Here is a 57,671-nt window from a genome sequence, read left to right on the forward strand (position 1 = left end):
ATGGCAAGCGCGCAATGATCATTGCCAGCCACGAGGTTTCAGAGATAGAACACTTATTGACAGATGTGCTTATTTTAAAACAAGGCCACTGCGTGTTACAGAAAAGTATGGAAGACATCGAAAACGACTATTTCATTATCGAAGTCGCAAACAATCACTCAAGTGAGATCCAAAAACTTCACCCACTGACCTCACAACCGGGGCTAGGAACCACTAAATGGTTATTGGCAAGCCAATACAAAGCGCAAGTTGAACCATTAGGTAATATCTACAACGTAGGTCTCGCAGATCTATTCCTTGCAACCCAGACGGAGAAGGCATAATGCATCCCAGTTTTTACATGCTAGAAAAAGAACTCATCGAGCACAAAATTAACACTCGTTTACCTCTGTTTGTTGCGCTATGTGGTTTTTTGTTGTTCGTTAGCCTCTTCTTTAACGGTCAGGCGCAACACGAGTTTTTCTTCGAAATGCAAGTGAACGGCAACATGAGTGACATTCACCGAGACTTCACAAAAGATCTCAACTCCGTGATCTACTTTGGTGCTGGCTTAATTTCACTGCTACTTTCGACGCTTTACCTCCCTAAGACGCTGCGTAAAGAGCGCCAAGAAGGCAGTTCGATGTTTTGGAGAAGTATGCCAGTATCTAATGCAATGACTCACGGCGTGAAACTCGGTTTTGGCTTAGTGGTAATTCCGGCTATCTGTGCATTGCTCGTGTTGTTCGCCGATGTGTTGTTTTGGATACTGAACATTTCAAGTGAACACCAACTCGCATTACTGGTCGATCAGCAATCGCTGTTTTATGTACTAAGCAATTGGGTGCTATTCTTTGGCCGCATGATGCTAGTCGCACTCGTTTTATTACCCTTAGCAACGGTGACTCTCGCGATTTCACAGTTGGTGAACTCTCCACTACTCGTTATCTTTATCTCAAGCTTTGCAATTAAGTGGTTGGCTATCGCACTATTTGGCTTTTATGGCATCAACGACTTCTTCTCCCTCATCACTTCGCTACCGATGAAAGTGTTAACGGCAAATAATCCGTTCAGCGTGCTCTCAGAAGTCTCTATCTTGTCTTTGAGTATTTATGTACTGATAGGCATTGGTGGCTACCTACTGAGCCTCAAATTAAACAGAATGGATGATGTGAGCTTGAAGACACTTTTCCAACGATAAAGCCATCGGCACTGAGCACAAACCCTAATCGGGCGACCTCAGCAGATATCAATATCTAAATCAAAGCTTCTAAGAGATTAGGCGCTTTTTTAGTGGCTGACCTTATCAGATGCAAAGCCACGAATTGAATTAGCTATAGTTTGAAATAGATCAGGGAGGTAGAAGATAGCAAGGGAGCCTATTAATGAGCTGACATTAAACTGCATTACTATGAATGCCTGCCAGCTCTTTAGGGGATGATTTGTTACATCGCAGACCAGATGAAGGTCTTTAAGAGTGCGATTAAAATCGATTTGTTACGGTTTACAGATATTTTCGTCGTTCTAGATATAAGCTTTTCGTCTGTCGAGCTCTTGTTTCAGGCTCTAACGATATTAAGCCTTATCTCTTTGAAGCTTCTTTCGCTGTGTCTTTCCAGTATTGGATTCGAACGCGATGAAGCTGTGCTCTTCTCATTTTTTTCATACGGGGTATTTCCTTTTCTTTTAGCTGCTCTTCATGAGCTATTTTTATTATCAACGGTTCGAATCTAGCGGGGTTTAGCTACCTGTTCAACGACACAGATCACAAAACATCTAAGACGCTAGGAACTCATTACATTAAAATGTGACCTAAACATCAACTATGGCTCAATTTAGGGTGATGATCCGTTGCTCTAAATTGAGATTAGTTATCTCAGATGACAAATTCATTTCAGTATCAATACAGTTCAGTGATACCTATCTAATAGACCGAACCAACACCAATTAAGTTCCTAAAACCAACCTCACTTAATGATGACAGTGTAATAAGAACCTGATCGAGTTGAACGTTATGCTCGACATTAGTCTATACGACACACACTCAAAATGGGATTATGTTTGTAGCTGACTCAATATGATTATAGACACCATGTTAAATAGTACTGACCGTCTCGTTTAGCTATCCAGTAATACAAGCATTTCTTATTTGAGGCGCTTTTCGATAAAGAGTAGAATCGCCGCCTTGTTCTATGTTTAAGGTCTCACACACCGTAGACTCACAACCATTTATCACCACGATATAAGTATTAATACGACTATGCACTCATCAAAACCAACGCACGACTCAGAAAACAGCCACACACCTGAGCATTGCTTCACTCGTTTTCAACAGCCGATCGAGTCATATTCGTTGCCTGAGCGTTTCACATTCCCGTTCTACTACGAACCGCACCCACTGTGTGAAATCGCCTCTCATCAGCTTCAACACTATCTAGAAACTCAAACCGACTGGCAGCATGACTTCGGGCTGGATTCTTACGTGGGTCGCGGCAAAATGTTTGGTGTGTTATTGGTGAAAAGCCCAGAGGGTGAGTTGGGTTACTTTTCTGCTTTTTCAGGAAAAATCGCCGACCAAAACCTACTGCCTCACTTTGTGCCGCCCGTGTTCGACATGCTGAGCAGCGACAGCTTTTTCCACCAAGACACAGCCGACATGATGGCTGTCAACGCTGAGTTTAAAGCGCTGCAAGCAAATACTGAATACCTTGAATTGTGCGAGCAACTGGCGCGGCAAAAAGCGCAAGCGGAGCAAGAGATTGAAGCTCAGCGCCTATTGATTATTGAAGGCCGAAAAACGCGTAAAGAACAACGTCAACAAGGTAAAGGAAGCCTTGATGAGCAAGCTTTCGAACAGCTAAATAATGAGCTAAACAAGGCCAGTGTTGCTGACAAGAACCAGCAGAAGTACCTAAAACTCAACTGGGAACAGACTCTGCAAGTGTTGCAGGCTAAAGTTGATGTGTTCACGACTCAACTGGCTGAGCTAAAAGAGCAAAGAGCACGCCTTTCTCATCAGTTGCAACACAAACTGTTTTCACAATACGCTTTCCAAAATGCAGAAGGAAACGTTGAAGACCTTAACCAGATCTTTGAAAACACGCCAAACAAGATACCACCAGCTGGCTCTGGCGAATGCGCTGCACCTAAATTGCTGCAATACGCATATTTAAATGGCTACACTCCGTTGGCATTGGCTGAGTTTTGGTGGGGTCGTTCTCCAAAGTCGGAAATCCGTAAGCACAAGAAATACTACGCCTCTTGTCAAAGTAAGTGTGTACCGATTTTAGGCCATATGATGAAAGGCCTAGAAGTCGATCCAAACCCATTACTCGAGAACCCAGCAGAAGGTAAAGAGCTGGATATTCTGTTCCAAGATGAGCACATCGTGGTAGTCCACAAGCCAGCGGGTTTTTTATCCGTGCCGGGTAAGACCATCAAAGATTCCGCCTACACACGTGTTCAACAGATGCATCCTGACGTTGAAGGCCCATTTGTTATTCACCGCCTAGACATGGCGACCTCTGGCATTCTGATCTTCGCTCTCACACGACGTGCGAACAAGAGCTTGCAGAAGCAGTTCATCACTCGTGAAGTTGAGAAACGATATGTTGCCATGATTGAAGGCGTTCTAGCAGAAGATGAAGGCTATGTTCGACTGCCATTACGTGGCGACCTTTATGATCGCCCTCGTCAAATTGTCTGCTTCGAACACGGCAAGCCTGCAGAAACAAAATGGGAAGTGATTGAGCGAAACGAGCAAACCACTAAGGTTTACCTGCATCCTAAAACAGGGCGTACACACCAGTTGCGTGTACACTGTTCACACGAAGAAGGCCTTAACATGCCTATCGTCGGTGATGGCCTATATGGCAATAAAGCCGACCGACTGCACCTACACGCAGAAAGGCTCGCGCTGCACCACCCAATCACCAAAGCGTGGATGGAATTCCAGTTTGACGCGGAATTCTAAGCGTTAGAAACTTGGCGCGCTGGGTGTTTAATAAACACAGCGACCACAGCCACGATGGCAAGTGCAAAACAGTAGTACGAGTTAGACACGATTTCTAGAGGCGATAGATTAAACACAGAGCCCAATAGCAATACCTGAGCACCATAAGGTAATACGCCTTGAATCACACACGAGAAAATATCCAATAAGCTTGCTGAACGGCGTGGAGAGACATCGTTCTCTTCCGCCAATTGACGAGCCACGCTACCAGATACAATGATGGCGACCGTGTTGTTAGCCGTACATAGGTTCACCATTGATACCAAGCCAGCAATACCTAATTCACTTGCGCGGCCATTCGCTTGCTTAGAGTGTGAAGACCCAAATGCACGAATCAAACCGCTCACTAAGTTCGTCAGAAACGCTAATCCACCTTGGCGACGCATCAGCTCACTCAACCCACCAATCAGCATCGACAGTAAGAAGATCTCTTGCATGTTGCCAAAGCCTGCGTAGATGTCTTGAGCGTAATCCGTCAAGCCGTAGTTCTCAACTGAACCTAGGCTCACACCACCCGCAAGTAAAATACCAATCGTCAACACAACGAATACATTCATGCCCGATACCGCAAGGATTAGGATAGTGATATACGGAAGGACTTTCAGCCATTCTATTGGGCCTGTTTCAGGAACTTGAGTTGCCGTGCTGTTGAAAGCAAAGATAACAATCGCAATCAGTGCAGCAGGCAGTGCAATACGGATGTTCTCTTTAAATTTGTCTCTCATCTCACAACCTTGCGAGCGAGTCGCGGCAATCGTGGTATCAGAGATGATTGAAAGGTTATCACCAAACATTGCACCACTGAGCACGACACCCGCCGTCAAGGGAATGCTCATACCCGCAGAATCAGCAATACCTAGCGCAACTGGGGCAATGGCAGCAATAGTGCCCATTGAGGTGCCCATTGCGGTCGCGATGAATGCAGAAATTAGGAAGATACCCGGCAGAATCATGCTCGTTGGAATCGCGGATAGACCCAGGTTTACCGTCGCATCCACGCCTCCAGAGGCTTTAGCTACGGCCGCAAAAGCCCCCGCTAATAGGTAGATCATACACATTGCAATAATGTCTTTGTGACCTACTCCACCTAAGAACTGCTCAATCGCACGGTTCAATTTATCTTTACTTAATAACAATGCCAACATCACGGCAGGCAGAGCCGCTATCGGTGCTGGCAACTGATAAAAAGCAAAATCGACGCCTTGTAACGACAAGTACGTACCCACACCAATAAACAGAGCGAGGAAGACGATCAGAGGGATAAGCGCAACGGCCGAAGGGGCAATTGCCGTATTAGAATGTTTTGAATTGGACATGGAACGACAACACAATAGAACAGGGAGGTGAGCAGACTAATGTCACACTTAGATCTTGTCAACGTCCAGACGTCTAAACGCCCGATTTAGTGCCTGGTAATAAGAACCCTATTGAACATCACATAATAAAAAAGGCGATTTACTCGTCAGTAAACCGCCTTTCAATAACAGACAGTGCGCGGCTTGAAGTTAGCGTTTCTGCTTGAACGTCACTTGGTATTCGCCAATGCCTTCATAATGGAAGGTTGTGGGCTTATCGAATCCCATTTCCACGATACCGCAGTAAGAACCCGTAATGATTGCTTCACCCGCTTGGAAATCAACCCCACGACGCGTCATGGTGTTAATCAGCCAGTAAATTGGGCTTGGTGGCAGTGTATTTGGGTGCTTGCCGTCAAATGCTTGAACTTGCTCATCTTGAGTCACTTCGATATTGATCTCTGCAGACGTGAACGCTTTTTCACGATCAATCTCTGGGCCAATGAACAGACCTTGGTTTACTAGGCCATCGGCCAGTTTTTCATAGAACTCAGCACCGCTGTCATCCGCAAAGCGCGATTGCATTAATTCAAGTGCCATATGGCAAGAACCAATCGCTTCGTTGATTTGCTCTTCGCTGTAACCTTCTAGACTTGCAGGCAGGCTCTTAGCAAGCGTAAATGCAATTTCAGGCTCAACGCGTACCACATCGTTGTCTGCAAACAGTTCACAAACTTCGCCTTGTTGAACGCTACCCGAGAAGATTGGCGCAACAACAAACTTGTCTTCAGCCAGAGGAAGCAAGCACTTCCAACCGCCGACTTTATCGCTTTTCAAATCGATCATTGCTGATTGAATCTTTAGCGCATCTTCCAAGTTATTCGGACGGTACTGTTCGTCCAATCTTGGTGCTTTGGTGCCTGCAACGCGACGACTCAACAGTTCTTCAGCTGCTTGTTTAAATGCATTTGTCATATAATACCACCTTTAGTTTATGACCAGTATAATATCGGATTTCTTAAAGCTTGAATAGACAATTCAACAACGGTGCTACACCGAAAATTCAGCCATCAATTTTCGCCCATTCTAGCCGCAAACAACTGAAACTATGTTGATTTAAGCCAGTAAGTTCGTTACTGGCTTTTGAAAACTACTATTGATGATTAGGCTTTACTGCCCTTTCAAGGTCTTCTTAAGGTTTTGCATGAAGTCTCTGAAGTGAGGCATGAAATTCACAAACAGAGGATGCTTTCTATCTTGCATCATCAATGGACCGAGTAAGCGGATACTCACACCCAGTCGTGCCGCTGTCTTGCTTGATCTTCTCAACAATAGCGAACATGAGCGTAGCCAGCTATTGGTTCTGACCGATAAGGGTGAAGAAATAATGGGTAAGGTCTCGGACATAGATCGAGACATGCTGAAGAGAATGACCAAAGGCATGGCTGAAGATGAGTTAGAGCAATTCAGAAAAATGGCGCAGAACTTAGAGAGCTGATCTTCAAAATAAAACCAAAAAACGCCACTGAATCGAATGATCGGTGGCGTTTTTTGTAGAATTTGATTTTACCTACCTATAAGTATGCCAAAATCGACTTTGAAAACGCTTTATCCTACTCGGTAAGAAATTAATCAGCGGACCATACTTTCTTGAAATCTGGCCATCCCCAGTTGGTGATGGCTACGTTTTTCAGAATCCCCTGGAAACGCACGGTTTGTAAGTGATGAAACATCGGCACTAACCAATAATCCGAGATCAGAGTGGACGCGATAGGTTCTAGTTCTGCCAAGTAATTAGGCAGTTCAACGGATGCTTTATGACTATCCAAGCGCAGCTTGAGCCAATCGCTGTTCATCTCTCCTAAAGCAGAGTGCAAAATAGGATCGTTCATCATCCACGAAAACAGCGAAGACGGGGCATTGTCATCGAGATTCAGGTTACACAGCACCAAGTCCTCTTTTAATTCGCCACTTTGAGAGAGCTCCGCCAATTCTCGAAAACTGTAGGTGTTCACCTCAACTTCCACGCCATATCGTTTGAGTATGTCGGATACGCAAATAGCACATCGATACAACGCATAATAGTCGTAAACCGCAATACTCATCCTTTTCGGCAGTTGTGCCTCTTTCGAAGGCGTCCGATACAATTTCTGCCAACTTGGTAGTATGTTTTGAGCTAAAGAGACACTAAACAAACCCTTGTTATGTTCCAACTGAGACAAAACAGCTTGTGGGTTGGTCAGTTCTGAAAGGTATTTACGCTGCTCATTATTTAGTGGACTAGCCGCTGAGTTCTGATTGAATAGGATAAACAGACACCCATCCTCTACTCGGCTACGAAGGCCGTCTGTGTCTGCTGAAACAAGTTCCGCATCGCTTTTCCCTAATTGATGGAAGCAAGAAGAATCTTCATAAGGCGATACGTGCATTTGGCTATCATCGAAACGAGCAGTGCCCGTCATTGATTCCTCAAACTGCCAGATAGTCACCTCATCGGTTAACGAGCGACAACCATAATAGTGCTCAAATGCAGCGAGCTTGATTCGTTCACTGTTGGTCTCAACCACTTTAAATGGGCCGGTTCCAATAACAACATGGGACACAGAACTTAATGGAGACGGTTCACGGGTGACTTGCGCTGCGGGTTGAATCGAATATTTAACGCCAGCAAGTAAACCAGCAAAGCCGGTATCTGCTTTGGTGAGTTGGAAGCTGATCCTCAATGGTTGTTCACTGTAAACCGAAGAGACATGGGCGAGCTCTGTCTGATAGAAAGGTAAGGTTTGCAACGCAGAAAACATCGAAACTAATTGCTTAGCATCCACAGGCTGTCCGTCATGGAAAGTAAGTCCCGGGCGTAGATAGAAAGTCCAAACTAGCTTTTCAGAATCATATTGCCAGTGATGCGCTAGCTCAGGCTTCAACTCTCCTTTGCCATTGCAAGTCACTAAACAACTGAACACTTGCCTGATCAAAAATCGCTCACTACTACGATGAATATGATGCGGGAACAGACCTTCGAACTTACGTTTGTAGGTTAATTGGACGTGCAGTAACCCTTCGCGCATCGTCGCACCGGATGTTTCTTGGAGAAGAGAGCCAAACACTGCGCGGTCATTATCCAAAATAGAGAGCGCTTTTTCGTACTTGCCCTGCTCTATCAGCTTGCTGGCAACATGTTGAGTCAGTTGTTGATTGCTAAAGCGCAATGTCAGGTTAGAACGTTGATTCCTGCCGACTTTTGGCTCCCACACCACCCATTCAGCTTGATGCATCTTGCCGAGTAAGGTTCTTGCATGGCGCAAACTGGTAAACAGCTTGTCTGCGACCTCAGTTAAAGTCACCGAGTGTGAGATGTTAGGCTCGAACGAATCCAGCCTAGTGTAGTAACGCATCATGTTTAGATCAGACAAATAATGAACCTTTTAGAAACAACCCTTCCTGATTAAGCCCATTATAAAACACATTTGCCTTTAAGTGACGATAAAAGACAAAAACAGGAACAACCCAGCAAAAAGCCATCTGTTTATTACTTCCTATTAAATAACCATAATTAATGGGTCAACAAGGAACTTTGAGTTCTCACCAAAGCCTAGTACAAGAGAAGGAATCATCATGAGAAAATACTATCTTGATAAGCTAAAAAGCACCTGTAGCAAGCTCGAAAGAGAAGCACTACGAACACTTATAGAGCTATGTAACTGGCGTTATTAGTACACTTTTAAGCACCGAGTTCACGTGAGTTGAGTACAACCTAATATGCTCCTACCCCCAATATGAGTTAGGTCTCAACTCACTTTCCCGTCCTAAATTCACGCTTACCCCTGCTGTACCAATCGCTCGCGCATTCGATAGAATTCCATTGTCGATTCGACAAATTTAATTCGTTTTCTTAGTTAAACGAAAAGCCTTAAGGTTCGCCCCGAAGCAAGCAAGGAGCCTCAGAAAAACTGAGAGCTCAGCTAACAACTCATTTATTTGCAGTTACCAATCAGGTATTAACTAAGGAAACGCCATGCGTATCGCAATTCTTTCTCGCAACGAAAATCTATACTCTACTTCTCGCTTAAAAGCGGCTGGAGAAGCACGTGGTCACCAGGTCGATGTTATCGACACGCTGCACTGTGATATAGATATCGCGAGTAACAATCCGAAGATTCGCTACATGGGTGAAGAGCTACCTCAATACGATGCCGTTATTCCACGTATTGGCGCTTCCATTACCTTTTACGGAACTGCGGTTGTTCGCCAATTCGAAATGATGGGCACTTTTTGTATCAATGAGTCAGTTGCAATCAGTCGTTCTCGCGACAAACTGCGCTCACTACAACTGTTGTCTCGCAAAGGTATTGGCTTACCAAAAACAGGGTTCGCTAGCCGCCCAGACAAGATTCAAGACTTGATCAAAAACGTCGGTGGCGCGCCACTGGTTATCAAGCTTCTTGAAGGTACTCAAGGTATCGGTGTGGTTCTAGCTGAAACAAACAAAGCAGCAGAAAGCGTTATCGAAGCATTCATGGGCCTAAAAGCGAACATCTTGGTTCAAGAGTTCATTGAAGAAGCCAATGGCGCAGACATCCGTTGCTTTGTTGTTGGCAACAAAGTCATTGCAGCGATGAAGCGTCAAGCTGGTGAGGGTGAATTCCGCTCTAACTTGCACCGTGGCGGTACCGCTCAACTGGTTAAACTCAGCAAAGAAGAGCGTGCTACAGCAATCAATGCTGCGAAAATCATGGGGTTAAACCTATGCGGTGTTGATATTCTACAATCTAAGAATGGCCCAGTGGTAATGGAAGTGAACTCTTCTCCTGGCCTAGAAGGTATTGAGAAAGCGACGGGTAAAGATGTAGCAGACATGATTTTCGAATTCATCGAAAAAAATGCAAAACCAAACGCTAACCGTACTCGTGGCAAAGGCTAATTTAACGCCGTTAACTGATGATTGGAAATGACATGAACAATAAAATGATCATAGGGAATACAGAAGCACTTTGCTTACCAGAGTTAGGGATAACTGGACTCCATACCCGTGTTGATACAGGGGCTAAAACCTCTTCTCTACACGTAGACAATCTATTGTGTGTAAAAAAAGACGGTGAGAACTTCGTTGAATTCGATCTTCACCCTGACGTTTACCACTTAGAAGAGACAGTGCGCTGCAAAGCGAAGCTGAAAACAAGTAAGAAAATCAAATCATCGAACGGCGAAGTTGAACACCGTTGTGTAATTGAAACCATGCTAAAAATCGGCGGTCAGGAATGGCCTATCGATATCACGCTAAGCAACCGTCAAGATATGACTTATATGATGCTGCTTGGTCGTCAAGGCATGAGTGACAAAGTGATGGTTGATCCAGCGGGTGAATTCCTGCTGACTCACTAATCCCAGGTTATAACTAAATAAGGCCAGTCTCATGACTGGCCTTATTGCTATCTATTTTTCTATTTCCGCTTTCTACTTTCAGCTCTGGATACATTGCTTTGCATTCAGGTTTCTGATCTATTTCTTCGATTTACCATGAGATTGAAAACCAAAACGCCAAATCGATAGCAGTAATTTTTTGGTTTTGATTTTCGTCACTCGCCAATGCGTAACAGGCCTTCTTGGCGCACTCATCAACAGATGTTCAAAAGCTTGCTGACTGAAATCGACTTGCCCACCATGTGCCACCAGCAAGGTATCGAGCTGCATATCATAAATACGCGATAACGACGCTCGATACTGATTAGGGTGAAAAATAGGAAACGGCGGAATCAGCTTCTTCTTAACCTCGACCATTAAGTCGGCAACATAAGCGACATTGTGTGATGGGCAATAGACAGAGAGATCACGATCAGTATGGCCTGGCGTTTCCAAAACAAACCAATCATCAAACCCCGGAATACTATCGCCGTCTGATAGTTTGCAGTCAGGTTTTAATTTCCTTGAGTACCACAAGTTCGCTTTCGGCTTGCCTAAGCGGTTCGCCATCCACTTTGCTAATGCTAAATCGGTCAGGTGCATCAAAATGCCATCAATGCCGTGATACCAATCCTTATCTCGGTTTGCTGCCACCAAATGACAATTAGTCAGCTTTCTGAGTGTATGCGCAGCACCTGCATGATCGGGATGCATGTGCGTCACAACCACAGTGTGCAGGTCGCTGAATTCACGGCCAAGCTCATCTTCAATGAAAGCTTTAAGATGGGGTATATCCGCTCGGCATGCACCATCAAGTAACAGCAACCTATCTGGGTACTCTACGAGATACATATCTTGGATATAGCCTTTGATAGTATGCAGCTGCAAAATCGCCCCTTGTGACAAAACAACTGGTCAGACCTATATAATAGCAAATCCAACTTCAATTGTGATCGTTTTGTTAAAACCACAACCTAAAACCGAATAGAGAACTCAAATCAAGATTTCTATTGAAATCCACTAAATTACTCAAATCCAATTCAACTCACTGCAACGGGAACAGATTCCAAAGATGAGCATCAATTTCATCCGGTATTTTTCAGCATTATCGAATGCCCGCATTGCCGTAAACCTTACTCTACAGGCCTTGCGATTCAAGCCGCCAACACCATTTATCGTGACGACAAAACATGTGGTTTGTTGGCCTGAGTTATTAGGACTATATATGCGCCTCTAATTTACTGTCTGAGTGCTATACATGAACCAATTAATCGATGCTCTTTCTACCCAAGGTTATTTCGTGTGGGATGACTTCTTAACTCAAGAAGAAGTGGTGGCATTGAGGGATTGCATTCCAGAGAACTGGAAAAAGGCTAGGATTGGCCGTAACGATGAAGTAACGCGAGAGTCGACCATCCGTAGTGACAAGATTCAGTGGCTGCGCCGTGATATGGGTCAGCCAGCATCTCTGTTTTTAGACAAGATGGAACAAATTCGTTTAGCGGCAAACCAAGCGTTCTTTTTGGGTCTGTTCGAGTACGAAGCACACTTTGCTAAATACGAAAAAGGCGACTTCTACCAGAAGCACTTAGACTGTTTCAAGGGCAATGAAAACCGCCGCCTGACTACCGTGTTCTACATGAATGACGAGTGGACAGAAGACGACGCAGGTGAACTTGTGGTTTACGATCTAAAAGACAACCACATCGCGACCATTCCACCAAAGTCAGGCCGCTTATTTGTGTTCTTGTCTGAACAGTTTCCACACGAAGTACTGCCGACAAACACAGAGCGATTCAGTATTGCTGGTTGGTTCCGCATCAACGGTGTGAAAGACAACCAATTGGACATCGCACACTAAGACTCTGATCACTCAGATCCTATTTAAAGCTTCTAATAGTCATTAGTAATAGCATGCGAGGGGCTTTTTTATAGAGAATAATCACGGTAAGTGACACACGAACGACCGCTTTCGTTCGTTGAGTCACACCTCGAATCAACAAGCTTAACGACGGTTCCAGTGTAATCGAGTACACTAATATTTAATGCGTTTTTACGGTGCGTCTTTAAGAAGGATTAATTATGTCGTCTACCATCGTAGGTCATCGGGGGGCCGCAGGTACTCACCCAGAAAATACCAAAGCAAGCATTGAACAAGCGGCTAAACTCGGCTTGAAATGGATTGAAGTTGATATTCAGCCCACTCAAGATGACCAACTGGTCGTTTGTCACGATCACACGCTTGAGCGCTGCAGCGATGGCAAGGGTCGTGTCGACGAACACACCCTTGCTGAGCTTCGCCAACTCGACTTCGGCCGTTGGAAATCTGAGCAGTTCGCTGGGGAAAAAATACTGACCTTAGAAGAGTTACTTGCGCTTGTTGAGCGGCATGATCTTAGCGTCAACCTCGAAATTAAAGTCGACAGTCGACATCAAGCCCCTCATGTGGTTGATCTGCTACATGATGAGTTGATTCGCTCAAATCTCGACACCGATAAGATCTTACTATCGAGTTTCAGCCACAAAGTGGTGTCTGAAATGGCGCGTCATTTGCCGAGATATCGAGTAGGGGTCATCACAGAGCAACTGACTCAGGCTGATCTTATGCTCATGAATGAGGTCAAAGCGTTCAGCTGTCACATCAACTACGAACATGTTAATCAGAGCGATCTTGATACACTGAGTGAAGCAAACATCCAAACATGGTGCTACACCGTCAACGATCCCTCCCAATTCAAATTCCTCTCAAAAGTCGATGCCGTATTCACTGATTTTCCGAATCAATTTAGCCTTATAAATTGACCAAGCAAATACTGCAAAAACAACTCAGAGAGACTGTAAAATTAACTCTCGAGAAACCTTAAAATTAGGTAGCAAACACAAGTGAGTAGGAGTACATTCCGCTACTCACTTGGTTTCATTAGCTCACTCTATCTAGACAGCTTCATTGGTTACTTAATTTATGGATCTCATTTTTAATCCAACCTTCCCAATTTTGGGTTCAATCTTCGTTTTCGCCGCTATTGTTCGTGGCTTCTCAGGTTTCGGTTTCACCCTAGTGGCCTTGCCGTTAAGTGCATTATTCATGCCTGTTATCGAACTGGTTCCTGTCTTCATGTTGATCGATCTCCTAGGCAATGTTCAATTGCTACCTAAAGTTCGAAAGCACGTTAACTGGCGCTGGGTTTTAAAAGTATTTATCCCTTGTTTTGCCTTCACACCAATCGGCTTACTTCTGCTTAAATCCGTTAGCCAAGACACGATCATCTTGATCATCAGTGCCTTCATTTTTGCGTCTGCACTTATGATCTATAAAGGTTTCCAGTACAAAAGCGAACCGAGATTTGCTCCCTATATTCTAGGCAGCCTTGCGGGCGTAATGAACGGCGCGGCATCAATGTCTGGGCCGCCAATTGGCACTCATGCATTGGCAAGCCCAGTCGCTCCTCATATTGCCAGAGCAGGCCTGATAGCATTCTTCGTATTGGCGGATTCCACTGCGTTTGTTTCGGCATCTATCGCAGGATTAGTCGACCGTGATGTAGTCTGGCTGACTCTCGCGCTCTTACCGAGCAGCATGTTTGGCGGCTATGTGGGTTCTAAACTGTTCGAGAGATTTGGTGGTGCGAAGTTTAAGCCTGTCACCATTGCATTGCTGATTGTGATTGCGATATTCAGCGCAGGTCGAGTCTTACTGTAACGGGTTTAACGGTTAGTTGAGACTATGAATGAAGAAAGTGGGGAACCCATCGCTACCATTCGATATGGATAGGGGTACCCATTTTTACCAGTTTAAGAAACTCATCCATATCTTGATTGGTTAATGCAATACAACCATCTGTCCAATCAAAACTTTGAATAAAATTAGGTGAACGACGCTCACCGTTTTTGATGCCGTGAATTTTGATGTTCCCTCCGGGATCTACCCCATTTTGCTCTGCCCATTGCATATCCGACGGTTGCGGATAGTTAATATGGACAGAGCGATAAAAGTTCGACTCTTCCATCACATAATCGAGTTGGTACTCCCCTTCAGGCGTTCGGTTGTCCCCTTCAAAGCGTTTGTGCCCTTTCGGTTGTTTGCCTAACGCAATACGATACTCCTGGATCACCTCTTCGCCTTTAAGTAGATACATCCTACGTTTTGATTTATCAACCCTAACGAGCGTCACCACGTGTCGCGATGAGGCTTTTATAGAGTCGGCATCTGGTGGGGTGAGAATTCGGTGGGATGTTTTTTGCGAGCCTAAAGCAATATGCTCACGCACATCGCTTTCAATAACATCATTTTTATTAAAAATCGACGTTGGTGTTACTGATGATGTGGGGGCTCGGTTAGATAGAGAAGGCGCAGACTCAAACACAATGGTTTCGATAGCCGTTGCATCTGAAATGATCTTTTCTACAATCAGCGTTTTGCCATCAATGGACGCCTCGAAGGTCGGCGATGTTTCGGCACACGCAACCTGCATCGACCACATCAAATAAGCGCATAGAAACAAAAATAGATGCAGATGCACGCTTAATTGGCCTCAAACCGCATAGACATGGTTCGTGACTGAGTTTCCATTCCTAACGACTCATAGAAACCCTGAGCTTGTTGGTTAAACTCCATCACCTCCAACCTAAGTTCTATCGCCCCTCTCGCTTGCGCCCATTGGTTGAATGACTTCATTAACGATTTACCAACACCTCGCTTCTGAACGTCATCGTTCACCACTAGCGTATTTACCCGTGCGATCTTATGGGGTTGAATAAAACTCACCCCACGATTCTGCGTCACTTTTCCAGCCAAAAATCCAACAACTTGTTCATCTTGCACTGCCACTAAAAACGCCCCAATGGGATCAAGCATCAATCCCAACCAATACTCTTCACTATCAGAAAAAGCTTGCGAGGCAGGCGCAAACACCATAGGCGCCCCACAATGATGCTGACGATTAATCTGATCAGAAAGCGCTAGAATCGAGCGAATATCCGTTACCTTGGCTGTCCGAATTTGCATATCATCACCTTATTTGAATTCCATATTACCTTAGCAAAAATGCCTTAACCCTGCACTGTTGTCGCGGCTCACTAACACGCTCAACTGCACCGTATTTTTAATAAAAGGCAATCATTGTTCCTTAATTCTCAAGCACATTCGATGATATGAGTGCTACTATCTCTGCAGAATCAATACACTCACTATTGGATACCTATATGATTAAGTTTGCTGTAATTGGAACCAATTGGATCACTCAAAAGTTTGTTCAAGCCGCCCATGACACTCAATCGATGAAACTTGCTGCGGTTTATTCGAGAAGCATGGAGAGCGCTTCTGAATTCGCTCAAGAATTCAATGTTGATACAACCTACGACTCACTCGAAGCATTGGCCTGTGATGACACTATCGAAGCGGTTTACATTGCTTCACCAAACTCACTCCACTGCCAGCAATCAATCTTACTGATGGAACATGGCAAACATGTCATCTGTGAAAAGCCCGTTGCATCTAACATCGATGAAGCAACTCGAATGTTTGAGGTCGCCGAGCAAAACGGTGTCGTGCTGTTTGAGGCGTATAAATCTCAATTCTTGCCAAACTTTAAACAAATGCAGCTCGGATTAGCAAAAATCGGCAAGCTACATAAGGCACACATCAACTATTGCCAGTATTCATCGCGCTATCAGAAATATTTAAACGGTGAGAACCCAAATACCTTTAACCCAGCGTTCTCAAATGGATCATTGGTCGATATCGGCTTTTACTGCGTCGCTGCGACAGTCGCTCTGTTTGGCGAACCAGACAGTGTACAGGCTTCTGCAAAGCGACTTGATTCCGGTGTTGATGCGCATGGTTGCGCGATTTTCCAATACCCAGAGCTTGACGTAACCTTGACTCATTCAAAAGTCAGTGACTCTTATGCACCCAGTGAGATCCAAGGTGAATTAGGTGCAATCCTCATCGATCACATCGCTGAATGTACCGATGTTAAGATCCGATACCGAGATGGACATATAGAAAACCTCACTCAATCACAAAGCAAAAACTCCATGAGTTACGAAGCACAGGCCTTTGCCGACTGTATTGGCGGCGATCAAACAACGCTAGCTCAAGCCAAACTGCGCGCTTTATCGGTTGCCAAGTTAATTACAGAGATGCGTCAGCAAGTTGGTGTCGTTTACCCTGCGGACAAATAGACACACCAATCAATATAAGAGATTGATTTTCAAGGATGATAGATTTATTCATCATCAAACTTAATCTTTACGACAAACAACTGGATTAGTCGATCGGCATGCCATCTGTTTAAATCCGCGTTCGATATCTATCGTATTAATTTAATTTATTGAAGGTGTGTAAAGTGTTTTCAGTTGATGATCGCGTTGTTGCAACAAAAGGTGTTGAACTAGGTGAAATGGTTGTTGTTGGCCTTAGTGCTGGTGGTGGCTACGTTCACGTTACAACAGTAGAAGGCACAATAATGATGCTTACTTACCCAGCAAAAGACCTTAAAAAAGCATAGGTCAACCGCTCTGCTCTTTTAGTCGCCACTCGGCGAAATATAACAATATTAAGGCTTTGGCTGATTTCACTCTTCTGCATTAGCGTGAACAGCCAAGGCCTTTTTTATACTTGAAATATCCCAACTCATTACGATTCCTTAAAGCAACAACCGCTAACCCTAGAAGCCTCACTTATTTGCTATTACAGCAAGCGTCTTCTTGACCCTGTAGATTTCAAGATTTGATCGGAAATATCTTCAAGAGACTGTAACGAAGGGTTGATGTACGGAATGGCCACATCTAAACAAACCTTCGACCCTTTGCAGTACATGCAAACATTATTGGTATCGAGCTAACGTTACGTTATCCTTTACACATAGCTTCATTGCGTGGATTATCACCACGACAAACCGACCTTCAAGACAAATAAAGAGTGCTATGAATTCAACTATCGCAACCCCCTCCCTTGGCCGACAACTCTATACAATGACATGGCCAATGTTGTTTGGGGTGCTTTCCCTGATGAGCTTCCAGCTTGTCGACAGCGCTTTTATTGGCCAGCTTGGGGTATTGCCCCTCGCGGTTCAAGGCTTCACATTGCCTATACAAATGATCATCATTGGTATTCAAGTCGGTCTAGGAATTGCGACAACCGCTGTTATTGCTAGAGCCATTGGTGCGAACGAAACACGCTACGCCAAACAACTGGGTGGCTTAGTCGTTGTAATGGGTAGCGTGAGCGTCGCGATTTTTTCCGTCATTATCTATCTACTTCGCAGCCCTATCTTACAACTATTGGATGCGCCGTCGACGGTATTACCAATCATCGATTCATACTGGATCTATTGGCTAGTCAGCTCTTGGACAGGCGCTCTACTCTACTTTTTCTACAGTGTGTGCCGTGCTAACGGCAACACGATGTTACCGGGCACTATGATGATCGCAACCAGCATCATCAACGTGATATTGGATCCGATTTTCATCTTCACACTCGACATGGGTATCAACGGAGCCGCCATCGCGACCATCTTGGCATTCGGCACAGGCATTCTAATTGTCGCGCCGAAGGTAACGAAGAAGCATTGGATGAGTTTTGATTGGCATGCTCTCGACATCGCTAAGAGTGTTCGTTCCATTGGCAATATCATGGGGCCTGCCATGATCAGTCAACTACTTCCACCGGTTTCATCGATGTTCGCCACTAAACTGCTGGCGAGTTATGGTACGGCTGCCGTTGCAGCTTGGGCTTTAGGCTCGCGATTTGAGTTCTTTTCGATTGTCGCCGTACTAGCACTAACCATGTCGATGCCTCCAATGATTGGCCGTATGTTGGGAGAGAATAACCTCGAAAACATACGTAAAATCGTTAAAATTGCCGTCATTTTCATTTTGGGCTTTCAACTCATTATTGCACTAGTGACTTGGTTGTTCTCGGGCGGGCTAGCAAATCTAATGACCAGTGAAAATGAAGTCTCGACCATTCTTAATTATCACCTCTTGATCGTCCCTCTCAGCTTAGGGCCATTGGGAGTATGTATGCTGACGGTCTCTGTCTCTAACGCACTGGGTAAGTCTTACACCGCATTAACGATTTCAGCGCTGCGCTTATTTGCTTTTTTCTTGCCTTGCCTGTGGGTGGGTTCTCAACTTGCAGGAATTGAAGGTCTATTTTGGGGAGCAATGGTCGGTAACATACTCGCAGGCGCCTGCGCTTGGTGTATTTATCAACGGGTTCTTAGACAGGTCGAAGCTAAGCTCGTCAATTAAGCTGTCAGCCCATTGCTCAATGAAAAAGCCGCCACTTTTTAGAACTCACCATCACTTTCACCCTATATACCTAAAACGACTTTCCAAAAACAAACTGGCTAGCCCTGACAATTTTCAATTCAAATTTCGATAACACGAATTTTTCGTGTTTTAGAACTTGCACTGGATCATAAAAACAATCAAAAATGAAATATTTGGTTTTAAATATGTAAACCTTGATGAGGTTTAAGAAATTAAACTAAATTTACCTATTTCGAGTGATCAGCTTCAAATCCCACTCGTGATTTGTCTCTAAAACTTATAATTTATTGATAGTTGAAACGATTTTTATTGGTTTACAGAAGTTTACTATACCTTGTGAATCTACCACCAAAGGAGTAAATTTCAGCCATTGAGTTCAAAAATGTAAACCGAAATCATGAATGTAAAACAAGTTCGATTCACTGATGAAGACAGAGAGTACTTAAACAATTACTTTCGCTTAGCGGACACGATTGCTGATTTAATTGGTCCCTACTGTGAAGTGGTCATCCATTCATTTGAAAGCTTAGAAAACTCAGTTGTCAAAATCGTTAATGGTCATCATACGGGTCGTGAAATTGGCTCACCGATCACCGATTTAGGTTTACGCATGTGGAGTGCATTTGAAAAGACAGGTGAAGTTTCTCCAAAGAGCTATTTCACCAACGCAACTGACGGTTCCCTACTGAAGTCGACCACCTGTGTACTAGCGGGTCCACAGCAAAAGCCGATTGGCATGCTGTGCATCAACATGAACTTATCTTTCCCATTCCCTGAAATTGTTAAAACACTGATGCCGCAATGCAATCTCTCGCAAACCATAGTCAGCGAGACGTTCAGCAATAATGCAAACGACGTGATCAAACAAGCGTTGATTGCAGTCACACAAGAAGTGGATCAAGACGAGACGATTTCCTGCAAAGGTCGCAATAAAGCCATCATTCGTTGTTTATTTGATAACGGAGTATTTGAGCTAAAAGAGACGACTACACAAGTATCAGAGCAACTTGGGATCAGCCGACAGGCGGTTTACAAGTTTATCCGTGAATTTAAATCAGAATAAAATTAATAACTTAGGAGTTATATTGTGAAACAGATCATTGCCACGCAGCAAGCGCCAGCCGCTATCGGTCCTTACTCTCAAGGTACGTCTTACGGCGACATGGTTTACACCTCAGGTCAATTGCCTCTCGTTCCAGAAACCATGCAGTTTGTTGAGGGCGGCATCAAAGAGCAGGCTCGTCAGTCTCTAGAAAACTTAAAAGCGGTATTAGAAGCAAGTAATGCGGGACTGGACACAGTGCTTAAGACAACCTGCTTCCTATCAGATATGGAAAACTTCGTAGCCTTTAACGAAGTGTACACCGAGGTATTTGGAACAGAGAACGCACCGGCTCGTTCTTGTGTCGAAGCAGCAAGACTACCAAAAGACGCATTGGTTGAAGTTGAAGCCATCGCATACAAAAAATAACCGATTTAGGTATTAATGGGTATCATAGGAGATTCTCATGAGCGTTTCATTTATTGGATTAAGCATCCTGTTCTTTGGGTTCTACGCACTGCTGTCAAACTTCAAAAAACAAAAGAAAAGTTTTAACTTCCGCGTACTGAGTGCGCTTGCTGCTGGCTTACTGTTCGGTGGCGCTATTCAACTTGTGTTTGGTGTCGGTAACGTTGCAACGTCTGGCTTTGCTGAACTGATTTCTGTGTTCGGTAAAGGCTATATCAAACTTCTACAAATGATCGTTATCCCGCTTGTATTCGTGGCGATGATCTCTTCGATCATGAACGTTGAAGGCGGCGGCGCGTTATCTCGTATCGCACCAAAAATCATCGGTATTCTACTTTTGACTTGTGCTATCTCAGCAGCAATTGGGATCGCAAGTATCTACCTATTCGGTATCGATGCAAATGCACTCGTAAGCTCTATCGGCACAAACAGTGCTATTGAAGCTCGTGGTAATTCACTGATAGCCACACAAGATGCAATGGCGAGCAGTGGTTTGTCTGGTATGGCTCTATCAATCATTCCGACCAACATCTTTGACATGCTTACAGGCTCTCAACGTACCTCGACACTATCGACCGTACTGTTCGGTATGTTCCTAGGCTTCTGTATCCTGCAAGTGAAAAACCGTAAGCCTGAGAAAGTACAAAACTTCGTTGATTTCATCAATGCAGCCAAAGAAGTGGTACTTTCAATGGTACGTGAAATTCTGAAGCTAACGCCTTACGGTGTATTCGCTCTGATGACTACGTTCATGATGACAAACGATTTGTTCGCACTCGCAGAAATGGGTCGCTTCCTACTAGCAAGTTATGTGGCAATCGGTGTCATGTTCGGCATCCACTTCGTGATGGTATCGATGTTCGGCCTGTCTCCTGCGAAGTTCATGAAGAAAATCTGGCCAGTACTTGTGTTCGGTTTCGGCTCTCGTTCAAGCATGGCCGCTATCCCACTAAACGTTGAAACACAAACTCAACGCCTAGGTGTAGATGAAGAAACAGCAAATATGTCAGCGACATTTGGTACCAGTATCGGCCAAAACGGCTGTGCCGGTATCTACCCAGCAATGCTCGCTATCATGGCGGCACAAGTTATGGGTATCCCTGTAGACTTAAGCTTCATCCTACAACTGATCGCTGTGATCGCGATTGCTTCATTCGGTATCGCAGGGGTCGGTGGCGGTGCGACATTCGCAGCCGTTGCAGTACTAACCATCATGGGTCTAGACATCACAGTAGTGGCGATTCTAGTGTCTATTGAAGCGCTAATCGACATGGCTCGTACCGCACTAAACATCTCTGGCTCGATGTTGTCTGGTGTACTAACGGCTAAGAAAAATGGTTCACTAAACACAGAGCAATACGACGCTGACGTCACTGCGACCGTTTCAAAAGAAGCCGCTGTATAATTTTTAAACTTAATGAAGAGCACTCTATATGAGTGCTCTTCTGTTTTTCCTGAGTTCAGGTTATTTAGGTAGTAAATATGAAAGTTGTTGTTATAGGCGGCAGTGCCGCTGGTATGAGTTTCGCAGCAAAATACAAACGTAATCAACCATCAGACGAAGTTATCGTTTTAGATAAGCGCCACTACATCTCTTTCGGTGCCTGTGGCTTGCCTTACTTTGCGGGTGGCATGTTTGATGACACTGAACGCATGATTTCTCGTACGCCAGAGCAAGCGATCAAATCGGGCTTAGACGTGCGCATTGAAACAGAAATGGTGGCACTCGATCGCGCTAAAAAACAGATCACAGTTAGCCACCAAAGAAAAGAAAGCACTATCGATTACGATATGCTGGTGATCGCGACAGGAGCACGCCCAATCCTTCCGTCATTTGGTGAATTCAACCCTGAACACGTATACACGCTAACCAGCATGGAAGATGGCTTGGCAGTAAAAGAAGCACTGAAGGACAGCAACAAACAACGTGTTTGCGTTATCGGCGGTGGTTTTATCGGCCTTGAAGTGTTCGATGCTGCGCACCTGCTTGGCAAGCACGTCACTATCATCGAACGTGAACAGCATGTGATGAGCCGTCAGTTCAGCCCTGAGATGATTGACGTGGTGGAAGGTGCGATTCGTGAATCAGGTGCAAAACTAAAAACCGGTTGCAGCGTATCAGCCATTCGCGATGCTAAACAAAGCGGTTACATCGTAGAAACCGATAACGGTAACGTAGAAGCCGACGTGGTAATCATATCACTTGGCTTCAAACCAAACACAGAAGCGTTTGAGTTACCAAAAGCCGCTAACGGTGCGCTACTAGTGGACGAGTTTGGTACAACAGAAGACGCCCACATCTATGCTGTCGGCGACTGTGCTGTGGTTCACCATATGGCGCTAGGCAAATCGGTTTATGTTCCACTTGCAACCACAGCCAACAAACAAGCGCGCATGATGGCGGATAAACTTGCTGGTAAAGACACTTACATGAATGGTTTCTTGGGTTCGTCTTGCTTGAAAGTGCTGGACTACGAACTGGCATGCACTGGTGTATCAGAACTGCTTGCCAAAGAACACGGCTTGGAAGTGAAGGTTTCAACCATTTCAGATAAGAACCAAACCGACTACTACCCAGGGCAAGAAGACATCAAGGTGAAGTTGGTTTATCACCCAGATACTAACGTTCTGCTCGGTGGTGAGATCGTAGGTAAGAAAGGAGCGGTTGGCCGTATCAACGCACTAGCCGTTGCTATCACTGCTAAGATGACCACTCAGCAGCTAGGTTATATGGACTTCTGCTATGCGCCCCCATTCTCACGTACTTGGGATACGCTAAACGTGGCAGGTAATGTTGCAAAGTAGGCGAACACAAGTAAAAATTCCAAGATAAATTCAATCAGACACCAAAGTAAAGGAATTTAAGCCGTTCCAGCAAGGCTTGAACAACGCGTTATAGAGTAAACAGTTAGAAGGACACACACCACATTTAAGGTGTGTGTCCTGAGATTGGAGGGGGTTAATATTGTTTTTTTATCCTCCAGATTTCAAAGATGACGTTGTGTTTTATTATGATTCTTTAGGTACGTAAGTTGGTGATTCGGCGCGTTGTTCATCGTGAATGGCAAAAACGCCAGCATCTTCATTCATCTTGATGGTGGCATCAAGGTCGGGTGCTTTATGTTGGCGTCTAGCGATGGACTTTCGGCCTACTTCTATGGCTTTTGAGATAGCAAGTACATTGCCATCTTCAAAACGAGGTGCCATTACATGAGTTGACACTGGTGTACCTAACATTGTTGGGGCCTGCCGTGCCCACCGTCTCCAATCAGATTGAATTGCAGCGTCAGCGGTTTCGTAACCAAAGGGGACTGATGCCGATGGAGCTCCTGCGGGTGCATAAATAGCCGATTTGCTTGTTTCCGTCACCAGTACTTGGAAGTCATGGTTCTCGAAATAGTCATTAACCGCAGTGTCCCACATCTTACGCTTTTCTTCTGCGTTGTTTAGACAGGTATCGCGATCAACATTAGTGTTTACCGAGTTTTGTATGTCCTTCTGCCCCCAAACCGCCCTGCGCTCTGGGTAGACATTGTTGTAGTTCAGCAAATCTGCAACCGACTTCACTGGCATATGTTGCGCTTTGGCCATATCTGCAAACTCGTAATTGAATTCGCAACCCAGATTTAGACGGTAGGTCCTAGCGCTTGGAAGGTCGTTCACAACTTCATAAGAGACGCCAGCTTTACCTAGGGCTGCTTTAATGTCCTCAAGCCAAGCGGATTGTTCCAAGCTTGAATAACTGTTCTCGTAGATCCCTACCTTGATCCCCTGATAAACAGATGGATCTAGGTACTTGGTATAATCGGGAATATCATGATCTCTTACCTCGCTGTAAAGTGGATCACTTGGGTCAGCATCGGCAAGTATGTTCATTTCAATGGCCACATCTTCAACCGAACGAGCCATTGGCCCCGCGCTATCTTGAGACGCGGCTAAGGGGATAATATTGTCTCTAGAAACCAGACCAATACTTGGTTTAAATCCGACGACGGAGCTCATCTCAGCGGGCGCATTGATTGACCCTTGAGTCTCAGTGCCTACGGTGATGGCTGCGAATTGCGCCGCCGCAGCAACACCTGAACCTGAGCTTGAGCCAAGTACGCTGTAGAATCCATATGCGTTTCGGGTTTGACCACCTAGGTTGGTGAAACCATTGGGATCGATAACAGAGAAGTAGTTGGCATTTTCAGAAAGGTTTGCTTTACCGAGAATAACCGCTCCTGACTCTCTTAGTCGTTTGATAATGTGTGCGTCGTGGTCTGGGTTCCAATCGAGCAGCGCCGCCATGCCACCTGTGGTGTGCATTCTGTCGTTGGTTGCGATGTTATCTTTAACCAGTACAGGAATACCGAGCATTTCTGAGTGTGGTTTTCCGGATGCTCGAACTTGATCGGCGTATTTTGCAATAGCTATGGCATCGGGATTGAGCTCGAGAACCGAGTTGAGCTTATCGATGTCGTATTGTCCGATTCGAAAAAGATAAAACTTGGTTAACTCCACGGCGGTAAGGTCACCATTATCCATTGCCGCTTGCAGTTCTCTGATGGATGCACCGAGTATTAAGTCTGAGTATTGGTCTGAGTCAAAGTCCTCAAGCGCCTTGTCGAATTGCTCAAAGTTTCGATAGAGCTTTCCATAATAGTTAGCGGGTTCAAACAGTGCTTTGCCAAATCCATCCCAGCCATTTTGTGGTGAAATTTCTGATCTTGCCTTAATGCCCGTCCAACCTTCAAGGTCAGAGATAAAATAATAAGGCTCAGGATCGTGACCGTCAGGATACGCAATCGCTTCTTTCTCAGGGGGTGTTGGAGGCTGGGTTATTGATGATTGTTCAGGAGAGCTAGGAACGGAAACCTTAACGCTATTTTCATCATCGCTGTTACAACCAGATAAAACGGCGCTAGTTGCGAGGGCGATGAGTGAAAGCTTGTACTTCATTGTAATTCCTTAAATTTGGTGAATGTCCTTTTAATTCCTCGATTGCATTTTCTGGACCACAAGTTTGAAAATGTATAAAGTTTAATGGTGATTGAATCGCTTAATAGCGTGTCAGGCCTTAATATTCCGGACTTGAAGGCATTCATAAAAATTTTGGGAAGAGATTAGGTCGCACGGCAAGCGGTGATTTTTTGTTCAAAACAATGAGTTTGCTTGCGTGTGCCATCGGTTTCACACTTGCACTGTATTGGTTCGTTCACCTCTAGATTTTCACCAATTTCAAGCAGAACTAATCATCAGTTAATACGAAAATTTGCACTAGAATTAATGCTTTATACCAATGAAAGTAAAAATGTGATCTAATTGAGGCTGTCAAACAATTGTGAAATATTGCTATGGATAGCCTGAATAATACTGATTTCCAAAAGCTAGCGAGCCAACAAAAAACCATTCAGATGAAGATTCGCTTACTAGCGCTTGCACACTTTAAAGAAGGTCACTCGCGTACTCAAATGGCTAAATATCTTAAAGTTAGCCGAGCCAGTGTGAATAAATGAGTTAAGACAACACTATCTAGTAAATCAAAACTTCATTGATTATAACGACATTGTTTCGAAGGTCTGTAGCGCTTGGAATGGATTTCTTGAATGCAAAGATCGCGTCACAACAATGTATACAAGGGATTGGATTAACCTGATCGGTTAATTTTCCGGATTGGTATTATTGCTTCAGGTATGAAAAAAGACCGCTGATTTCTCAGCGGGCTTTTCAATGGTGGTGGAGGGATAGGGATTTGAACCCTAGAACCGCTATTAACGGTTGCCGGTTTTCAAGACCGGTGCTTTCGACCACTCAGCCATCCCTCCAACAAATTGTCATCAACAGATTTGTGCACTGTTGAGGTTGTTACTTGCTATGCAAATAACGAAGCTTTTTGTCTTCACTTTTAAAAAGTGAAAATAAATTTGGAGCCTGGCGATGTCCTACTCTCACATGGGGAAGCCCCACACTACCATCGGCGCTATTGTGTTTCACTTCTGAGTTCGGCATGGAATCAGGTGGGTCCACAATGCTATGGTCGCCAAGCAAATTTTGCTTTTACTTTCAGTTTTTTAAAAACTGAAGGCAAAATAATCTGGAAAACTGATTTAAAAGTCTATCTCTTCAAACGCATTCAAGGTCTGGTCTTTCTTTGAGTCCACAAAACCCCTTGGGTGTTGTATGGTTAAGCCTCACGGGCAATTAGTACAGGTTAGCTCAATGCCTCGCAGCACTTACACACCCTGCCTATCAACGTCGTAGTCTACGACAACCCTTTAGGACACTTATAGTGCCAGGGAAAACTCATCTCAAGGCTCGCTTCCCGCTTAGATGCTTTCAGCGGTTATCGATTCCGAACTTAGCTACCGGGCAATGCCATTGGCATGACAACCCGAACACCAGAGGTTCGTCCACTCCGGTCCTCTCGTACTAGGAGCAGCCCCTTTCAATTTTCCAACGCCCACGGCAGATAGGGACCGAACTGTCTCACGACGTTCTAAACCCAGCTCGCGTACCACTTTAAATGGCGAACAGCCATACCCTTGGGACCGACTTCAGCCCCAGGATGTGATGAGCCGACATCGAGGTGCCAAACACCGCCGTCGATATGAACTCTTGGGCGGTATCAGCCTGTTATCCCCGGAGTACCTTTTATCCGTTGAGCGATGGCCCTTCCATTCAGAACCACCGGATCACTATGACCTGCTTTCGCACCTGCTCGAATTGTCATTCTCGCAGTCAAGCGGGCTTATGCCATTGCACTAACCACACGATGTCCAACCGTGTTTAGCCCACCTTCGTGCTCCTCCGTTACTCTTTGGGAGGAGACCGCCCCAGTCAAACTACCCACCAGGCACTGTCCGTAACCCCGATTCAGGGGCCAACGTTAGAACATCAAAACTACAAGGGTGGTATTTCAAGGACGACTCCACCACATCTAGCGACGCGGTTTCATAGTCTCCCACCTATCCTACACATGTAGGTTCAATGTTCAGTGCCAAGCTGTAGTAAAGGTTCACGGGGTCTTTCCGTCTAGCCGCGGGTACACTGCATCTTCACAGCGATTTCAATTTCACTGAGTCTCGGGTGGAGACAGCGTGGCCATCATTACGCCATTCGTGCAGGTCGGAACTTACCCGACAAGGAATTTCGCTACCTTAGGACCGTTATAGTTACGGCCGCCGTTTACCGGGGCTTCGATCAAGAGCTTCGACCGAAGTCTAACCCCATCAATTAACCTTCCGGCACCGGGCAGGCGTCACACCGTATACGTCATCTTACGATTTTGCACAGTGCTGTGTTTTTAATAAACAGTTGCAGCCACCTGGTATCTGCGACTCTCGTCTGCTCCATCCGCAAGGGACTTCACTGATAAGAGCGTACCTTCTCCCGAAGTTACGGTACCATTTTGCCTAGTTCCTTCACCCGAGTTCTCTCAAGCGCCTTGGTATTCTCTACCCGACCACCTGTGTCGGTTTGGGGTACGATTCCTTACAATCTGAAGCTTAGAGGCTTTTCCTGGAAGCATGGCATCAATGACTTCACTACCGTAGTAGCTCGACATCGTATCTCAGCGTTAGTAGCGGTCCGGATTTACCTAAACCACCCGCCTACGTACTTGAACCTGGACAACCGTCGCCAGGCCCACCTAGCCTTCTCCGTCCCCCCATCGCAATTGTAAGAAGTACGGGAATATTAACCCGTTTCCCATCGACTACGCCTTTCGGCCTCGCCTTAGGAGTCGACTTACCCTGCCCCGATTAACGTTGGACAGGAACCCTTGGTCTTCCGGCGAGGGAGTTTTTCACTCCCTTTATCGTTACTCATGTCAGCATTCGCACTTCTGATACCTCCAGCAGCCCTTACAGACCACCTTCAACGGCTTACAGAACGCTCCCCTACCCCACATACCCTAAGGTACATAGCCGCAGCTTCGGTGTATAGCTTAGCCCCGTTACATCTTCCGCGCAGGCCGACTCGACCAGTGAGCTATTACGCTTTCTTTAAATGATGGCTGCTTCTAAGCCAACATCCTGGCTGTCTGAGCCTTCCCACATCGTTTCCCACTTAGCTATACTTTGGGACCTTAGCTGGCGGTCTGGGTTGTTTCCCTCTCCACGACGGACGTTAGCACCCGCCGTGTGTCTCCCGGATAGTACTTACTGGTATTCGGAGTTTGCAAAGGGTTGGTAAGTCGGGATGACCCCCTAGCCTTAACAGTGCTCTACCCCCAGTAGTATTCGTCCGAGGCGCTACCTAAATAGCTTTCGGGGAGAACCAGCTATCTCCAGGTTTGATTGGCCTTTCACCCCTAGCCACAAGTCATCCGCTAATTTTTCAACATTAGTCGGTTCGGTCCTCCAGTTGATGTTACTCAACCTTCAACCTGCCCATGGCTAGATCACCTGGTTTCGGGTCTAATCCTAGCAACTGTACGCCCAGTTAAGACTCGGTTTCCCTACGGCTCCCCTAAACGGTTAACCTTGCTACTAAAATTAAGTCGCTGACCCATTATACAAAAGGTACGCAGTCACACCACGAAGGTGCTCCTACTGCTTGTACGTACACGGTTTCAGGTTCTATTTCACTCCCCTCACAGGGGTTCTTTTCGCCTTTCCCTCACGGTACTGGTTCACTATCGGTCAGTCAGTAGTATTTAGCCTTGGAGGATGGTCCCCCCATATTCAGACAGGATATCACGTGTCCCGCCCTACTCGTTTTCACTGATTATGATGTGTCGGTTACGGGGCTATCACCCTTTACTGCGAGACTTTCCAGACTCTTCACCTGCATCATTAAAAGCTTAAGGGCTAATCCAATTTCGCTCGCCGCTACTTTCGGAATCTCGGTTGATTTCTCTTCCTCGGGGTACTTAGATGTTTCAGTTCCCCCGGTTTGCCTCCTGTTGCTATGTATTCACAACAGGATACGTACTTATGCACGTGGGTTTCCCCATTCAGGAATCCCAGACTCAAAAGGTTATTACTACCTAATCTGGGCTTATCGCAAGTTATTACGCCTTTCATCGCCTCTGACTGCCAAGGCATCCACCGTGTACGCTTAGTCACTTAACCATACAACCCGAAAGGGTTTCTATTTGCTTTCACTTTAAAAAGTGAAGACAAATAAGCGTATGGCAACTAACCAAGGTTTTTGGTTGTCATCAAGAAGGGTTAATTCTTGATAACTGTTTGCCGGACTCAATTGTGATTCAAACAAGTTTGAATCGAATACAAGACACTTGAATGTGTTTGTTGTGTTTATCTAATGAAAGATAAACATTGAGAACTTTTAAATTTGATTAACTTAATCACAGCCTTGAGCTGTTTGATTTCACTTTTTAAAGTGAAAACCAATTAAGTAATCAGTCAGCTTTCCAAATTGTTAAAGAGCAAGAGTTTTTAAAGTATTAAACTTTCAAAACCATTTTTAAATACACTCTGCTTTCTATTACTAAAAAGTGTGCTTAAAGATGGTGGGCGATACCGGGCTCGAACCAGTGACCCCCTGCTTGTAAGGCAGGTGCTCTCCCAACTGAGCTAATCGCCCATGATAGTTTTGATTCCTTCATGGTGAAAGAATGGTGGAGCTATGCGGGATCGAACCGCAGACCTCCTGCGTGCAAGGCAGGCGCTCTCCCAGCTGAGCTATAGCCCCATATTTTTATTTCCTTGGGAGGAAATGGTGGGTCGTGCAGGATTCGAACCTGCGACCAATTGATTAAAAGTCAACTGCTCTACCAACTGAGCTAACGACCCAATGGTATCCCGTAGGGGAGTCGAACCCCTGTTACCGCCGTGAAAGGGCGGTGTCCTAGGCCTCTAGACGAACGGGACACTGCTAATTTATCTCCACTTTAAAAGCAGAAACAAACTTCGAAGAACTTGGGAGTTCTTCATCTCTTTGCTTTTCTAAACCTAATCAATCTGTGTGGACACTCATCGTAAGTATCTTCGTATAAGGAGGTGATCCAGCCCCAGGTTCCCCTAGGGCTACCTTGTTACGACTTCACCCCAGTCATGAACCACAAAGTGGTGAGCGTCCTCCCCGAAAGGTTAAACTACCCACTTCTTTTGCAGCCCACTCCCATGGTGTGACGGGCGGTGTGTACAAGGCCCGGGAACGTATTCACCGTGACATTCTGATTCACGATTACTAGCGATTCCGACTTCATGGAGTCGAGTTGCAGACTCCAATCCGGACTACGACGCACTTTTTGGGATTCGCTCACTATCGCTAGCTTGCTGCCCTCTGTATGCGCCATTGTAGCACGTGTGTAGCCCTACTCGTAAGGGCCATGATGACTTGACGTCGTCCCCACCTTCCTCCGGTTTATCACCGGCAGTCTCCCTGGAGTTCCCGACATTACTCGCTGGCAAACAAGGATAAGGGTTGCGCTCGTTGCGGGACTTAACCCAACATTTCACAACACGAGCTGACGACAGCCATGCAGCACCTGTCTCAGAGCTCCCGAAGGCACGCCTGCGTCTCCGCTGGCTTCTCTGGATGTCAAGAGTAGGTAAGGTTCTTCGCGTTGCATCGAATTAAACCACATGCTCCACCGCTTGTGCGGGCCCCCGTCAATTCATTTGAGTTTTAATCTTGCGACCGTACTCCCCAGGCGGTCTACTTAACGCGTTAGCTCCGAAAGCCACGGCTCAAGGCCACAACCTCCAAGTAGACATCGTTTACGGCGTGGACTACCAGGGTATCTAATCCTGTTTGCTCCCCACGCTTTCGCATCTGAGTGTCAGTATCTGTCCAGGGGGCCGCCTTCGCCACTGGTATTCCTTCAGATCTCTACGCATTTCACCGCTACACCTGAAATTCTACCCCCCTCTACAGTACTCTAGTTCACCAGTTTCAAATGCAGTTCCGAGGTTGAGCCCCGGGCTTTCACATCTGACTTAATGAACCACCTGCATGCGCTTTACGCCCAGTAATTCCGATTAACGCTCGCACCCTCCGTATTACCGCGGCTGCTGGCACGGAGTTAGCCGGTGCTTCTTCTGTTGCTAACGTCAAGAGATAGCGCTATTAACACTACCCCCTTCCTCACAACTGAAAGTACTTTACAACCCGAAGGCCTTCTTCATACACGCGGCATGGCTGCATCAGGCTTGCGCCCATTGTGCAATATTCCCCACTGCTGCCTCCCGTAGGAGTCTGGACCGTGTCTCAGTTCCAGTGTGGCTGATCATCCTCTCAGACCAGCTAGGGATCGTCGCCTTGGTGAGCCATTACCTCACCAACTAGCTAATCCCACCTAGGCATATCTTGACGCGAGAGGCCCGAAGGTCCCCCTCTTTGGCCCGTAGGCATTATGCGGTATTAGCCATCGTTTCCAATGGTTATCCCCCACATCAAGGCAATTTCCTAGGCATTACTCACCCGTCCGCCGCTCGACGCCCATTAACGCACCCGAAGGATTGTTAGTGTCGTTTCCGCTCGACTTGCATGTGTTAGGCCTGCCGCCAGCGTTCAATCTGAGCCATGATCAAACTCTTCAATTTAAGATTTTGATTACCTAAATTAATAGGTGTGACTCAACGAATACTGACTTCAAAACTAATATTCATGTAAACATGAACATGTAATTCTAAAGCTATTACCCCTCTCTTCTTAAACAAATAGGAACAGAATGATAATGAATTGACTGTGCTCTTATTGGTTTTCACTTTTGAAAAAGTAAAACAAAACAGCTCAAGGCTGAACCCAATTTGAATTGGTCACTCAGTTCATTGAAATCAATTTTGATTCCGAAGAATCTGTTTTATCTAACGATAAAACGTTTTGATATTCATCAACGAGTGCCCACACAGATTGATAGGTTTAAATTGTTAAAGAGCTTTGCTTACTGAGGCATTCTTTTTCAAAGAACTCCTTGAAAGCGGACGTAGATTCTAGCGATTTAATTTTGCGTGTCAAACACTTTTTAAAAATTAATTCTTTCGAACTTTCGCCTCTCTGATTAGAGCTGAAGCCTTATGGCATCTGCCGTGTCAGTGAGGCGGTATTATAGAGATCATCGAAGACATGGCAACCCCTTTTTTGATAGAAATTAAAAAAAAACACTCAAGTGTCTACTTTTACGTCAAAAGCCTCTTTCATAGTTCAAGACTCATACAATTACATCGATATTACTTAAAAATTCGCGACTAAATCTTTCGTAAATAACTCTATATCCAGTTTGACACTCCACTTTTCACTCAGCTCCATAATGTTATCCAGCGATTGCTGAACCGTTTTTATTGTCAATGTATTGTTGTCTAGGTCGTATACCTGTTTTTGCGTAGTGTAATAGAAGTAAAGGATCGTCAATGCATCTCGGTCGCCTTGTTCCGCTTTTGGCTGAATGCGCTTGAGCTTACGATAGATTTGATTGTGGATTTGTTTCAGGTTCCAAACATAAAGCGCTTCTTTGAAATACTCATGCCCTTTTACTCGGCTTGCGATAAATGCATTCAAAGCGACAGATAAGATCACCCCAAGTACGTTCAAATGAAAGTTCCCTGTTGATTCACCAGCAATTGAACTAGTCAAACCAAACAGATCAATCAAAATGGAACCGAATACAATGGCAAACAATGCGATCGACCCCACCAATGAAACCAACAACAGGTTCATCTTCTTTCTATATTCTTCTTTATTGATATTTTGTAACTTCATCGACGGCTTCCTTAGTAAGTCACCTTATAATTTGCTCATACTATCTATGTAAACATTGGGGCGATTCAACCCAGACCATCGAGTAGTGTGGGCATTCTCTATTTAATACTCAAAGTTCACTTGCTGATGCTAGGTGTAACTCCAGTTGACTTCATTAAGAGAAAAGCGTTACATACCGCCATAAATTTGGATATTCAACAATTCATGTTGATAAAGTCTGTTTCGCTTTATCACATACTGACAAGGTACATTCCATGCGTTCATTTGTATTACGCGCTCGCGCAGCCCCTACAGAGAGCAAACTTATCTTAGAAGGGGTTGGGCAAGATGCTCATACTGAGATTCTGGCTCATACTCTGATGAATACGATCTTCGTTGCTCAATCTCACCGTGAGAATGTCACCGTGCACCTTGTATTGGAAAGTACTAAAGACTTCTCACGTACGATCACTTTTGATTCAAATGAAATTACCAACATTGGCGGCTTTCACGAGTCAGCATTGCTAGCAGCAGTAGTAAGAGCGGTTGATGCTTCTCAAGGTATGACCAAAGAGCAAACTCGTCAGGTTGAACCGGGGATCATCGTTCGTACTATGAGTTTTGAAAAACTCGTGAAAGACCTGGCTGAAGACCACCAGCTATACATGATGGACAAAAAAGGTGACTTTATCCGTGATGCGGAGATTGCTGAAAATCCATGTTTCCTTCTGACTGACCACATTCCTATGCCGAAGAAAAGCTTCAACAGCTTAAAGCGCTTAGGAACTGAGAAAATCAGCTTAGGTCCAAATATGCTTTTTGCTTCTCAATGTGTTGTATTGATCAACAATGAACTGGATATTCGTGGTTTCTAATCACAACAGTCAATAATCGAAAAGAGCTCAACTCAATGGGCTCTTTTTTATTATCCAACTCTTAGTATCAATGGTGTTTTCAATTAGCCAAAGATGAAGCTGTATAGGAAGCCTGCACCCATCGCCATACTTAGGATAACGAATAGGAATGCTGCAATCATTTGGTTCTTGAAGATTGATTTAAGCAGGATAACTTCCGTCAAACTTGCACCTGCACTACCAATAATCAATGCCATTACTGAACCCAACGCCATGCCTTTCTGGACTAGAGCTGCACTTAGTGGGATTACTGCTTCAGCACGAATGTACAGTGGAATACCAATCACGGCTGCTACTGGAATCGCATACCACATACCTTCACCAGCGTACTGTGCAATAAGATCGGTAGGAATGAAGCCGTAGATGAATGAACCAATCGCGATCCCCATCATTAGGTAAGGGAAGACTTGTTTGAAGTCTTTCCAAGTTGAGAACCAAATTCTCATCCAACGGCTAGGTTCTTTCTTCTCTACGATTTCCACCGTCGCGCTTCCATCCGCAGAACAGCATGAAACCGTTACTTGTGGCTCTACTTTTTTAGAATCGCAGCAAGATGTCTCTTTCGCCATTACAGGTGCAGGTTCGCCACATGCACTTGTACCATATGAAGATTCCACTTTAGCCGGTGCTGCTTTCTTAGGAGCAGAGTCACCACAGCTAGTGCGACAGCTTGAAGCTGAACCTGTTGATTCATACGCCTTAGGTTTTACGTAACGCTCAAAGCCAAGTTTCTCAAGTGCGTAACCAGCCACTACAGACACCATCATTGCTACAAGGAAGTAGAACACTGCGACTTGCCAGCCGAAGGTGATCACGAACAAACCAATGATAACCGGGTTCAATAGTGGGCTACCGAATAGGAACACCATCATTGGACCGAAACCCGCTCTTGCACGCAGCAATCCTTTTAGGAAAGGAATGGTCGAACATGAACAGAAAGGTGTAATTGCACCCAATAGTGCTGCAACTACATAACCCTTACCATTACGTGAGCTCAGGATAGATTGAATCTTTTCTGGTGTAAGGAACTCTTGAAGAATCCCAACAATGTAGCTGATCGCTAAGAAAAGGATAATTAACTCTATTGCTAAGAAAGCGAACATATCAAGTGCATCTTTTAGCATTGTTAACATTTCATTGCTCATAATTAACTCCAAACTGGATTGAAGGTCGGGCGCTATGAGAAAAGCAACCAACCCTTTATTTCGAATATTCTCGAATTATAGAAATGAATAGCTCCAGATCAAGAATTATTTCGATAAAAATCGAAATAATTTTCGAAAACACAGCTTTTCAATGACTTACACAGCCACCGTTTTTAAATTTGAATTCGACATATATTTCGACTAACATCGAAATTAAATCTTGAGGAGCTAATATGAACTTAGAAGTCGTTGCGAAAGCACTTAAAGAGTTGGGGCACCCTATTCGCCTCACCATTTATAAGAGTGTCGTTAAAGCTGGCTACCAAGGCATTGCCGTTGGCGGCCTACAAGAAGAGTTAGGCATTCCCGGTTCTACCTTGTCTCACCACATATCAAGCTTGGCGTCTGCGGGCCTAATCAGCCAAAGACGAGAAGGGAGAACTCTATTCTGCGTGGCGGAGTATGAGTGCCTAGAAGGTGTGATTGATTTCTTACAAGACGAGTGTTGCGTAAATGAACAGTGCAACTGATGCACCTTTGAATAGGACACCTTTGAAGCTAGAACAAGCCTGGGCCGAGTATCAGCAAGCATTAAAGTCATTCCTGCACTCAAAGATCAACAATTCTGAGGATGTAGAGACTGGCGACAAGTGTTAATCGTTACATCGAATCCGTTATTTCAATAGGACAAAGCCAGCCATTGATACTGGCTTTGTTGTTTTCATAATCTGCAAATCACTCTTTGCTTAGGCGAATCGAGTGCTTGAGCGAACCGAACTATGCTGCTTCCGCTTTTACCACGGGTTGATAGCGCCCTGGCTTATGGTTCATTGCTAGAATCAAGTTGGTGACTATCGCACCAAGCACAGACAGAAGAACTAATGACACATCAACAATGAACAGAGAAAGCACAACAATCGTGCAGTCCAGTGCCATCTGAACCTTACCGGCTCGAATGCCAAAACGTTCTTGTAAGAACAACGCCAGAATATTGAAGCCACCCAAGCTCATCTTGTGACGGAAAATCACCAGCATGCCGGTACCAATCAAGCCACCACCAAGTAAAGCGGCATACAATGCATGAATTTCGGCAATCTGAATCACGTGATACAAGTGATCCACGGCGAACGAAACAATCGAAACGGCAATAAAGGTATTGATGGTGAAACGCCAGCCCATACGAGTAACCGACAAAATATAGAAAGGCAAGTTAAGCGCGAAGAACACTTGGCCAAAGCTTAGGTCTGTTACTTTGGTAATAAAGATAGCTAAACCAGCCGTGCCTCCGGTGAGCAAACCGACTTGATTGAAAAAGATAACGCCAAGCGATACCAGAGCGCTACCTAAGATCAGTGCCAGTAAGTTTTCGCGAAAATTATGATCTTTATCCATGTGAATGACTCTCCCTGAATCTTTAACATCGCGTTTCAGCAGTTTTGAAACGATTTACGCCCAAATTTACGATGTTTGACAGATAAGTCGAGTGAACAAGCAATGTTGCTTAGTGATTAGTTTGTATATTAGTCTTTACATCCTTGTTAAAACCCAAATTAAACAGATGGTTATAATCCTCTATTTAGACTTCTATTCTTAATTAGATACTTGTTTCTATTAACCAACGAGCTTCAAGTTTTCTCATTTATTGAACACGTTTTGTCCCGATTCCATTCAAGCGACAATCTATGCATAAAACGCATAGACTACATCACAAATGGTCATTTGATACATACCCGACTCATCACTATGATGCGCGACTTCTTACAACATTGAGCGCATGGCAACACCGTATGTTTTCACAATCTCTTTTTGCTCAACTGGCCAGAATGACGCTATGTCTCGTCATTAGTTTGGTTATTGTGCATCACAGTCGGCCATTGATTGATCTCTTGGCTCAGCATGCCGTGAGTAGTGGCTGCCACCAGCAATCAGCGCATGAGCATTCAGGGCACCAACACCACCATGAGATGGCTGACCAACACATGTCAGCGCAAGACCACTCACATCACCACCATTAATTTAAGAGTATTAGAATGAGCATTTTCCGTTTTCCTTTACTGGTATGGCTAGGGATAGGCACACTTATTATCAGTCTAGGGATCAGACAATCATTCGGCATTTTCATGATGCCAATTTCAGAGCATTTCGGCACGGGTCGAGAGTTCTTCAGCTTCGCAATTGCGCTGCAAAATCTATTGTTCGGTATGTTCCAACCTTTTGTGGGGATGGCTGCTGACAAATGGGGAGCAAGACGCATCATTATCGCTGGCGCATGTGCTTACGGTTTGGGTTTACTTCTTACCTCTATTTCTACCGAATCGAGCATGCTTTACGTTTCACTGGGCGCACTCGTTGGCCTTGGATTAAGTGCAACAAGCTATGTGATCGTATTAGGTGCGGTAGCAAAGGTAGTACCCGCAGAGCATGCAGCGAAAGCGTTCGGCTTAACCACGGCTGCTGGTTCATTTGGTATGTTCGCGGTAATTCCCGGAGCTCAATACATGCTGAATGAGTTTGATTGGCAGAGTGCAATGCAAGTCTTTGCCGTACTTTGTTGTTTAATGATCTCTTTTGCGCTATTCATGCGAGCGCCAAAGTCGGCGACGAATAAACCGCTACAAGCAGAGGACAATCAAACATTGAAACAAGCGCTATCTGAGGCGTTCTCGAACAAAAGTTACTGGCTAATTCACGCAGGGTTCTTTGTCTGTGGCTTCCATGTGATGTTCATTGCGACGCACCTACCAAGTTACTTAGCCGACAAAAATCTCCCCGCAAGCAGCGCGGCAATGGCACTGGCTTATGTGGGTATTTTCAACATCTTCGGATCTTACTTTTGGGGAGTGATGGGCGATAAGTTCAGTAAGCGTCACGTAATGTCGGCACTGTACTTAATTCGGACTGTCGTTATCGGTGCATTTGTAACGTTACCTGTAACGGAAGCAACCGCGGCTATCTTCGGTGCGGCAATTGGTTTCTGCTGGTTGGGTACAGTACCGCTAACTTCTGGCTTAGTTCGTCAGATCTTCGGTGCACGTTACCTGTCAACGTTGTACGGTTTGGTGTTCTTTACTCACCAAGTGGGTAGTTTCTTAGGTGCTTGGGTTGGCGGTCGTATTTACGATTACTACGGTTCTTACGAGCCAATTTGGTGGTCAACGGTGGTACTGGCATTTGCAGCAGCACTTATCCATTTGCCTATCAACGACAAACCGATTGAACGACTGAAATTGGCAATGGCTTAACGTTTTATGCTAACTCCCCCACTAGCGTAAACTACAAGTCGTTCCAATAAAGCGAGTGAGTATTGAAAGGAGGCATCCTGAGATACACACTCGCTTTTTTTGGTGTCGCTATAATTGAGTTTATAGCTAGCGAAACTTGCATCAACCTCACTCAATAATAAGACTATTGTTTTGGTTTTCATTTATAGTATCCACCCGCTCCTTTAAAACTAATCCGCAGGCTTATGGAATACATAGATCAGACCGTCCTTATCGCAATGGCACTCATTTTTGTCGGCTCGTTTGTGCAAACCGCAATCGGCTTTGGTTTGGCCATTGTTGCAGCCCCACTGCTGTTTTTGGTCTCTCCAGACTATGTACCTGCACCTATCTGTTTAGTTGGGCTGTTTATCTCGTTATTCAACGCTTTTAAACATCGAGCGAATATCTCGATTGGCGGATTAAAAATCGCATTGCTGGGGCGTATTCCTGGCTCATTGGCAGGCGGTGCTTTGTTGGTGATGGTTTCAACAAGCTTACTATCACTTTGGCTAGGCTTATTGGTGGTATTTGCTGTGATTGTTAGCCTTCTGCCATTTAGACTTGAACCAACCCCTACTAAGATGGGCATTGCGGGGTTCTTCTCTGGATTCTTTGGCACCAGCTCGGGTATTGGTGGTCCACCGATGGCACTGCTGCTCCAACACCAAGATGCCAATCAGCTTCGTGGTAACCTTTCTGCGTTTTTCGTGTTTAGTTCGATCATCTCGTTACTGGTACAGATCCCGATTGGCTTCTTCACCGTGCACCATCTAATCATTACTATCCCTTTGCTGCCTGCGGCTTGGTTGGGTTATAAAGTGGCATTGATGACAACACAAAGCATCCCTAAAGAGAAGATACGCATTGGTTCATTACTGCTATGTTCTATCAGTGGCTTTACCGCAATCTGGCAGGGTTTAGCTGGCTAGTTATTGGCGATAAAGACCGGAAAAGACATCTTAAAACCAACACAGATCAAACACCCAATAGATACTAGGACGTTCTATGACTTACGACGAATTCAATGCATTCTGCGAGTCACTGCCTGCAACCCGTTATGTGATGCAGTGGAATAACTCGCACGTTTGGAAAGTGGGTGGCAAGGTGTTTGCGATTGGTGGTTGGGGACCGAAAAATGAGCCTGCGTTTATCTTTAAGGCATCCGACCAAAATTTCGACTTTCTCAAAGAAGAGTCAGGCTATAAACCCGCGCCCTACTTTGCTTCGCGTGGCATGAAATGGATTCAGCTTTTTGCGAGCACACCAGACAAAGATGAAGAACTGAGATACTACCTCACTGAATCACACCGAATAGTGTCTTTAGGGCTAACCAAAAAGAAACAAGCAGAACTCGGGCTCAATCAATAACGAGAGTGTCAGCTTGTCATCGGCTATCCAATATTATATTAACGTTTTAAAATTCAGGCGGATCTTAAGAACTTAGGGAGTAAAGGTTCGATTTTTTGTGTTGGTACTATTGGCACCAGCAGATAAATTAAAGCGGCAAAGGCTATCGATCCGGCTAAGTCTTCTGGACGATGCATACCAAGCCAAACTCGGCTATAAGCGACACCACCGGCCCATACCAATAGGCCTCCAACCGCATAAAAACGCTTTGCTTCTATAAACACACCACCAAAAAACGCCAAACAAACACCAACGAAAATCATGTGTCCAGATGGGAAAGAGTAGTCCGTCTCCCCCAGCCAATGACGGGTTCGCCATTCACTGACCTTATCTTGTACAGATTCAATGGCTGCGTTTTTCTCAGCCAATGGCAGCTCATAAAATGACTCAGGTGTTTTAACCACGTCCTGCGCAACCAAATACTCAGAATAAGGACGCGGGCTTTCAGTTGAGTGCTTTAAGACGGTTTTAGCCGCGAAACTAAGAACCAGTAACAGGCCGAACTGCAGACCGAGGCTCACTAACTTAGCGTTGGAAAACCTGAGTGTAAGCAGCAATAAAGACAGAACCGCTAATGTGATTAAGAATCCTTGATTGCCCGCTGAATAAGTCACAAAAGTCATGAAGGCGCCATAGAAAGGCAAAACCGAGCTGCCAAAGTCAGAGGTCGCCCCAAAGATCAAAAATGGTACTAGAGAATATAAACTTAGAACGAGCAGTAATAAGCCTTTGGATTTGTTACGAAAAAGAGAGGTCATAGCTAAGATCTTTTAAGAAAAGTAGTCGAATGCTATCGTAGCTTACCATTTCCAATATCAATTTTGTGTCAAAATAGTCAACGAGCCGTCATGCTATAACCATAGCAAATCCTCGAAGCAGCCGTAATATTCACCTTACAAATACTCGAATCAAACACAGCCAATCCAAATCTAAATCTTCTTGGTAACATTGTGATGATAAAGTGAACATTTGCTAAGTGATCAATACATAATCTGAAAAACTTTACTGTCAGTCCTTTAAATCCACTATTGAAAGGATTACCATCTGACGTGCTTTCAAAGCTAAATAGATTATTAATTTTTATTCTCAGGGCGGGGCGAAATTCCCCACCGGCGGTATGTCCTTAGTAAAATCAATCTAAAGATAAGCCCGCGAGCGCTCGATTCGTCGAGGTCAGCAGATCTGGTGAGATACCAGAGCCGACGGTCATAGTCCGGATGAGAGAGGATGGAAACACACGTGTTTAAGTTAAAAGGTACGCCTATTTATGGTGTTAAAACCTTCAACTCAAACGCGTGCAATTCGTTTTGGATTAAACCACAATGAGCTAAAGCCCACTGGTAATGAGTTGGCTTTGTTGTGCTCGGTTGAGATCCCTCATACAGCCCTGATTCTGGTGATATTTTAGGAGTTTAACCATGAATCAGTCTTCACTACTAGCCGAATTTGGCGAACCAATCACTCGCGTTGAAAATGCACTGCAAGCGCTACGCGAAGGTCGTGGCGTACTTTTACTTGACGATGAAGATCGTGAGAACGAAGGCGACATCATCTACTCAGTAGAACACCTAACCAATGCTCAAATGGCGCTGATGATCCGCGAATGCAGTGGCATTGTGTGCCTGTGTCTAACAGACGAGCAAGCAAACCAACTCGAACTGCCACCTATGGTTGTTGACAACAACAGCGCCAACCAAACTGCGTTTACGGTCACTATCGAAGCAAAAGTGGGCGTCACAACCGGTGTTTCAGCCGCTGACCGTGTCACAACGATTAAGACTGCTGCAAACCCAACGGCTAAGCCTACAGACCTTGCTCGCCCAGGCCACGTATTCCCACTGCGCGCGCGTAAAGGTGGCGTACTTGCTCGCCGTGGTCACACAGAAGGTACCGTGGATCTGATGCAAATGGCCGGCCTTCAATCGGCAGGTGTACTGTGTGAAGTAACAAACCCAGACGGCACGATGGCAAAAGCACCAGAGATCGTGGCTTTCGGTAAACTGCACAACATGCCAGTACTGACCATTGAAGATATGGTGATGTACCGTACTGAATTTGACCTTAAGCTTGCGTAACGTTTAATCCTCAATGCTAAGCACTTAGCATTGAAGGCCACTAAACTTAGAAATACAGATTAAAAGGCCTCACTCTTACTACTTTTTCTCGTTAAAAGTAGATAAAGAGTGAGGCCTTTTTAATTTCTATATTTTGAGACGAGCTAGCGAGCAATCGCCGATATCGGTCTACTTATTGATACCGGCTCAACCCATCTCTTAAAAAAGAATGGCTTCTCAAAAAATCTTGCAAAATATAAGAAACATTCACTTGAATGGTGAAGTTATGCACCAACATTGACCACCCATAATCGTACTAAAAACATAACCAACTGAAATATGACATTTATTTACTTTGGCACAATGTCTGCACTACCACTAAGTCGGTATACAAATATTAGGAGTTGAATATGTTTGTAGTTATTTCAGTTGGGTTGTCTCTATTAGTACTTGTGGCCCTGTATCATTTCTCAAGGAAGAGACAAACCGCGCTATCACACAGGTTTGAAACCCTAGTTCTCCTTAGAGAGTTATTGTTGTTATCACGTAAACATCGCGCGGCAACGCATTACGCTCTGACTTATAAATTATCTAGCGACTCGATTCGTAAAGTGAACGAGATTTACGACAACATACTTGAGGTATCTGAGCTGCTTCAATCTCATGTCTCATTCGATAGTCGTCCTATGTATCGTATCTATCACCTAAAGCTCATCGCCATGCACAGTGACTGGCAAAACCGTAGCTTGGTACGTAACCAATCGATTCATGGAAAAACCATTCGCCATAGCATGTTCTTGATGGATGAAGTGATGATCATCTGGCTGATTCAGTCTGAGCGAGAAGATATGAGCCGAGAATATCACGTGCATTGGCAACAGGTATTAGATTGCATGGAGATCCTGACCAAATTAAGAATGTGTATCCCTGGAATAGAAAAAGCCGATATAGAAAATCCCGAGGAGTATTTGAGATTCAAGTTCTACGCATCTCAAATGCACCGTAAACTCAACCAATTGTCGATTATCTGTCCAATCAGCAGCGGGGCGCCGATTTTCACGCGATCTATGCATACACTCACAGAGATTGCATCGAGCCACCAAGTCGTTCAGCCCACAGGTAACCTATACGAACTCACCAGTGATATCTCTAGTGTCGTGTCACAAGTCTACGACCAAGTATTATCCGATATCACCAAAAACTTTTATCAGCCTTTACCTGACATCAACGATAAGGCGATAAGCACCCGATTATCCGTACATAAATACGTGTAAAAGACTTCGTGAGAGGAGAGCGTGCTGGAACTCTGAATTATTGAGTTCAAATCCGATATCACCATTGATATCGGATTTTTGTATTTATGAACTTTTAAAATTCTATCGCTATGTATCATTGCCTATGAAGTTTCAAACATCGCCAGACTTGATGTCGCTAGACCAAGCTTCTGCCGTAAAATCAATGAACTGACGAACAGCAGGTAGCTGATAACTGCGAGATAAATACACCGCCCAAAGCACACTACTTGGTGAAACAAAATCATCTAAAACTCGTTTCAATTTGCCATCAGAAATCAGTGGATTGGCCAGGTCACAGGGTAATCGAACAACCCCTTTTCCATGCTGTGCCGCGCGGGTTAATACCCCAACATCGTTTGCCTTAATGGTCCCAGAGACCTCAACCGAAAAGTGCTGATTATCCTTAACGAAATCCCACTTAGAGACACTCAAATGACGAAAGCAATTGTGCTGTCGAAGCTCTTCGACCGTTTTAGGTTCACCATGTTTGTCTAAATAAGCTTGCGATGCACACACCACCGAATCAATTTCCATTAACTTACGAGCAATCAAGCTATCGTCAGGTTGATCGGTATAACGCAGCGCAATATCGATTCTGTCATCCACCAGCTGAGCAAAACGGTCAGAAGCAAACAATTCGACCGTGATATTGGGATGAAGCTCTGTGAACTGTTCAACCACATCCAACAACATGTGCTGAGTCAAACCAATGGGTGCAGCAATTCGAATCACACCTGAAAGAGTATCGGTTTGATTAAGTGTGCTCACTTCTAGCTCCGCCGTTTCGTGGAGTATTTTCTCGCAGCGCTGTAAGGCCATTTCCCCAGCTGCCGTCAAACTCACCTTACGAGTGGTTCTGTGCAACAACCTTTGTTTTAACCACCCTTCGATCTCTTGAACATGACGTGAAACCTGTAAGCGGCTCATGTCCAAATGCTCTGCCGCTTGAGTAAAGCTGGCACAATTTGCGACTTCAACAAAGCTACGCATCGCCGTCAACCTATCCATCACACTTTCCCTTATCCATTGAACCAAGCCTATTAGGTAACTATATAGATACAATCTACATCATTTTATGATATTTATCGCAACATAGTGATCTATTAGACTGCAGTGGCTGTCGAGAAACAGACTCAATAAATCAGATAATTGGAGAGACATTATGAAAATTGCAGTATTAGGCGCATCAGGTTGGATTGGTAGTCACATCGCTCAAGAAGCTCAAGCTCGCGGACATGAAGTTGTTGCTGTTGTAAGAGATGCAAGCCGTGTAGAAATCAGCGATGTTGAGGTTCGTTCATTTGATTTACAAGATGACGCAGCCAGTCTAGCGACGGCTTTCTCAGGCGTTGATGCGGTTATTGCTTCGATTGGCGGACGTGCTCTAGGCAATCACGACATCGTAAAAAGCACTGCAACTAAGCTGCTTGATACACTGCCAAGCATTGGTATCGAACGTCTACTTTGGGTAGGTGGTGCGGGGTCACTAGAAGTAGCGCCAAACGTACCGTTAGTTACCGTTCCGGCCTTTCCCGCAGAGCATAAAAACGAAGCGCTAGCACAAGGTGAAGCGCTTGAAGTGTTCAAACAGTCTAACAGCGAGGTTAACTGGACGTTCATTAGCCCAGCAGCAGAAATCTTCCCGGGCGAGAAACTATCAACCTACCGTACAGGTGGCGACCAACTGCTAACCGACCAAGATGGCAACAGCAAAATATCCGTTAGCGATTACGCTATTGCGATGATTGATGAACTCGAAGCTGGCAAGTTCCCACGCCAACGTATTGGTGTCGCTTACTAATGCTCTCATGAATAAAAAGTAATCCCACATAAGTAATAGAAAGTTAAAAAGCCGCTGACTTTTAGTCAGCGGCTTTCTGTTTTGTTCATCGTGATAGTCATCATGTTAGTGGTAGATGCCCTGTTTTCACTAAGATAACCGTCTCTTCTTCTACATAAGGGAAATGCTCGCTCATGTGTGGGCTGCGCAGCCATGTACGTTTTGGATACTCGCCATGTTCGTCTTTAAAGGTACCAGACAACACGAAGATCTCTTCACCACCAAAATGACGGTGTGGCTGAAAACGTTCGCCAACCGGCCACTTCACTAACGCGACATGCTCGTGTTCGAACTCATGCAGTGGCATCACTTGTAAGCCGCCAATACCCGGAAGCCACTCTGTTTCTAGAGTATTGATGCGAACTTGAGCCAAGTCTCTCGCGTCAAACTGGTTGAGCTTAACCAAGATCGTACAGCCATCCTTGCTTGATGGCGAATGCGCGCTGCCCGGCGGATTACGGATATAAGTGCCAGCAGGGAAGTCACCGGTTTCATCTGAGAACACACCGTCTAATACGAAGATCTCTTCGCCTTGTGGGTGTGGATGCTCAGAAAACGAAGATTCAGGATCGTACTTCACCACGCTGGTCGTGTGGCCCGACTCTTTCTCTTCTCTTTCTAACGGCTTACGCCATACCCCTTTGGCTGGGCTTGCGACCCAATCTAACGGTTCGGTTTCTATAACCAGTCTCTTTGAAAAATCCATGTTGAACATAATGGCGACCTTACTCTTGTTATCGTTTTAGTTATTATTGTTGCCTTTCTTGTTTCTATTTTACGCGAATACTGATCAAGGAGGCCATCTCGCTGCAATTTTGCTTACGCGACAGCCACCACCTAAAAAGAAGCCTAATTAATTGCGGCCAGCAATCACACCACCATCAACATCCCAGATTGCGCCTGTTACCCAATCTGCACTGTCTGACAGTAAGAAAGAGATGCTATTGGCGATGTCTTCCGGCAAACCAACTCGACCAATCGGGTGGAACGCATTGAAACCTTCTAGCGCTTGATCCACTTCTTCAGGTTTGATGAAAGATTCGTAAATCGGCGTTTTAACCACGGCCGGAGACACCGCATTCACACGAATGTTATGCTCAGCCAGTTCCATTGCCATGTGTTGTGTTAATGCGTGCAGGCCAGCTTTAGCCATTGAATAGGCAGAAGATGGCGTCGCTTTGATTGCTTGCTTCGCCCACATAGAGCCAACGTTAACTACACTGCCGCCGCCATTCTTGATCATCAACTTACTTATCGCTTGAGTGATGAAGAAGGTAGCTTTATTCAGCTGCATGTACTGCTCGTAATCAGACTCTTGGTGCTCAATAAACGCTTTAGGGTTGAAGTAACCCGCAGCATTCACTAGGTAACCAATACCTTCTTCGAGCGACTCTAAATGCGCAATAAGACGAGACACACTTGCATCATCATAAAGGTTAGCTTGCCAGCCCGAAGCGTGACCGAGCGATTGCAGCTCTGACACCGCTTTATCTAACTTAGTTGGGTTATTGCCGACCACCAACACATGGATATTTTGAGCGACTAACTGCTTCGCGGTTTCAAAGCCCATACCACTTGTGCCACCGATTACGACTGCAATACCATTTTTAGTGAAGTTCATTTTGTTATCTCCTAAGTCATGTGAACGTGGTAATCTTAGGCTTTGAACTAACACTATGAATAGTAAGTACAAATCGGTTAGGTAGGTACTTATTGGTACATCTTTATGAAAACTCAGGAAAACTTTTTTTCAAGAAAATCAGCACCAGAGCGCTCAGCTCGCATGGTCGAAACCATCTACGGCTGTAAATGGTCGCTAACGGTTTACCAATTACTGGCAAATGGCATTAATCGCCCTGGTGAAATGGTGCGCTCGGTCGAAGGGTTATCGACCAAGGTATTGAATGAATGCTTGAAGCGAAATGTGGAGTTTGGGATTTTAGATAAACAAACGTTCAACGAACTGCCACCAAGAGTTGAATACCAAGTGACGCCGTTCGGCGAGAAGTTCTTGTTGATTCTAGAGCAGTTGGAAAACCTACAAAACGAAATCGACGAGATGTAAGCCCAAGCAAATCCGCTCTATTGCAAACAATGGACAGCACGCACTATTTAGCTGACTGGCATTTGCTCAAAACGGCCTTTGACAAAATCAATGAAGGTTCGAATTCGGCTCGGTTGATAGCGGTCTCGATGATAGATCGCTGAAAAATCCACTTTCGGTACGACCCACTCATCAAACACCTGCACCAGTTGCCCTTCGTTGAGCTCTTGCAAGCAATAGATGGTTGGTACACGAATAATTCCGTTGCCCGACTTCGCGCCCTGCACCAATACTCGGCCATTCTTACATTGCAATCTGCCCGTCACATGCACATCGACCGCTTTCTTGGTATCGTCCAAAGCTTGAAAACTCCACTTCCGCACTGACCCCGTTAAGCAATCATGGTGGATGAGGTCTTTGGGGTGACTAGGCTTTCCTTTACGAGTGAAATACTCTGGGCTCGCGAGTGTTCCCATTTCGATATCCAATAACTTTCTCGCGATAAAGCCCGCATCGTCAAGACTTCCCATACGAAAAGCGATATCAAACGCGTCTTCAATCAAGTCGACTCGGTGACTACTGAAATCAAGACTGATGCTGATGTCTGGGTAGAGCTGCATAAACTCATTCACTAGATCCGCAATGATCACCTCGCCCAGATAACCGCCGACACAGTTTACTTTTATGTCACCGCGCACCTCTTCGACATCATCGACAGCAGCAATCAGCGCTTGGTCGATATTATCGAGGGCTTGTTCACATCTCGCGTACAGATCTTGCCCTGCGTGCGTCAGCCTCAAGGTTCGAGTGGTGCGGATAAACAGTGTCACGCCCATCTGCTTCTCGAGGCTACTCACTTGACGTGATACGTGGGACCGCGACACATCCAACTCCTCCGCCGCTTTGGTGAAATTACCTAAACGAGCGATCAGCACGAAAGAACGAATATCAGACAGGTTAATTTGGTTGAGCATAGTCGCCAGCTTACGAATGAAGTTATGAGATAGACGCTTTTATTGTTGCACCACAGCAAAAGTGTTTCAAGTAAAGTGCTATATATCAACAATGCTCTTTTCCTTACTATACCTCCATCGCAACGAAGCAAGGCAACAAGCACTTGATTCGCATGCACTTAAACAATACGTCGTAGCCAACCGACGCAATAAAAGTACAAAGGAAATAAAATGAAAAAACTAATCGTAATTACAGGTGCAAGCTCTGGTATTGGTGAAGCAATCGCTCGTCGTCTAAGTGATGAAGGCCACCCTCTGCTACTTTTAGCTCGTCGTATTGACCGCCTTGAAGCGCTGAACCTACCGAACTCTCTATCAGTAAAAGTAGACGTAACAGACAAAGCGTCTTTTGATGCAGCCATCGCACAAGGTGAAGAGAAGTTTGGCCCTGTCGATGCGCTTATCAACAACGCGGGCGCAATGCTTCTTGGTCAAATCGATACTCAAGACGCACAAGAGTGGAAGACAATGTTCGATGTGAATGTGATTGGTCTTCTAAACGGCATGCAGTCTGTACTTGCTCCGATGATGGAACGCAACACAGGTACTATCATCAACATCAGCTCTATCGCAGGTAAGAAAACATTCCCAAGCCACGCAGCTTACTGTGGTACTAAATTCGCGGTTCACGCGATTTCTGAAAACGTTCGTGAAGAAGTGGCGGCTTCAAACGTTCGTGTTACCACTATCGCACCGGGGGCTGTAGAAACTGAGCTTCTGTCTCACACGACCTCTCAAGAGATCAAAGACGGTTACGATTCTTGGAAAGAAGACATGGGCGGCGTATTGGCAGCTGACGATATTGCTCGCGCGGTATCATTCGCTTACCAACAACCACAGAACGTATGTATCCGTGAGATTGCTCTAGCACCAACTAAGCAACAGCCATAGCAACGAATTATCACCCGTATATTTTTGATGCATAAATAGAAAGCGCCACTACTTATTCAGTCGTGGCGCTTTGGTTTTGGGCGATTTGGATCAAAATAGAGCAAGCCAACATCTCCCACGCATCTATTTGGTGCAGCCCTACAATAATCAATCGCGCCTCGTATAATATTCAATGAGTTACATTTGGCTTAGGGCTTGCAAGTCTATCTTCATAATCATAAATACATTGAGGTTCTGACTATGCAAGACACTCTAACGATCGTTCTGGCCGGCGGTGTTGGCTCTCGGCTTTCTCCCCTCACCGATAACCGCGCAAAACCGGCGGTACCCTTTGGTGGCAAATATCGAATCATCGATTTCACGCTCGCAAACTGCTTACACTCTGGGCTACGCCAAATTTTGGTGCTAACTCAGTACAAATCTCACTCTTTGCAAAAACATTTGAGAGATGGTTGGTCGGTGCTTAACCCCGAGCTCGGCGAATACATCACCAATGTTCCACCACAAATGCGAACCGGTGATAGTTGGTATAGCGGGACTGCGGATGCAATTTACCAAAACTTATATCTACTTTCTCGCAGTGAAGCCAAGCATGTGGTGGTGTTATCTGGCGACCATATCTATCGTATGGATTACGCACCAATGCTCAAACAACATAAGCAGAATGAATCCGACTTAACCGTGGCGTGCATGGAGGTTTCGATTGACGAAGCCAAAGAGTTTGGGGTGATGGAGATAGACGAATCTCTTCATATCAATAACTTTACCGAGAAACCGCGTTATCCCGCTTGTGTACCCGGCAGACCGACCCGAAGCATGGCTTCAATGGGGATTTATATCTTTGATAAAGCGATACTGACCCAAGCACTATTAGATGATGCGGAAGACCCAAATTCAAGTCATGACTTTGGCAAAGATATTATTCCTAAATTGGTCAGCAACAACCGAGTTTACGCTTACAAGTTTGGCGACGAAGAAGGTCGAGTAACACAAGACGCCTATTGGAGAGATGTGGGTACCATCGACTCCTATTACCAATCCAACATGGACTTATTGCACCCAACACCACCAATTGACTTATACCAGCCTGACTGGGCGATTCGTACCTACGATCCACAACTGCCTCCCGCGCGCACCATCGCTTCGGTAGAAGGAAACCAAGGGATATTCATCAACTCAATGATTGCCAATGGCGTTGTGATTGAAGGCGGTTCGGCACAAAACTCTATTTTTTTTCCTAAGGTAAAAGTCAATAATGCCGCGATTGTGATTGATAGCATTTTGTTCGAAGATGTTGAGATTGGGCAAAACTGCCATATTCAAAATTGCATCATAGATAAGAACGTTAAGGTACCTGCTGGGACCCAAATAGGCCTCGATAGCCTTGCTGACGCCAAACGCTTCCACATATCGAAACAAGGCGTCATCGTGGTCCCTTCTTGTTACGAATTTAGTAAATCCTAACCGTCAATAAGACAGAATTAATCGACCAGAAGGCTACCCACGTTACCCTTTTCACAGCTTATTATTCATGATTGATCACTCGCTCTTTACCAATAAAAAAAGCGCGCTGCAAAAACAGCGCGCTTTTTTTAAAGCTATCGGTAGGTACTTTCAGCAATAGATAAGTACTTTAAGCAATAGGTAAGTACGTTAAGCAATAGATCGCTACTTAGGTGCTAACTCATAGTTTTCTTGCATTTCTTGAGGGGCAATGCCGTACTCATAATCCGCTAAAAAGCCATCTTTATACACTCTCATGCCCTTCTCGTCCCAGCTCACTTTAATCATTGCAGTACTTCCGTCTTCACTTCCTAGCAACTTCAGCATGTCAGCATCGATCTTAATCGCTTTAATTGTTTTGATACGCTTAAACGGCTTAAATTCTGTGGTTGATGTTGGCAGTGAGCCATAGCTGCTGATCCACGTCTCTTTAGGTACCAACCATTGATTAAAAACGTCATCCACAATCGGATTCGGCATGCTCGCGATGACAACGCCATCGGTCATGACATTGCTCGTCTCGAGGCTATACCCACCCTTTCCGTCTGCGACATAAGTTGGGAAATCAGCACCAATTTCAGACGCTGCTGGCAAACGACCGAGGGTAACCGACTTCTTAACATAAAGATCTGCGGTTTCAAATTTCTTCATGATCTCTGGAATTTTCTGAAATTCAACAGGTGCAGCAAAGGCATTAAAAGTGAAAGATAAAGAGAGAGAGGCTACGATTGCAGCTAATTTAAAAGACATTTTCATAATAAAGAGTCCAAGTTTAATGTAGTAATTAGAGTATCCCGTACTAATATAAATCTCAATAAATGAATTACGCTTCTCTATGCTAGCTAAAGAGGCTTTATGGATTTTTAACGAGAATAGGACTATACACTGACGCTTTATTAGAGCCAAAAAGTTAGGGCAATAAAAACCGTATATACAGGGAGATTAGAACACAACTGTAAGAATGGAGGATTTTTAAACAGAGATTGAAAACACGAAACATAATATGTGATCGGTTGTTCAGACTTTCAAGGGACAACCAATAGATTATTTGATAACACTGAAGTCAATCACACATGTGAACTTCCACTATTGGTTAATCTATCTGATGTTTGCTACTTTTAAATGACACAGTCATTGGAAAGGTATGATTTATGAAAATAAATATTCAAACACATCATGTATCAATTAACGACGAGTCACGCAAAGACATCGAAGGTAAATTCGAGAAGATATCTAACCATTTCCCATCACTGATCAGCTGCGACATCATCATAACCAAAGAACACGGTCAACATCAGATTGAAGTATTCACCAACTACGAAGGTGTAAGAGTAAACGCAAAATCTACGGATGATGTAATGTACCCCGCTATCGCTGCAGCACTTAAGAAATTGGAAGCTGGCCTAAGTAACCGCAAGGGACAATTAAAATCCGACCTACACGAGAAACCAACCAGTACGAAGCCAGAAATTGCTTCGGATATCATCCAAGAGATGAAGTTGGTATAACGCCACAGTAGATGCGCGCTAACAAATAGCAAAGCACAAGAATTACAAAGCCAGCACAATGTTGCTGGCTTTTTCCTTTCCTGCTTGTCCTAAATCACTGACAACACAATATAGCTCAACTCAATAGGCATCGATGATAAGTTCGTTGACGACTAGCTTGTAACAAGGATGATGCCTATTTCAGATGGCTCATATTCTATCTCAGGCCTGATTTGAAGGGCTTAAAGAATAATCATCCCATCTCGATAAGTCAGTGCAGGAGAAACATCTTGCCCAAGCAACACCGGACCATCAAGGTCGACAACCTCAGACTGAACCGCGATAGGTAGCGCTGCACGCATAGCCAATGATGTACCAAGCATGCAACCCGACATTAGGGTGAACCCGAGCCTTTGCGCTTCTTCTGCAAGTACGAGGGCCTCTGTCAGTCCTCCCGTTTTATCTAACTTGATGTTCACCATTTCATACTTACCCAACAATGATGATAATTGTGAAGTAGTATGACAGCTTTCATCAGCACACAATGGGATAGGGTGTTTAATGTGCGCCAATGATGCATCGTGATCTTGCGGTAAAGGTTGTTCAATCATTGCGATATCAAACTCTGTCAGTTGAATAAACAACTCTTCGAGATTGATCCCTGTCCACGCTTCATTCGCATCTAATACAATTTTAACCTTTGGTGCCGCTTCTCTGACAGCTCGAACGCGCTCGACAATAAGATCCTGATCAAGCTTCACTTTCAGTAGTTTGGCACCGTTCGCGACATAATCTCTAGCCTGTTTTGCCATAGCTTCTACAGTACCAATGGAGACCGTCATCGCGGTAATGATTTGAGCCGGTAGCTCAAACATACTATTTGGGAACTGTTGGTTATTTTGCTTGGCTTCCAAATCCCAAAGCGCACAGTCGACGGCATTACGTGCCGCTCCACCAGCTAATAAAGACTGAAGCTGATCTCTGAGCTCTTCAGGATCAGTCATACCTCGCTCAAAGGCGGCTTCAAGTGAACTGGCAGCTTGTTGAATCTGCGCTAGCACTGACTCCGACGACTCACCATATCTTGGGTAAGGCGTACACTCCCCTTGAGCTCGTTTACCATTATGTTCAATATAAACACGAACGACATGACACTCTGTTCGGCTACCTCGAGATATACGAAAAGGCGTTTGCATCGCGATAGTAATAGGTTCTGCTGTAATCTTCATAATTTAACTCGGTTGATGTTCGCTTTGACAAATGGAAATAGAAAATGATGAGGTCGTTAAAGTGAATGTCACAAATGTTCGAACTTTAATTGTACATTCAAATACACACAATTTAAGTCATAGAACTTAGGTCAATTGCCGATTGGGTTGTTTTTAATAACAACACTTCAATTTTAGGCTGGAGTAGTGCCGACCAAGCTTGGTATGCCTGAGCATTCAAGTGCAAATCATCACAACTGTATCTATTCGATAATAATTGGTTAGGGGCTAGCACCTTGTTTACATCTAAAAACTCAATCTCATGCTGTTCACAATAGGCTTGTAACCTTTGATTGAGCAGTGAAACCTGAACATTCAACCCCTGCAGCCTACACCCTACGTACAATGTAGATTGAACAAGAATTGAAATGCCTTGAACTCGCCATGTGGTCAGTATCTCAATATAATTCTGATAGATATGATCGACACTGTAGCCTTGTGCAAGATCATTGATCCCTGCCATAAAACATACGAGCTTTGGCTTCACGTTCAAAGTGGTATCGATACGGCTTAGCATGCCGGCCGTCGTGTCACCAGCAAGGCCACGATTCACCATGGAGATCTCTCGGAAAATATCAGCCCAGGGTGCCCACTCGGTGATCGAGTCACCAAACATCACTAAGTCAACACTCGGGGAGAAATGGCGATGATTGTCTGATGCCATGATGTAACGGCTCATACTATGACCTCGTTGCTGAATCTCAGATTGAATTGCGACCGACTTGAGAATTTCGCTGTCCGGCGTGGTGCGATCAAATTGAGCCAATAACGCTTCGATGTGAGGCTTAAAAGGGCTGAGACGTGTATCGAGGTGGTGGTGCTCTTTAAGGGAAGATAACCTCTCTAATAAAGTGTATAGAGACTGGGTTTGCCCCACTTCCTGGAATAACTGATATAAATCGAGGACAGGATGCTGTTGCAGTGCAGCAAGTAATTGCTCGTCTTCCATGGTGTTATCTAACCCTTCAATGGTCTGCTGATGGACTCAAGATAATATCCGATTACGTGTGGGATAGATAACACCAGAAGCGGTAAATTACTTTTCTGTAACTAATAGATGATTACGGTTATCACGGCTTTTTTTAATCAGCTCATTGCTCTCATCCATGTCATCAGATTTGGCAAGGCGATCGTAAAGCAGAACGTTCACACTCGCAGCTAAGTTCATACAGCCAACCGTTGGCACATAAACAACATGGTCAGCTCGATTAGCGACATCTTGAGAAATAGAACCGTCTTCTGGCCCAAAGATATAGATCGCGTTTTCCGGATGTTTAAAACGTGGCAGTGGCGTTGCACCTTCAGCCAACTCCACACATACGATCTTGGTTTCTGAATCAAGGTTATCTAAAAACGACTCTACGCCTATCAGTGGGATAGTGCGTGCTGCACTTTTAGTATCGGTGTGAAATTTAGCCGCCTTTTCGTAGCGTTGCCCTGTGTATTTAACTTCGTCGACTTGGTAGCAACCAGCCGCACGCATAACCGCCCCTACGTTTGTCGGGCTCTTTGGGTTAGTTAAACCAATAGTGACATGGCTTTTGTTCATGGGTCTTTCTCACTTAACGAATAGACATAGCTGGGTGCTATAAAGCGTGGCATTCTACCAAAGCAACAGCAAATACCAAAGCATCGAAAACGACTTCCTATAACGCCCCTCCCCCTGAAAACCTAAGTCGTTCAAAGCGAACACCTAAGCATATCCAGTTTGTCAACAACACGTTCAATATTGCATCCATATCGAAAAAATGACACTGAACCTCTCAAGAAGCTGAAAATGGCACGAAAGCCTAGATCGCTCCCAACTGCTCAGACAGGAAATCGACTAACAGGCGAACCTTTGAAGACAAGTTACGGTTTTGCGGATAAAGCGCCCAGATCCCCTCTTTATCATCTCGATAATCGGACAGCACCTCAACCAACTCCCCGGATTCTAAATCTTCACTCACATAGTATTCCGGTAATTGCACCAAACCAATGCTCTGCTTCGCCGCATCCAACAAGGCCAAGCCACTATTGCATTTGATACGTCCAGTGACACGAACCGAACGAGGGCGACCATTTTCTTTGAAACGCCAATGCTCGAAACCACCAACCAAACATGGGTGATTGCTCAGTTCAGAGAGTGTATGAGGCTCCCCATAGCGCTCAATATATTCGGGGCTTGCACATACATAGAGCTGTCGTTGGGAAAGCTTCTTTGCGACTAAACTTGAATCTTCTAGCCGGCCAAGGCGAATTGCGACATCAACACCTGAGTCAATAAGATCGAGCCTTTGATTGGTCAACATCAGCTCAAGTTCCACCTGCGGGTAGCGCTTTAAAAACTGGTGAAGAAGTGGCGCGAGTTGCCGCTCACCATAGGTTACAGGGGCTGTGACTTTCAGTAGGCCTTTAGGTGTAGATTGCATCTGCGTGACCGCAAGCTCTGCCATTTCTAAACCTTCAACCAACAACTTACATTGCTGATAATAGAGTTGCCCGGCCTCTGTTAGCGAGACCTTACGAGTTGTTCGATTTAGCAATTTCACCGCTAAGCGTTCTTCCAGATTCGCCACTCTACGACTGATTTGAGCTACTGATGTCGTGAGTTTCTGCGCGGCACCAGTAAAGCTTTCACGCTCTGCGACTGCAACAAACTCACTGACTCCTTCCCAATTGGCCATACCTTTATCCTATGCTAAACCGGTTACCTCGACAGTGTATTGAAGTTATAAAATACTGTCACCTTACTTGATGTGCTCTGCGGATAAACCAACACGGCTCGACCAATGCATATAATGGTTCTCAACGCTGAGCACCATTTTTACCATTGACATAGTGCTTTCGGTAAAGAAAGGGCAATCTTATCCTTTGTTCGAAACTTATTTATCACCAATAGACGCAAAGACTGGAGAAGTGTGATAAATAACACCATAATGTAGGGCTCTAAAATAAATAGGTAAGAACATGAAAATTTGTGGTGTTGAAATCAAAGGTAACGATGCAGTCATCTGTCTTCTTTCTCTATCAGATGGTGTATTTAACATTCCTGATTGCCGAGTTTCTAAAGTTTCAATTAGCGACGCAAACGACACACAGAATATGAAAGACTTTCAATTCTCTTTTGCAAAGTTAATGGAAGATTACCAAGTAGATAAAGTTGTAATTCGTCAGCGCCAAACGAAAGGCAAATTTGCAGGTGGTGGTTTCGGTTTCAAACTAGAAGCGGCAATTCAGTTGATCGATGGACTAGACGTAACGGTTGTGTCACCGGCTGACATCAAAGAAAGTATTAAGCGCAACCCTCTTATGATGAAGTTCAAAGAAACTGGCCTTAAGCAATACCAAGAAGCACCGTTTACAACGGCATACGCTTGCTTGATGAAGCGCTAATCAAAAGCCGCTTACCAAAGTTTGATGCAGAAAGAGCCTAAGTATTCAGGCTCTTTTTTGTTTCTAGTTATCAGCTTTAAGTAGAATGAGTTTTGGTATACACATTACCGCTCTAACGCTGTTCGTCTACGGGGCTTAATCCATTCGGGCTTCCTCACCACCAAATAAACCGCAGCGGCAGACAAGGCGAAGCCTATTGCACCATAGATGTCGAACGACTCACCGAAAATAAGCCAGGCTTGAATTGCAGTCGTCGGTGGAACTAAGTAAAACACTGAGGCCACACTTGAAGATGCGCCATGCTCTACCATGTAAAGCAACAATAATATGGCAACGCAAGACAAAACAACCACCAACCAGATTAGCGTCAGCGAGAATTCTACAGTCCAGTTTACCTGCATCGTTTCGTAACGCATTGCGAACGGCAGAAACAGCGACGCCGAAGCCAAATATTGCACCATAGCGCCGCCGACCATATCAGTACCCTGACAGAAGCGCTTCTGATACAGAGTGCCGCAGGTAATACCAACCAAAGCAACCAAACACAATATCGTTGCCAAGCCTTTTTGATCATCCGACTGCCATTCAATATTGCCCATCAACACCAAACTGATACCCGCAAAACCAAGCGCTAGTCCCAGCCATTGTGCCAAATTAAAACGCTGCGAAGTACAACTGATCATAATCAAGGCGGTAAGAATCGGTTGCAAGCCCACAAGTAGAGAACTTAACCCGGCGGGCATACCCATATCAATCGCCAGATAGGTGCCACCAAGGTAGAAACCATGAATCAAGATGCCAACCACACAAGCGTGGAAGAATGCTCGACCACGAGGGATACGACGTTTAAGGATTGCAATCAAAACCAAGAACAGCACCACGTTCGCCACCATCCTCAGTGAGAGTAATGTTGCGGGCTCCGCGTATTCCACACCAAGACGTGCACCAACAAAGCCTGACGACCACAATATTACAAACACAAACGGAATCACTTTAATCAACATTACAAACCTCTGGTCAACGCTTCATCAATGCTGTTACCTTAGTTGGGTACAGATAACTAATAAAG

The 57,671-nt window shown here is 44.9% G+C and carries 51 protein-coding genes, 5 tRNA genes, 3 rRNA genes, 3 pseudogenes and 1 riboswitch (1 of these 63 only partly in view); of the genes and pseudogenes, 31 read left to right on the top strand and 31 right to left on the bottom strand.

Translation table 11 applies throughout. The annotated features are described in order from the left end of the window. The 3 genes from OCU36_RS14640 to OCU36_RS14650 all read left to right on the top strand — a co-directional run. Positions 1-323: the 3' portion of an ABC transporter ATP-binding protein gene (locus OCU36_RS14640; RefSeq protein WP_261840303.1), read on the top strand. 532 nt of this gene lie to the left of the window's left edge; 323 of the gene's 855 nt are visible here — the last part of the coding sequence; the start codon falls outside the window, past its left edge; its stop codon occupies positions 321-323. Continuing rightward, positions 323-1,180, top strand: a complete 858-nt coding sequence (locus tag OCU36_RS14645; protein ID WP_261840304.1) for a hypothetical protein — start codon at positions 323-325, stop codon at positions 1,178-1,180. Before OCU36_RS14640 ends, OCU36_RS14645 begins: the two co-directional genes overlap by 1 nt. A 1,059-nt stretch (positions 1,181-2,239) precedes the next feature. Then, positions 2,240-3,952 (top strand): RluA family pseudouridine synthase, encoded by a 1,713-nt coding sequence (locus OCU36_RS14650; protein ID WP_261840305.1) that lies wholly within the window; start codon positions 2,240-2,242, stop codon positions 3,950-3,952. Here OCU36_RS14650 and OCU36_RS14655 read toward each other — a convergent pair. The 3 genes and pseudogenes from OCU36_RS14655 to OCU36_RS14665 all read right to left on the bottom strand — a co-directional run. After that, entirely contained in the window at positions 3,949-5,307 is a 1,359-nt protein-coding gene (locus tag OCU36_RS14655; protein WP_261840306.1) for a Na+/H+ antiporter NhaC family protein, read from the bottom strand. The genes OCU36_RS14650 and OCU36_RS14655 overlap by 4 nt on opposite strands. A 189-nt stretch (positions 5,308-5,496) precedes the next feature. Then, positions 5,497-6,261 carry a hydratase gene (locus tag OCU36_RS14660; protein WP_261840307.1) on the bottom strand — a complete coding sequence of 255 codons (765 nt, stop codon included), beginning with the start codon at positions 6,259-6,261 and terminating at the stop codon, positions 5,497-5,499. 195 nt (positions 6,262-6,456) lie between these two features. Then, a pseudogene (locus tag OCU36_RS14665) lies at positions 6,457-6,628 on the bottom strand (DUF3861 family protein); the annotation flags it as partial. Between OCU36_RS14665 and OCU36_RS14670 the strand changes: the two are divergent. Next, a pseudogene (locus OCU36_RS14670) lies at positions 6,617-6,784 on the top strand (MarR family transcriptional regulator); the annotation flags it as partial. The pseudogenes OCU36_RS14665 and OCU36_RS14670 sit on opposite strands and share 12 nt — an antisense overlap. A gap of 130 nt (positions 6,785-6,914) precedes the next feature. On the opposite strand, the gene OCU36_RS14675 reads toward OCU36_RS14670, so the two are convergent. Beyond that, complete coding sequence (locus OCU36_RS14675) at positions 6,915-8,699, bottom strand: SgrR family transcriptional regulator (RefSeq protein ID WP_261840308.1); 1,785 nt, start codon at positions 8,697-8,699, stop codon at positions 6,915-6,917. Positions 8,700-9,301: 602 nt separating this feature from the next. On the opposite strand from OCU36_RS14675, the gene rimK reads away from it, so the two are divergent. Both rimK and OCU36_RS14685 read left to right on the top strand, forming a co-directional pair. Beyond that, positions 9,302-10,207 (top strand): 30S ribosomal protein S6--L-glutamate ligase, encoded by a 906-nt coding sequence (gene rimK / locus OCU36_RS14680; protein WP_017631357.1) that lies wholly within the window; start codon positions 9,302-9,304, stop codon positions 10,205-10,207. Positions 10,208-10,239: 32 nt separating this feature from the next. Next, positions 10,240-10,668 carry an ATP-dependent zinc protease family protein gene (locus tag OCU36_RS14685; protein WP_261840309.1) on the top strand — a complete coding sequence of 143 codons (429 nt, stop codon included), beginning with the start codon at positions 10,240-10,242 and terminating at the stop codon, positions 10,666-10,668. Positions 10,669-10,785: 117 nt separating this feature from the next. On the opposite strand, the gene OCU36_RS14690 is transcribed toward OCU36_RS14685, so the two are convergent. Further along, on the bottom strand, positions 10,786-11,574 hold the full coding sequence (locus OCU36_RS14690; RefSeq protein ID WP_261840310.1) for an MBL fold metallo-hydrolase: 789 nt from the start codon (positions 11,572-11,574) through the stop codon (positions 10,786-10,788). 370 nt (positions 11,575-11,944) lie between these two features. Here OCU36_RS14690 and OCU36_RS14695 point away from each other — a divergent pair, with 370 nt between their 5' ends. The 3 genes from OCU36_RS14695 (at position 11,945) to OCU36_RS14705 (ending at position 14,386) form a co-directional block, all read left to right on the top strand. Continuing rightward, the gene (locus OCU36_RS14695; RefSeq protein WP_261840311.1) at positions 11,945-12,547 is read left to right on the top strand and encodes a 2OG-Fe(II) oxygenase; all 603 of its coding nucleotides are present in this window, start codon (positions 11,945-11,947) and stop codon (positions 12,545-12,547) included. Positions 12,548-12,768: 221 nt separating this feature from the next. Next, positions 12,769-13,488, top strand: a complete 720-nt coding sequence (locus OCU36_RS14700; RefSeq protein WP_261840312.1) for a glycerophosphodiester phosphodiesterase family protein — start codon at positions 12,769-12,771, stop codon at positions 13,486-13,488. 160 nt (positions 13,489-13,648) lie between these two features. Beyond that, positions 13,649-14,386, top strand: a complete 738-nt coding sequence (locus OCU36_RS14705; protein ID WP_261840313.1) for a sulfite exporter TauE/SafE family protein — start codon at positions 13,649-13,651, stop codon at positions 14,384-14,386. Between the two features lie 52 nt (positions 14,387-14,438). Here OCU36_RS14705 and OCU36_RS14710 read toward each other — a convergent pair whose 3' ends face one another. Together OCU36_RS14710 and OCU36_RS14715 are read right to left on the bottom strand one after the other, a co-directional pair. Beyond that, on the bottom strand, positions 14,439-15,158 hold the full coding sequence (locus tag OCU36_RS14710) for a L,D-transpeptidase family protein (protein WP_261840767.1): 720 nt from the start codon (positions 15,156-15,158) through the stop codon (positions 14,439-14,441). Positions 15,159-15,208: 50 nt separating this feature from the next. Then, positions 15,209-15,691 (bottom strand): GNAT family N-acetyltransferase, encoded by a 483-nt coding sequence (locus OCU36_RS14715; RefSeq protein WP_261840314.1) that lies wholly within the window; start codon positions 15,689-15,691, stop codon positions 15,209-15,211. A gap of 197 nt (positions 15,692-15,888) precedes the next feature. Between OCU36_RS14715 and OCU36_RS14720 the strand changes: the two genes are divergently transcribed. The 7 genes from OCU36_RS14720 (at position 15,889) to OCU36_RS14755 (ending at position 23,278) form a co-directional block, all read left to right on the top strand. Further along, positions 15,889-16,869, top strand: a complete 981-nt coding sequence (locus OCU36_RS14720) for a Gfo/Idh/MocA family protein (RefSeq protein WP_261840315.1) — start codon at positions 15,889-15,891, stop codon at positions 16,867-16,869. A gap of 164 nt (positions 16,870-17,033) precedes the next feature. After that, on the top strand, positions 17,034-17,195 hold the full coding sequence (locus tag OCU36_RS14725) for a hypothetical protein (protein WP_261840316.1): 162 nt from the start codon (positions 17,034-17,036) through the stop codon (positions 17,193-17,195). A gap of 418 nt (positions 17,196-17,613) precedes the next feature. Beyond that, complete coding sequence (locus OCU36_RS14735) at positions 17,614-18,942, top strand: MATE family efflux transporter (protein WP_261840317.1); 1,329 nt, start codon at positions 17,614-17,616, stop codon at positions 18,940-18,942. Between the two features lie 418 nt (positions 18,943-19,360). Further along, positions 19,361-20,026: a helix-turn-helix transcriptional regulator gene (locus OCU36_RS14740; protein WP_261840318.1), complete on the top strand. Its 666-nt coding sequence runs from the start codon at positions 19,361-19,363 to the stop codon at positions 20,024-20,026. 24 nt (positions 20,027-20,050) lie between these two features. Further along, a complete protein-coding gene (locus OCU36_RS14745; RefSeq protein ID WP_261840319.1) occupies positions 20,051-20,434 on the top strand; it encodes a RidA family protein in 384 nt (127 codons plus the stop codon). Positions 20,435-20,471: 37 nt separating this feature from the next. Further along, on the top strand, positions 20,472-21,878 hold the full coding sequence (locus OCU36_RS14750) for a cation:dicarboxylate symporter family transporter (protein WP_261840320.1): 1,407 nt from the start codon (positions 20,472-20,474) through the stop codon (positions 21,876-21,878). Between the two features lie 77 nt (positions 21,879-21,955). Continuing rightward, entirely contained in the window at positions 21,956-23,278 is a 1,323-nt protein-coding gene (locus OCU36_RS14755) for a CoA-disulfide reductase (RefSeq protein WP_261840321.1), read from the top strand. Positions 23,279-23,482: 204 nt separating this feature from the next. Here the strand turns inward: OCU36_RS14755 and OCU36_RS14760 are convergent, their stop codons facing one another. Beyond that, entirely contained in the window at positions 23,483-25,414 is a 1,932-nt protein-coding gene (locus OCU36_RS14760; protein ID WP_261840322.1) for an amidase family protein, read from the bottom strand. A gap of 395 nt (positions 25,415-25,809) precedes the next feature. Here OCU36_RS14760 and OCU36_RS14765 point away from each other — a divergent pair, with 395 nt between their 5' ends. Continuing rightward, positions 25,810-25,971, top strand: a complete 162-nt coding sequence (locus OCU36_RS14765) for a hypothetical protein (protein ID WP_372040301.1) — start codon at positions 25,810-25,812, stop codon at positions 25,969-25,971. 218 nt (positions 25,972-26,189) lie between these two features. Here the strand turns inward: OCU36_RS14765 and OCU36_RS14770 are convergent. From OCU36_RS14770 to OCU36_RS14810, 9 genes are all read right to left on the bottom strand, one after another. After that, positions 26,190-26,280 (bottom strand) — tRNA-Ser (locus tag OCU36_RS14770). A 104-nt stretch (positions 26,281-26,384) separates the two neighbouring features. Beyond that, positions 26,385-26,500 (bottom strand): 5S ribosomal RNA (gene rrf / locus OCU36_RS14775). Positions 26,501-26,635: 135 nt separating this feature from the next. Next, positions 26,636-29,529, bottom strand: a 23S ribosomal RNA gene (locus OCU36_RS14780). Between the two features lie 399 nt (positions 29,530-29,928). Continuing rightward, positions 29,929-30,004: transfer RNA gene (locus OCU36_RS14785), tRNA-Val, on the bottom strand. Positions 30,005-30,036: 32 nt separating this feature from the next. Then, positions 30,037-30,112: transfer RNA gene (locus tag OCU36_RS14790), tRNA-Ala, on the bottom strand. Between the two features lie 25 nt (positions 30,113-30,137). Then, a tRNA-Lys gene (locus tag OCU36_RS14795) sits at positions 30,138-30,213 on the bottom strand. Between the two features lie 2 nt (positions 30,214-30,215). Next, positions 30,216-30,291, bottom strand: a tRNA-Glu gene (locus tag OCU36_RS14800). Positions 30,292-30,413: 122 nt separating this feature from the next. Continuing rightward, positions 30,414-31,968, bottom strand: a 16S ribosomal RNA gene (locus OCU36_RS14805). The 16S, 23S and 5S rRNA genes sit together here with 5 tRNA genes alongside, the layout of an rRNA operon. 631 nt (positions 31,969-32,599) lie before the next feature. Further along, positions 32,600-33,124: a DUF3087 domain-containing protein gene (locus OCU36_RS14810; RefSeq protein ID WP_261840323.1), complete on the bottom strand. Its 525-nt coding sequence runs from the start codon at positions 33,122-33,124 to the stop codon at positions 32,600-32,602. A gap of 254 nt (positions 33,125-33,378) precedes the next feature. Between OCU36_RS14810 and trmY the strand changes: the two genes are divergently transcribed. Further along, complete coding sequence (gene trmY, locus OCU36_RS14815; RefSeq protein WP_261840324.1) at positions 33,379-33,978, top strand: tRNA (pseudouridine(54)-N(1))-methyltransferase TrmY; 600 nt, start codon at positions 33,379-33,381, stop codon at positions 33,976-33,978. 83 nt (positions 33,979-34,061) lie between these two features. Here trmY and OCU36_RS14820 read toward each other — a convergent pair whose 3' ends face one another. Further along, positions 34,062-35,162 (bottom strand): permease, encoded by a 1,101-nt coding sequence (locus tag OCU36_RS14820; RefSeq protein WP_261840325.1) that lies wholly within the window; start codon positions 35,160-35,162, stop codon positions 34,062-34,064. 233 nt (positions 35,163-35,395) lie between these two features. Between OCU36_RS14820 and OCU36_RS14825 the strand changes: the two genes are divergently transcribed. Next, complete coding sequence (locus OCU36_RS14825; protein WP_004733042.1) at positions 35,396-35,692, top strand: ArsR/SmtB family transcription factor; 297 nt, start codon at positions 35,396-35,398, stop codon at positions 35,690-35,692. Beyond that, a pseudogene (locus OCU36_RS14830) lies at positions 35,676-35,801 on the top strand (RNA polymerase sigma factor SigZ); the annotation flags it as partial. The gene OCU36_RS14825 and the pseudogene OCU36_RS14830, both read left to right, overlap by 17 nt. 138 nt (positions 35,802-35,939) lie before the next feature. Here OCU36_RS14830 and OCU36_RS14835 read toward each other — a convergent pair. Next, entirely contained in the window at positions 35,940-36,554 is a 615-nt protein-coding gene (locus OCU36_RS14835) for a YitT family protein (protein ID WP_261840326.1), read from the bottom strand. Between the two features lie 459 nt (positions 36,555-37,013). Beyond that, positions 37,014-37,163, bottom strand: a complete 150-nt coding sequence (locus OCU36_RS20050; protein WP_315972669.1) for a hypothetical protein — start codon at positions 37,161-37,163, stop codon at positions 37,014-37,016. A gap of 29 nt (positions 37,164-37,192) precedes the next feature. Here OCU36_RS20050 and OCU36_RS14845 point away from each other — a divergent pair, with 29 nt between their 5' ends. The 3 genes from OCU36_RS14845 to OCU36_RS14855 all read left to right on the top strand — a co-directional run bounded on the left by OCU36_RS14845 (position 37,193) and on the right by OCU36_RS14855 (position 39,793). After that, complete coding sequence (locus tag OCU36_RS14845; RefSeq protein ID WP_261840328.1) at positions 37,193-38,404, top strand: MFS transporter; 1,212 nt, start codon at positions 37,193-37,195, stop codon at positions 38,402-38,404. A gap of 224 nt (positions 38,405-38,628) precedes the next feature. Continuing rightward, positions 38,629-39,354, top strand: coding sequence for a sulfite exporter TauE/SafE family protein (locus OCU36_RS14850; RefSeq protein ID WP_261840329.1), 726 nt, complete (start codon positions 38,629-38,631; stop codon positions 39,352-39,354). Positions 39,355-39,430: 76 nt separating this feature from the next. After that, complete coding sequence (locus OCU36_RS14855) at positions 39,431-39,793, top strand: MmcQ/YjbR family DNA-binding protein (protein WP_261840330.1); 363 nt, start codon at positions 39,431-39,433, stop codon at positions 39,791-39,793. 53 nt (positions 39,794-39,846) lie between these two features. On the opposite strand, the gene OCU36_RS14860 is transcribed toward OCU36_RS14855, so the two are convergent. Next, a complete protein-coding gene (locus OCU36_RS14860) occupies positions 39,847-40,590 on the bottom strand; it encodes a phosphatase PAP2 family protein (RefSeq protein ID WP_261840331.1) in 744 nt (247 codons plus the stop codon). 320 nt (positions 40,591-40,910) lie between these two features. After that, positions 40,911-41,065, top strand: a riboswitch (FMN riboswitch). 185 nt (positions 41,066-41,250) lie between these two features. Here OCU36_RS14860 and ribB point away from each other — a divergent pair. After that, on the top strand, positions 41,251-41,907 hold the full coding sequence (gene ribB / locus OCU36_RS14865; protein ID WP_017054827.1) for a 3,4-dihydroxy-2-butanone-4-phosphate synthase: 657 nt from the start codon (positions 41,251-41,253) through the stop codon (positions 41,905-41,907). A gap of 389 nt (positions 41,908-42,296) precedes the next feature. Beyond that, positions 42,297-43,160, top strand: a complete 864-nt coding sequence (locus OCU36_RS14870) for a hypothetical protein (RefSeq protein ID WP_261840332.1) — start codon at positions 42,297-42,299, stop codon at positions 43,158-43,160. A gap of 132 nt (positions 43,161-43,292) precedes the next feature. Here the strand turns inward: OCU36_RS14870 and OCU36_RS14875 are convergent, their stop codons facing one another. Beyond that, positions 43,293-44,189, bottom strand: coding sequence for a LysR family transcriptional regulator (locus tag OCU36_RS14875; RefSeq protein ID WP_261840333.1), 897 nt, complete (start codon positions 44,187-44,189; stop codon positions 43,293-43,295). Positions 44,190-44,343: 154 nt separating this feature from the next. Between OCU36_RS14875 and OCU36_RS14880 the strand changes: the two genes are divergently transcribed. Beyond that, positions 44,344-44,982 (top strand): NAD(P)-dependent oxidoreductase, encoded by a 639-nt coding sequence (locus OCU36_RS14880; protein WP_261840334.1) that lies wholly within the window; start codon positions 44,344-44,346, stop codon positions 44,980-44,982. Positions 44,983-45,082: 100 nt separating this feature from the next. Here OCU36_RS14880 and OCU36_RS14885 read toward each other — a convergent pair whose 3' ends face one another. Continuing rightward, positions 45,083-45,736 carry a cupin domain-containing protein gene (locus OCU36_RS14885; RefSeq protein ID WP_261840335.1) on the bottom strand — a complete coding sequence of 218 codons (654 nt, stop codon included), beginning with the start codon at positions 45,734-45,736 and terminating at the stop codon, positions 45,083-45,085. 138 nt (positions 45,737-45,874) lie between these two features. Further along, a complete protein-coding gene (locus OCU36_RS14890; protein ID WP_261840336.1) occupies positions 45,875-46,642 on the bottom strand; it encodes an SDR family NAD(P)-dependent oxidoreductase in 768 nt (255 codons plus the stop codon). 105 nt (positions 46,643-46,747) lie between these two features. On the opposite strand from OCU36_RS14890, the gene OCU36_RS14895 reads away from it, so the two are divergent. Then, positions 46,748-47,086: a winged helix-turn-helix transcriptional regulator gene (locus OCU36_RS14895; protein WP_261840337.1), complete on the top strand. Its 339-nt coding sequence runs from the start codon at positions 46,748-46,750 to the stop codon at positions 47,084-47,086. 47 nt (positions 47,087-47,133) lie between these two features. On the opposite strand, the gene OCU36_RS14900 is transcribed toward OCU36_RS14895, so the two are convergent. Further along, positions 47,134-48,039: a LysR family transcriptional regulator gene (locus tag OCU36_RS14900; RefSeq protein WP_261840338.1), complete on the bottom strand. Its 906-nt coding sequence runs from the start codon at positions 48,037-48,039 to the stop codon at positions 47,134-47,136. Between the two features lie 210 nt (positions 48,040-48,249). Here OCU36_RS14900 and OCU36_RS14905 point away from each other — a divergent pair, with 210 nt between their 5' ends. Together OCU36_RS14905 and glgC are read left to right on the top strand one after the other, a co-directional pair. Next, positions 48,250-48,969, top strand: coding sequence for an SDR family oxidoreductase (locus OCU36_RS14905; RefSeq protein WP_008216572.1), 720 nt, complete (start codon positions 48,250-48,252; stop codon positions 48,967-48,969). Between the two features lie 240 nt (positions 48,970-49,209). Beyond that, positions 49,210-50,433, top strand: a complete 1,224-nt coding sequence (gene glgC, locus OCU36_RS14910; protein ID WP_261840339.1) for a glucose-1-phosphate adenylyltransferase — start codon at positions 49,210-49,212, stop codon at positions 50,431-50,433. Positions 50,434-50,637: 204 nt separating this feature from the next. Here glgC and OCU36_RS14915 read toward each other — a convergent pair whose 3' ends face one another. Then, positions 50,638-51,228 carry a hypothetical protein gene (locus OCU36_RS14915; protein ID WP_261840340.1) on the bottom strand — a complete coding sequence of 197 codons (591 nt, stop codon included), beginning with the start codon at positions 51,226-51,228 and terminating at the stop codon, positions 50,638-50,640. A 395-nt stretch (positions 51,229-51,623) separates the two neighbouring features. On the opposite strand from OCU36_RS14915, the gene hpf reads away from it, so the two are divergent. After that, positions 51,624-51,980, top strand: a complete 357-nt coding sequence (gene hpf, locus OCU36_RS14920) for a ribosome hibernation-promoting factor, HPF/YfiA family (protein ID WP_261840341.1) — start codon at positions 51,624-51,626, stop codon at positions 51,978-51,980. A 221-nt stretch (positions 51,981-52,201) separates the two neighbouring features. On the opposite strand, the gene dgcA is transcribed toward hpf, so the two are convergent. The 4 genes from dgcA to OCU36_RS14940 all read right to left on the bottom strand — a co-directional run bounded on the left by dgcA (position 52,202) and on the right by OCU36_RS14940 (position 55,893). Continuing rightward, on the bottom strand, positions 52,202-53,188 hold the full coding sequence (gene dgcA, locus OCU36_RS14925) for an N-acetyl-D-Glu racemase DgcA (RefSeq protein WP_261840342.1): 987 nt from the start codon (positions 53,186-53,188) through the stop codon (positions 52,202-52,204). 112 nt (positions 53,189-53,300) lie between these two features. After that, entirely contained in the window at positions 53,301-54,176 is an 876-nt protein-coding gene (locus tag OCU36_RS14930; protein WP_261840343.1) for an SGNH/GDSL hydrolase family protein, read from the bottom strand. Between the two features lie 87 nt (positions 54,177-54,263). Continuing rightward, positions 54,264-54,776 carry an RNA methyltransferase gene (locus tag OCU36_RS14935; RefSeq protein WP_261840344.1) on the bottom strand — a complete coding sequence of 171 codons (513 nt, stop codon included), beginning with the start codon at positions 54,774-54,776 and terminating at the stop codon, positions 54,264-54,266. A gap of 241 nt (positions 54,777-55,017) precedes the next feature. Beyond that, complete coding sequence (locus OCU36_RS14940) at positions 55,018-55,893, bottom strand: LysR substrate-binding domain-containing protein (protein WP_261840345.1); 876 nt, start codon at positions 55,891-55,893, stop codon at positions 55,018-55,020. 283 nt (positions 55,894-56,176) lie between these two features. Between OCU36_RS14940 and OCU36_RS14945 the strand changes: the two genes are divergently transcribed. Further along, the gene (locus OCU36_RS14945; protein WP_145574631.1) at positions 56,177-56,602 is read left to right on the top strand and encodes a DUF3010 family protein; all 426 of its coding nucleotides are present in this window, start codon (positions 56,177-56,179) and stop codon (positions 56,600-56,602) included. A 104-nt stretch (positions 56,603-56,706) separates the two neighbouring features. Here OCU36_RS14945 and OCU36_RS14950 read toward each other — a convergent pair whose 3' ends face one another. Beyond that, entirely contained in the window at positions 56,707-57,606 is a 900-nt protein-coding gene (locus OCU36_RS14950; RefSeq protein WP_261840346.1) for a DMT family transporter, read from the bottom strand. Between the last annotated feature and the right edge of the window lie 65 nt (positions 57,607-57,671).

The sequence above is a fragment of the Vibrio artabrorum genome, from assembly GCF_024347295.1.
Taxonomy (GTDB): domain Bacteria; phylum Pseudomonadota; class Gammaproteobacteria; order Enterobacterales; family Vibrionaceae; genus Vibrio; species Vibrio artabrorum.

Excerpts from the sequence above, each read along its gene's own strand:
- OCU36_RS14645 (WP_261840304.1), top strand. The coding sequence starts at position 323 with ATGCATCCCAGTTTTTACATGCTAGAAAAAGAACTCATCGAGCACAAA.
- OCU36_RS14650 (WP_261840305.1), top strand. The coding sequence starts at position 2,240 with ATGCACTCATCAAAACCAACGCACGACTCAGAAAACAGCCACACACCT.
- OCU36_RS14655 (WP_261840306.1), bottom strand. The coding sequence starts at position 5,307 with ATGTCCAATTCAAAACATTCTAATACGGCAATTGCCCCTTCGGCCGTT.
- OCU36_RS14660 (WP_261840307.1), bottom strand. The coding sequence starts at position 6,261 with ATGACAAATGCATTTAAACAAGCAGCTGAAGAACTGTTGAGTCGTCGC.
- rimK (WP_017631357.1), top strand. The coding sequence starts at position 9,302 with ATGCGTATCGCAATTCTTTCTCGCAACGAAAATCTATACTCTACTTCT.
- OCU36_RS14685 (WP_261840309.1), top strand. The coding sequence starts at position 10,240 with ATGAACAATAAAATGATCATAGGGAATACAGAAGCACTTTGCTTACCA.
- OCU36_RS14695 (WP_261840311.1), top strand. The coding sequence starts at position 11,945 with ATGAACCAATTAATCGATGCTCTTTCTACCCAAGGTTATTTCGTGTGG.
- OCU36_RS14700 (WP_261840312.1), top strand. The coding sequence starts at position 12,769 with ATGTCGTCTACCATCGTAGGTCATCGGGGGGCCGCAGGTACTCACCCA.
- OCU36_RS14705 (WP_261840313.1), top strand. The coding sequence starts at position 13,649 with ATGGATCTCATTTTTAATCCAACCTTCCCAATTTTGGGTTCAATCTTC.
- OCU36_RS14710 (WP_261840767.1), bottom strand. The coding sequence starts at position 15,158 with ATGCAGGTTGCGTGTGCCGAAACATCGCCGACCTTCGAGGCGTCCATT.
- OCU36_RS14715 (WP_261840314.1), bottom strand. The coding sequence starts at position 15,691 with ATGCAAATTCGGACAGCCAAGGTAACGGATATTCGCTCGATTCTAGCG.
- OCU36_RS14720 (WP_261840315.1), top strand. The coding sequence starts at position 15,889 with ATGATTAAGTTTGCTGTAATTGGAACCAATTGGATCACTCAAAAGTTT.
- OCU36_RS14735 (WP_261840317.1), top strand. The coding sequence starts at position 17,614 with ATGAATTCAACTATCGCAACCCCCTCCCTTGGCCGACAACTCTATACA.
- OCU36_RS14740 (WP_261840318.1), top strand. The coding sequence starts at position 19,361 with ATGAATGTAAAACAAGTTCGATTCACTGATGAAGACAGAGAGTACTTA.
- OCU36_RS14750 (WP_261840320.1), top strand. The coding sequence starts at position 20,472 with ATGAGCGTTTCATTTATTGGATTAAGCATCCTGTTCTTTGGGTTCTAC.
- OCU36_RS14755 (WP_261840321.1), top strand. The coding sequence starts at position 21,956 with ATGAAAGTTGTTGTTATAGGCGGCAGTGCCGCTGGTATGAGTTTCGCA.
- OCU36_RS14760 (WP_261840322.1), bottom strand. The coding sequence starts at position 25,414 with ATGAAGTACAAGCTTTCACTCATCGCCCTCGCAACTAGCGCCGTTTTA.
- OCU36_RS14765 (WP_372040301.1), top strand. The coding sequence starts at position 25,810 with ATGGATAGCCTGAATAATACTGATTTCCAAAAGCTAGCGAGCCAACAA.
- OCU36_RS14810 (WP_261840323.1), bottom strand. The coding sequence starts at position 33,124 with ATGAAGTTACAAAATATCAATAAAGAAGAATATAGAAAGAAGATGAAC.
- trmY (WP_261840324.1), top strand. The coding sequence starts at position 33,379 with ATGCGTTCATTTGTATTACGCGCTCGCGCAGCCCCTACAGAGAGCAAA.
- OCU36_RS14820 (WP_261840325.1), bottom strand. The coding sequence starts at position 35,162 with ATGAGCAATGAAATGTTAACAATGCTAAAAGATGCACTTGATATGTTC.
- OCU36_RS14825 (WP_004733042.1), top strand. The coding sequence starts at position 35,396 with ATGAACTTAGAAGTCGTTGCGAAAGCACTTAAAGAGTTGGGGCACCCT.
- OCU36_RS14835 (WP_261840326.1), bottom strand. The coding sequence starts at position 36,554 with ATGGATAAAGATCATAATTTTCGCGAAAACTTACTGGCACTGATCTTA.
- OCU36_RS14845 (WP_261840328.1), top strand. The coding sequence starts at position 37,193 with ATGAGCATTTTCCGTTTTCCTTTACTGGTATGGCTAGGGATAGGCACA.
- OCU36_RS14850 (WP_261840329.1), top strand. The coding sequence starts at position 38,629 with ATGGAATACATAGATCAGACCGTCCTTATCGCAATGGCACTCATTTTT.
- OCU36_RS14855 (WP_261840330.1), top strand. The coding sequence starts at position 39,431 with ATGACTTACGACGAATTCAATGCATTCTGCGAGTCACTGCCTGCAACC.
- OCU36_RS14860 (WP_261840331.1), bottom strand. The coding sequence starts at position 40,590 with ATGACCTCTCTTTTTCGTAACAAATCCAAAGGCTTATTACTGCTCGTT.
- ribB (WP_017054827.1), top strand. The coding sequence starts at position 41,251 with ATGAATCAGTCTTCACTACTAGCCGAATTTGGCGAACCAATCACTCGC.
- OCU36_RS14870 (WP_261840332.1), top strand. The coding sequence starts at position 42,297 with ATGTTTGTAGTTATTTCAGTTGGGTTGTCTCTATTAGTACTTGTGGCC.
- OCU36_RS14875 (WP_261840333.1), bottom strand. The coding sequence starts at position 44,189 with ATGGATAGGTTGACGGCGATGCGTAGCTTTGTTGAAGTCGCAAATTGT.
- OCU36_RS14880 (WP_261840334.1), top strand. The coding sequence starts at position 44,344 with ATGAAAATTGCAGTATTAGGCGCATCAGGTTGGATTGGTAGTCACATC.
- OCU36_RS14885 (WP_261840335.1), bottom strand. The coding sequence starts at position 45,736 with ATGTTCAACATGGATTTTTCAAAGAGACTGGTTATAGAAACCGAACCG.
- OCU36_RS14890 (WP_261840336.1), bottom strand. The coding sequence starts at position 46,642 with ATGAACTTCACTAAAAATGGTATTGCAGTCGTAATCGGTGGCACAAGT.
- OCU36_RS14895 (WP_261840337.1), top strand. The coding sequence starts at position 46,748 with ATGAAAACTCAGGAAAACTTTTTTTCAAGAAAATCAGCACCAGAGCGC.
- OCU36_RS14900 (WP_261840338.1), bottom strand. The coding sequence starts at position 48,039 with ATGCTCAACCAAATTAACCTGTCTGATATTCGTTCTTTCGTGCTGATC.
- OCU36_RS14905 (WP_008216572.1), top strand. The coding sequence starts at position 48,250 with ATGAAAAAACTAATCGTAATTACAGGTGCAAGCTCTGGTATTGGTGAA.
- glgC (WP_261840339.1), top strand. The coding sequence starts at position 49,210 with ATGCAAGACACTCTAACGATCGTTCTGGCCGGCGGTGTTGGCTCTCGG.
- OCU36_RS14915 (WP_261840340.1), bottom strand. The coding sequence starts at position 51,228 with ATGAAAATGTCTTTTAAATTAGCTGCAATCGTAGCCTCTCTCTCTTTA.
- hpf (WP_261840341.1), top strand. The coding sequence starts at position 51,624 with ATGAAAATAAATATTCAAACACATCATGTATCAATTAACGACGAGTCA.
- dgcA (WP_261840342.1), bottom strand. The coding sequence starts at position 53,188 with ATGAAGATTACAGCAGAACCTATTACTATCGCGATGCAAACGCCTTTT.
- OCU36_RS14930 (WP_261840343.1), bottom strand. The coding sequence starts at position 54,176 with ATGGAAGACGAGCAATTACTTGCTGCACTGCAACAGCATCCTGTCCTC.
- OCU36_RS14935 (WP_261840344.1), bottom strand. The coding sequence starts at position 54,776 with ATGAACAAAAGCCATGTCACTATTGGTTTAACTAACCCAAAGAGCCCG.
- OCU36_RS14940 (WP_261840345.1), bottom strand. The coding sequence starts at position 55,893 with ATGGCCAATTGGGAAGGAGTCAGTGAGTTTGTTGCAGTCGCAGAGCGT.
- OCU36_RS14945 (WP_145574631.1), top strand. The coding sequence starts at position 56,177 with ATGAAAATTTGTGGTGTTGAAATCAAAGGTAACGATGCAGTCATCTGT.
- OCU36_RS14950 (WP_261840346.1), bottom strand. The coding sequence starts at position 57,606 with ATGTTGATTAAAGTGATTCCGTTTGTGTTTGTAATATTGTGGTCGTCA.